Consider the following 57,283-nt stretch of genomic DNA (forward strand, 5'->3'; position numbering starts at 1 on the left):
TGTTGTTTGACTAACTGTGCACCAATTTCTTGATAGAGCCAAGAACAAGGCAACATACTTGCTGCGGCCGTCTTAGGCGTTCCTTCAATAAGTTGGCGATACATATGAGAAACATAGTGATAAGCGGTTGGTGCAATCGGTGTCGCTGCAACTTCTTCTTCCGTAATTGCTAGTTCTTCAAAAAAAGTTTCACGAATAGCTAATTCGCCCAACGCGAGATTTTCCGCATTTGTTAAGAGTAATTTTTTCAATCGAGGTTGTTGCGTTTGTGCCGCAATCAAGCGATAAAGTTGACTAAAGTGTTTTAAATAGTAATGATCTTGAATTAAATAGTAGCGAAAAATCGTTGGACTCAAGGTTCCTTCATGTAACTCTGTGATAAAAGGATGCTGAAAACTTCCTTGCCAAGAAGCTTGCGCTTGATCTTTGGCTTGTTCTGTAAATGTCATAGGTTTCTCCTTTACGTTAGAAAAATAAACAAATTGGTAAAAATGATGATCAAAATAGCAAGCCCCAGACTGACTTTTGCTGACACAAAATGCTCTTTTCGACTTCTGGTGGCTCCTTCTTCATAGCCATGGGCAGACATTGCTTCAGTATATTTATCTCGCCAAGAAACAGCAACGAGCAGTGTTTTAACATAAAGCATCGGCGACCAAAAATGAAACGTTTTGCCACGGAGTAGGCTTGCTTCTTTTAAATCATTAATTTCTCTTTTCACTTCCGGTAAGGCGTGAACCACCACTAAAATTCCATAAACAAAGTTCGGTGCTAGCCCCTTTTGTTCCAATAACAACAATAATTCTTCAAAATCAACGCCTACAGCAAAAGCTAGTCCTAAACCGGCAAAGGCATACGTTCGACTAAACAAAAGCCAGGCTTGTTGACTACTCGTACCATGCAAATAAATAGACCAAAACGTCCCGATTGCTGGTAAAAGTGGCAAGAAAAATAACCAAAACAGTAAGCGGGATTTTCGCTGGCCTATTAAAAAAATGACACAACCCATAAAAACCGCCAAATTTGCCAAAATTGACTGAGAAAAAGATAATTCAAAGGTCAAAATAAGAATCAAAGAAGCATAAATTGCTGCATTTGTTTGCTTTATTTGCATGTGGTTCCCTCCTGCCAGATAATCAGTTGTTGCTGCAGCAATTCTATTCGGTAATTGCTCACGCCAGAGAGAGGTTCTAGCCGATGCGTGACGATTAGAAAATCTTGTTGCGCACTTTTTTCTTTGATCCATTCAACAAAATAATTGCATGCTCGCTCATCTAATCCAGCAAAAGGTTCATCTAAAAGTAAACAGTCCAAATCTAAGCTCAGCAAACTAATTAATTGCACCATCTTTTTTTGCCCTTCACTTAGTTGAAAAACACTGTACTCTAGTTTTTCTTTTAAACCTAAAAAAGTTAAGGCTTCCTCTTGTTTTCTTCTTTTTTCTGCTGTCATGTTCTGACCAAACAAAAGCTCTTCTCGTAAAGTCAACGTGACAAACTGACGATTGGCTTGTTGCACCGCTAATGTCATGTGTTGATACAATTTTTTTGAAGCCCGCAAGCGGCGGCCTGCCAAGAACATTTTTCCTTGATATTTTTGTCTCTGAACGATGGCTTTTAATAAGGTGGATTTTCCCGCCCCATTTGGCCCCGTCAACGTGGTAATTCCTTTAAACAAAAGCGCTTCTTTTTCTTCAAGTAGCACTCGTTTTCCCTGAGACAAACGAAAATTTTTCAATTGGAGCATTGGTTGTTTTACCACAGAAGTTGTAAGCTGAAATGTCTGTGGTTTTGTTTTGATAAACGTCAACGGTTGCTTTTCAAACTGGCCATTTTTCAACGTGACGACTTGGTCCACAACATCAGCGTAATCGCTGAAATCGTGGTCGCACACCAAAATCGTTTTGCCTGCTTGATGGAGTCTTGCTAATATTTGAATAAATTGTTTTCGAGAGGTTGGATCAATACTTGCAAAAGGTTCATCTAATAAAAGAATATCTGGGTTCATTGCTAGCAGAACTGTCAACGCCGCTTTTTGTTTTTCACCACCAGATAACGTAGCTAATTCTCGTGTGAATAAGGTTTGAGTCTGAACAAGTTGAAGCGCTGTTTGGATTTTTCGATTCATTTCTTCAGGCGAGATTCCTAAATTTTCTAAAGCAAAAATCAGTTCTCGTTCCAAGGTTTTCATTGTAAATTGTTGACTGGGATTTTGAAACAGCATGCCAATTTTTTGCGCCTTTTCACGAGTTGATAATTGTCGGCGTTCTATTCCTTCAATCAAAATTTCTCCTTGGTAATCAAGCGGAGCAAATCCGGCAATCAATCGTAAGAGCGTTGATTTTCCACTACCACTATCGCCAATTAATAAGGAAAACGTTCCTTGAGGAATTGCTAAATTTGTCTTTTCAAACAAGGGTTGTTCTCGTGAAAAGGACACAGCTTTTAATTGGATACTATTCATTTTGCCTTCACAGCTAACCCTTGCGCAGACTGATACATTCGTAAAATAACTTTCGTTAAGAAAATACCAAAGAAACAAATGGAAACGAACCGAACGCTAATTAAAGCAATGTTCATCCCCAGACCGTAATTGCCATAACCAAACTTAAAGTATTCATACACATAACTAAAAATAGTCGTCCCAATCGCACTATAAAATAACGTGAGTGTATCGTACCGTTTGTAGCGTGTCACAAAAAAGCCACTTTCACTACCTAGGCCTTGAATCACACCAGAAATTAATACACTAGGTCCGAAATACGAACCATAAAGCATTTCTGCCAAAGCGGCTAAAACTTCCGCCAAAACAGCACTTCCCGCTCGTGGAATCAGCATCGCTGCAATTGGTGCCACCATGGTCCACATTCCAAATAAAAGCTCATTGGCAAATGGACTCAGTCCTAATGGTAACAGCGCAGCATTCAATAACGCATAGAGGAACCCTGCCCCCATAAAAACACCGCCAAACAAAAAGGCTAAAAAAGCGAGTAAGACGACTTGTTGCAATGACCATTTTTTCAATAAAAAAACTCCTTTCTCTTAACAAAAAGCAAAAGGAGTGACTTAAATAAACCCTGATAAAAGAAAACACACTCATCCTAGGACAGAATGAGTGCGTGAAAAATCAAAGTAAATCGGCATTTCCCTGCGACAGTACTAACTGCATCAGGTTCAATGGGTATCATCTCAGCCATAACAGCACCCCAAATGTTTTTTATTAAAATGTACTTTTACTATAGCATAGAATAATTATAAAAACTAGTCTTGGCACTTTTTTCTTTCATCAAAAGCTGAAGAAATCAAACAATTTTGTAAGATAACTGTTAGGCAAATAAATGGTTGGTTTTTCTGGACTTTGTTATATTGTTCTTTATGAAAGAGAGGCGTTTATACTATGGGTAAAACATTAACTGGCTTTCATTTGAAAGTCATTGGGGTTATTTCAATGGTCTTTGACCATCTATTGCAATTTTTTAGTTTTTTAGGCGTGCCTGGTTGGTTCGGATGGATTGGACGAATTGCTGCACCTATTTTCTTATTTGAAAGTTCTGAAGGCTTCATTCACACAAGCAATCGGCGAAAATACATGTTCCGGTTACTGTTAGGCTTCTGGATTATGGGGATTCTGAACGGCATTTTAAATGCGTATTTTTCAACAGGTGGCTTAATTATCAATAATATTTTTGGGACGTTATTTTTAGGTACGGTCTACATGCAGTCTATGGACTATTTTAAACAAAAACAAATTGGTAAAGGACTTCTTTGGTTTATTGTGCCTTTATTAATCAGTGCTCTACCTCTCGTTGTTTTTAGTTCTCCAGACATATTAAGCAACCCTGCTATCTTAATTGGTTTCCAAATTTTCAATCTGATTGTGCCATCACTAATGATGACAGAAGGTGGGTTTTTATTTGTTCTCTTGGCTGTGGCTTTTTATTTATTCCATGGCAAAAAGTGGTTACAAATTTCAGCACTTGGCGTTGTTGCGTTGATTTCAGCAGCCAGCTATAATTTCCAAGAACTATTCGGGGTGAACCACCAATGGATGATGATTTTAGCAGCGATCCCAATTGTTCTTTATAATGGTGAAAAAGGCCGTGGCATGCGGAATTTCTTTTATATTTTCTATCCAGCTCACATTGCTATTTTTGCAATTATTAGTTTCTTCATGCAACGTTAATTATTTTCTGCTTGACGATTGCCTAAAAAGTGTTTACAATGCAACATGTAAACAAATCGTACAGATAACACGCAAATTGCGTGTCGAGAGAGAGGCGGTTTCTATTCTTATAGAAACTGCTTCTATTTTTTTACGAAAAAATGAAAACTATAGAGGTGATTAAATGGAACAAAAAAACGTACGATTATTCCCTGCCGTTTTAGCGACAGGAATTATGTCTTTTGCTGGCGTATTAATTGAAACAGCAATGAATGTAACCTTTCCGACATTAACAAAGGAATTTGGTGTTTCCACCGGTACCGTGCAGTGGGTGACAACGATTTATTTATTAGTTATTTCTATCATGGTGCCCTTATCCAATTATTTATTAAAAACCTATTCGCTAAGACGCTTATTTATCGTTGCGAATCTTTTCTTTTTGATTGGTTTAGCGATTGATGTCTATTCGCCATCTTTCAGTATCTTGTTATTAGGCCGACTCTTCCAAGGGGCTAGCACTGGGATTGCTTTGCCACTGATGTTTCATATTATTTTGAACTTTACCCCGCTGGAAAAACGGGGAACGATGATGGGGGTAGGCACATTGACCACTTCAATTGCTCCAGCCATTGGTCCAACGTATGGTGGAATCTTAACATCTTCCCTGTCTTGGCACGCCATCTTTTTATTCTTAATTCCTATTTTACTACTTTCTTTGTTTATGGGATTATCGGCTATTCCAGAAATACCTGTTAAAAAAACCACCACTCTTGATTTGGTTAGTTTAATTGGTATTGCCCTGTTATTTAGTGGTTTGTTGATGTTTTTAAGTAAAATTGGCACATTGTTTGGCTGGCTTTCACTTCTGGCAGCCATTATTGGCTTTGTTATTTTTTATAAACGAGCAACGACGGCTGAACAGCCACTAGTTCGTTTGACAATTTTAAAAAATCCCGCCTTTGTTTTATTTTTATGTGGCTTTTTAGTTTGTCAATTCTTATTGTTAGGTATTTCCTTTGTCTTACCAAACTTTGTTCAAATCGTCCTTGGAAAAAATGCGTTTGTAGCTGGGCTAGTCATGCTGCCAGGTGCTACAGTCGGGGCCATTTTGGCACCACTTTCTGGACGAGTGTTGGATCAATACGGCGCTAAAAAACCTATATTATTTGGCTTAAGTTTGGCGACAATCGGTTGGCTAGCTTTAACAATTTTACTAGAGATGCCTGTTTTATTAGGATTCGTCGCTGGACATGTTACCTATATGATTGGTCTAGGTTTTGCATACAGTAATATGATGACGACTGGTATGAGCTTGTTAGAGGAGAAAGATTTTGGCGACGGCAATACGTTATTTAATACACTTCAACAATTTTCTGGCGCTATTGCGACGGCCATCGTAGCGACGATTATTAATATCGCTCAAGACCACGCAGATAATTTTGCTCAGGGGACAACGATGGGCTCCCTCATTTCTCTGATTTTCTTGTTAACCTTATTAGTAATTGTTTTAATTGCTTGCTGGAATTATTTCCGCAAAAAAGCTTAAAAAAAAGCAGCTGGTCAGTTCCATAGTGACCAGCTGCTTTTTTTAGTTTTCTAAAGATAGTTGTTTTTTTATGCTTCTTGCTTCCGAATATAAAGTACGAACAAGACAGCAATTAGCACGATAAAACCACCAAAAATCGGTGTATATGTTACTGATAAATGATCTGTGACCACCCCACCTGTCATTGAGCCAACGGTAATCCCAATATTAAAGGCTGCAATATTAAAAGCTGAGGCCAAAGTGATATCTTCTGGAACATACTTTTCCGCTAATTCTACAACATATAGTTGTAAACCAGGTACATTCATAAAGGCAAATAGACCCAACATCAAACTTGCTAATAAGCCTAGAAGACTGTTATCCATTAAAACAGTAATAAATAAAAAGACTAAGGACAGAATTAATAAGCTAAACATTTTTACTAACGAATCTAAGGGTTTTTTATTTGCCCAGTGACCACCTACTGTATTGCCAATTGCGACCATTACGCCATAAATAACTAAAATAATCACTACTGCGTTGGCTGAAAAGCCTAAATTTTCCAATAACGGTGACAAGTACGTATATGCAGCAAACGTTCCACCATAACCAAAAGCAGTAATTAGAAAAGAGAAAACGAGGGGTTTGTTCGTAAAAATCCGCGTGATTCCTTTTAAGTCAACCTTCCCTGGTATCGGTAAATTTTTGGGAACTAAAAAATAACTAGCAATCAGTCCCACCAAGCCAATACTGGCTATAAAAAGAAAGGACATATGCCAAGCTGTTTGTTGCCCAATAAACGTCCCTAAAGGTACACCAGTCACTGTTGCAACCGTTAAGCCCGTAAACATAATAGCAATGGCGCTGGCACGACGTGATGGCGGCACAACATCTGCGGCGATGACAGTCGAAACAGACATGAAAATGCCATGCGCCAATGCAGAAAGTATCCGCCCTACCAATAAAATAATAAACGTTGGCGCAAACGCAGCAATTAAATTCCCACTAATGAAAAGAAGCATAATCCCCAGCATTAATGAGCGACGATTCCATTTTCCTGTCAAAATTGTTAATAACGGCGCCCCAATCGTCACACCTAAAGCGTATAAAGAAACAGTCAAACCTGCTTGGGAAAGACTAATATGAAAACTTTTAACAATCATTGGTAATAAACCCACACTAATAAATTCTGTTGAACCGATTGCGAAAGCATTGATAGCTAATGCAAAGAGCGTTAAATTTGGTGAAATTTTCTTTTCCATTCTCTTCCTCCTAAAAAACATTTGAATTTCAACAAAAATTACTATATACTAAGATTGAAATTTTGATAAGTACCTACTTTTTTGTATCATAGGTACCTTTTAGTAACTTTTGTTTATTATCAATCTATTAAGGAGGAATGTTTTTTGGAAACTCGTACATATGCGATTGGTGTCGAAGCAACGATGGATGTTATTGGCGGCAAATGGAAACCAATTATTCTGTGTAATTTACGGCACGGCGCCATGCGCCCTAGCGATTTAAAACGCGGTATTACTGGCATTAGTCAAAAAATGCTGACACAACAATTACGGGAACTCGAAGAAGACAACATTATCGAGCGAAAAGTTTACAACCAAGTTCCACCAAAAGTCGAATATTATTTAAGCGATTATGGTCAAAGCCTCTCTGCTGTCTTAGATAACTTATGTAATTGGGGAGAATCCCACGTGGCTCATTTGCAAGAACAAGGCCAAGAAATTTATTTAAAATGTGAAGATTAGTGAACAAAACGTTTATAAACTATATTAAGAGGGAACTTTAAGCTATTTAAAGCCTGGGGAAAAATCTAAAATGATTTTTCCCCAGGCTCTTCTTATGCTTTAATAACTTGAATATCTTGCGTTAATTGGGCCCAATGATTAGTAGGTCCGTGGCCATGTCCAACAGAAATTGCTTGGCTAATGGCCCCTTGTATAAACTGTTTGCCAATCACAATCGCCGCTTCTAACGGCGTACCTTTTGCTAACTCGGCTGCGATACACGCTGAAAAAGTATCTCCTGTTCCATGAGTATTTTTTGTTACAACTCGCGGTGCACTTAGCCAAAAGCTCGAACCGTCTTCCATTAACACATAATCAGCCGCTTGTTGATTTGTGCTATGTCCGCCTTTCATAATAATATTTTTTGTGCCCAATTGCTGTAATTTTTTTGCTGCGGTCTGCATTTCTTGTTCTGTCTTGATGGTCGTCTCTAGTAAAACTTCCGCTTCTGGTAAATTAGGTGTCACGACCGTTGCTAATGGCAACAGCTGCTCTTTAATCGTTTGAACTGCCTCGGCTTCTAACAAATGATGTCCACCTTTAGCCACCATTACAGGATCGACAATCAACGGACCAAAATCAACTTTCTGCAAATTGCGAACAACAGCTTCGACACGCTCACTATCTGCTAACATCCCCGTTTTCGCTGCCCCAATTTTAAAATCAGCCGCCAGTGATTGAAATTGTGCATCAATAAATGAACTAGGAATCGGTAAGCTATCTTGCACGCCATACGTATTTTGTGCCGTCAATGCAATGACAATATTTAAGCCAAATGCCTGCCGTGCTTGAAATGTTTTTAAATCTGCTTGCATGCCAGCTCCCCCACCAGAATCAGAACCAGCAATCGTGACTACTTGTGGGGTCAAATTATATTCGGTCATTTTCTCGCCTCCAACATTCGCTCCGTTACACGCATCAACCCTTGGACTTTCTCGGTTATCTGTTCAGCCAGCATAATTTCACTGACCAGTGAAACACCAGCCACTCCCGTTCCCATAAGTTGTTCTATATTTTCTTCTTTGATCCCACCAATCGCCACAACAGGAATCGTGACTGCTGCAGCAATTTCAGAAAGTGTCTGCAAAGAAGTTAACGGACTGTCCTTAGTCGTTGTGGGGAAAATTGCGCCCACGCCTAAATAATCGGCGCCCTCGTTTTCCGCTTCAACTCCTCGTGCCACCGTTTTGGCTGAAACACCTACGATTTTTGTGGACCCAACCAGTTTTCGCACAAGAGCAACCGGTAATTCATCATCCCCTATATGCACGCCTGCCGCATCCACTGCCAAGCAAATATCGACACGATCATTAATAATCAACGGAATCTGATACGCATCTGTTACCGCTTTAACTTTCACTGCTAATTCGTAAAAGCGCCGTGTTGACACTTCCTTTTCGCGCAATTGGACCAAAGTCACTCCACTGCGACAAGCAGTTTCAATTCGGTTTAAAAATTCAGTATCACTAAAATCATACCGGCCTGTCACCAAATAAACTTTCAATTGCTCTCTCATAGCACTCGTCCTTTCACCGCCTCAAACCAATCCTTCTCCTTCATTAAAAGAGATAACTGATTTAACGTATTTTGGCGAAAATCGGCCAGCCCTTGGCTCTTAGTCTTGGCTTTTTCTCCGCAAAGATTAAAATAGCTCACTGCGGCTACTGCCGCAGTCATTGGCGCGTTGCCTTCACCTAATAAAGCGGCAACTAATGCGCCGACTAAATCGCCCGTGCCAGTGAAACAATCCAACTCAGGAACGCCATTTTGTAAGACAATCACTTGCTCTTGGCTAACCAAAACATCTTGAATCCCTGTTGCTAAAAATACCGTCTGGGGAAACTTTTGTGTTTGTTGACGTAAAGCTTGAATCAGCTCCTCAATTGCTTCTTCACTTTGATCCAAAGGGCTGCCATCTACTCCTCGACCATGACTCACCAACTGGCAAAAAGTCCGCATTTCTGAAAGATTCCCTTTCACAACGGTTGGCTGATTGTGCACCAGCTTTTCCCCGACTTCATTTCGAATATCACTGGCGCCATAACCGACTAAATCGACTACGGTCGGTTTATTCACTTGCCGAGCATAATCACTAGCTGCTAACAAGCTTTGCTCTCGTTCTTGTGATAAATGGCCTAAATTCAAAACCAAGGCACTGGTTTGCTGAAACAACTGCGGAAATTCCCGGGGATCATCTGCCATAATGGGTTTAGCATCAATATAAAGTAATGCATTCGCCATAGACTCACACGTAATTTCATTCGTAATGCACTGAATTAATGGTGCCGTTGTCAGTGGAAAAATCGTTTCAAACTTAACGCTTGTTTTCATAAAAGTACCCTCCCAAAAATAATTCCTGTGTTTGTTTAAATACCCGAGTTTCTTTCAGTTTTACTAAGACAAGCCAAGCAATCACTGAACCAATCAGTGTGGCACCAATAAATCGTGGTGTATAAATGAACCAATAAAAATTCTGCTTACTGCCAGTAAACCAAACCATTACAGGATAGGACAATAACGAGCCAATGATGCCTGTCCCAAAAATTTCTCCTAGCATCGACCAGCCTAATTTTTGTCCCCATTGATAAAATAAACCAGCAAAAAATGCGCCAAAGACGGCACCTGTTAACGCTAATGGCGGAATACCTAAGAACGTCATACGGATTAAGCCGCAGACAAGTGCCATGAGCGTTCCATAAAGAGGACCTAATAAAACTCCGGCAATAATGTTCATGACACTGGACATAGGGGCCATTCCCTCAATTCGCATTAACGGCGATAATACGACGTCCATCGCAATCATTAAAGCTAGTAACGTAACTCTGTGGATTCGATTTTTTTCCACGTAAAAAAACTCCTTTCTGCGAGAAGCAAAAGGAGGCGCGACTGAAAAAGACAGAAAAACCCAACCACAAATAAACGTAGTTGGGTGCAATAATCGGTCAAAATTTCAAGACATTTCCCTGCGCCAGTCCTAACTGTTTCAGGTTCCATGGGTATAATCTCAGCTAATAGCACCCCAAATGTTTCTCTTCAATTGGCTTTAGTATAGCATAGTTTTTTGGAAGCGACTACTAAAATTGTCAAAGAGTTTTCCCACAAAAACAGAAAAAACGTCATGCCCAAAAAGTTCGATTTTTTGGGCATGACGTTTTTCATACTTTCGTTTGTCTTATTTTTTAGAATCCTGGCATTCCTTTGGTGTATTTACCTAAAGTTGCTTCGGTTTCTTTTTCAATTTTTACTAACGCATCGTTGACAGCCATAATGACTAAATCTTGTAGCATATCAACGTCTTCAGGATCAACCACGTCTTCTTTAATGGTCAAATCTTTCATTGTGCGATCACCAGTAAATGTCGCTGTCACAAGTTGATTGGTTGCTTCACCGATAAATTCTTTTTCATTTAGCGCTTCTTGCGCTTTGGCCATTTCTTTTTGCATTTTTTGTACTTGTTTCATCATGCCTTGCATGTTGCCCATTCCTCGCATCATAATTCCTCTACTCCTTCGTATTAATCATCTAGCACTTCGACAAGCTCTTCACCAAACATAGCGATTGCTTCATCTACAACTGGATTTTCTTGTGAATGTTCATTTGTTACAGGCGGTTCGTCCGCTAGACGAGCCATTTCATTTTCAGGTTCAGAATGATTCAAACTGCCCTGATTTTGGTTAATAAAACTTTGTCTTAGTTTTGGCCAGCTTTCTCTAGTAATGCAGACCATCTCTGGTGTATAGTCCATCAAACGGCTTAAATTATTATTGAAAGCTAACTGCATCTCTTCATCGTCTGTTGCACGAGCACAAACAATCTCATAGTCAAATGCCACCACGATCCCCTTAGGACTCGCTGCGACAGGTTCACTAGCTTTGAGCATCGCTCGTTGAGTCACAGATAATGTTTGCAGTAAGTCTTCCCAGACATTTTTCACATTCATTAAATGTGTTCTTGTCGCTTCATTTAAGACTTGATATACCCGTTCTGTGGGTACACGGAACGAACTTTTTAGCGCTTGTGGTCGTGCTTGTTGACGTGGCACATCTGCTTCTTTGGCGGCTACACCGTGTTTCTTTAATTCAGCCAGTTCTTTCTTCAGTTGCCCGATTTGATTTTGTAAATCGGCTAATTCTGGATTTTCCTCTGCACTACCACCTTGATTAGTTGTTTCTGGCGTGTTGTGTTTATTGGGTTGCACCGTTTTAGCTAATTTGACAGTGGCTACTTCCAAATAGATATTCGCATTGTTGGTAAAGCGGATCTCATTTTGTGTGTCACTTAAAATTTGAATTAGTTGGTAGATTTTTTCAGCAGGTGTTTGTGTAGCTAGTTCCTTAAATGCTTCTGTCAAAGTTCCTGCTTTTTCTGCTAATAACTTCGGTGCTTGCTGATACATCAGCAAATCTCGACAATATAATAACAAATCTTCTAAGAAACGACGCGCTTCTTTGCCTTCGCCTAAAATACTTTCCAAGCCTTCTAATGCTCGTTCAACATCACCGGCGACACAACACTGAATATAATGATCCATCATTTCATAGGTTAGGCTGCCTGTCACTTGCATTGCATCTTCCAGTGTTACTTTTTCATCACTAAAGGAAATCGTTTGATCCAAGATACTCAAGGCATCTCGCATCCCACCTTCCGCAGCACGACCAATCACATATAGGGCTTGTTCCTCATAATCGAGAGCCATTTCCTGCATGATATGGGCCATATGATCGACGATATCTTGCGTACTAATTCGCTTAAAATCAAAGCGTTGCGTCCGTGAGATAATCGTTAACGGAATCTTGTGTGGTTCAGTCGTTGCTAAGATAAAAATAACATTTTGTGGCGGTTCTTCCAAGGTTTTTAAAAGTGCATTGAACGCGCCTGTTGATAGCATATGAACTTCATCAATAATATAAACTTTGTACTCGGCTTGTGTCGGTGCATACTTTGCTTTATCACGAATATCACGGATTTCTTCCACGCCATTATTACTCGCCGCATCAATTTCAATGACATCATTTAAACGACCTTCCGTAATGGCTACACAGGTTTCACAAACATTACAAGGTTCACCATCTTGACTATGTTTACAGTTAATCGCTTTAGCGAAAATTTTTGCGGCACTGGTTTTACCTGTACCACGAGGGCCAGTAAATAAATAGGCATGAGATGTTTTCTTTTGCACTATCGCATTTTTCAGTGTCTGAGTAATTGCTTTTTGTCCTACTACGTCATCGAAACGTTGTGAACGCCAGACCCGATAAAGTGCTTGATAAGCCATTTTTTACCCTCCCTTATTTTTCATTCTTATCTATTATACGTGATTTTTAGTCATTCGGCATCTTTTTTCTTTTAATGAATCACTGGCGCAACCATTGCTAAAAAAGCCGCTTTTCCTTCACTTGTTTCTGCAAACGCACTGGCTTCTTTTAATCGCTGTTGATACGCTGAAGCGACAGTTTCAAGTGCCTGCGTTTTCTGGTTGTTCCAAGTCGTTAAACCTTGGACTTCTGCTAACGTTAACGAAAGCTTTGCTTGAGGTCGACTAAAAATTAAGTCCATGACATATAAAAGTTCTTTTCGTCGGGCAACGATTTGTATCTCATCCGTTGGCAGTTGCAGCATTTGCCATTGCTCAAAAATATCATTTGCGGCTTGGGCAACTTCTGACGCATTCGGTCCCTCTAAGCGAAACGTCGCAACTGGCCAATTCACCATTCCTGCGTTGATTAAAGGATAGTTAGCTAACTCAACATATTCTGAAATGCTCGCTTCGGCTAATGGAAATTGTTGCAAACCCGTTTGATAATAGACATGCTCATTTTGTTCAAAGTCAGCATCAATCCCAGCAAAATAATGAGGAAAGACCTCAACAATTTTCAACAATTGCTGAAAAGTCTTAATTGAACGTTTCGCTGCCTGATGTTTTTCAAACGCAATCACACCTTGTTGCTGATATTGTGCCTGTTTTACAAAGGAAAACCCCCAGCTTTCGCCATCTAAGTTCATCCGAATCACTCGATGGTTCGTAGTCGCAGGAAATTGCTGACTTCCCTGGTAGCCTTCTGTTGCCATGCACCATTCACAGCGGGGATAGCTTTGTGCAGAGGGCGTTGCTTTTGACGCCTCACTGTGGACCTTATTTGCTAAAAAATCACCATAGACTGTTGAAAAAACAACAGGTTCTTCCTGTTCAATGACCGTACCGTTTTTTTGACAAAGTTGGTAAAAATACTCGGTAGCCTCTTGTGGTTCTTTAGCATAATGTTGTGCAAAAAAAGCATTAACCACAGAAGGTGGCGGTGTCAACAAATCCATCAATTGCACCATGAACTGTTCTTTTTGTTGCTCTGTTTTTACAAGTTGGTTGGCACTCGCAATTTGACACAATTGTTCCGTCAAATCAGCGGCGGGTGTTGCCACAGGCCGTATGTCTACTTCGCCTAATTCTTGTTCACCAATCATTGATAATAAACGGTTCTGAAGATATAAGCGATCCAATTCCATCCAACCACCTGTTTGAATAGCAAGTGTGGTAAAATCGGCAATCATTTGACTCGTGGTCATCGATTCATTCCTCCTATTACTTTTCTTGATATCCATGTGGATGAGCTTGGTGCCATTGCCAAGCGGTGGCGATAATATCCTTGACCTCAGTTACTTCTGGTTGCCAGCCTAAAACTCGTTTGGCTTTTTCACTAGAAGCAATTAACGTACTAGGATCCCCTGCTCGGCGTGGGGCGATTGTCGCAGGAATTTCTTGACCTGTCACTTCGCGAGCAGCATCTAACATTTCTTTAACAGAATAGCCGTTGTTGCTACCCAGGTTAAAGACGTCACTTTCGCCGCCATTTTTCAAGTATTCTAAAGCCAAAATATGTGCTGCAATCAAGTCTTCAATGTAAACATAATCTCGAATGCACGTGCCATCTGGTGTATCATAATCATCCCCAAAAATACTTAGCTCTGCTCGTTGGCCCAATGCCACTTGTAAAATAATTGGCACAATATGCGTTTCTGGCGTGTGATCCTCACCAATTGAGGCATCTTTTTTTGCTCCTGCAACATTAAAATAACGCAAAGCAACATATTTCATTTCATAAGCGTTGTCGCACCATTTCATGATTTTTTCCATCATTAATTTACTTTCCCCATACGGGTTTTTAGGATTCGTTGGGGTTTCTTCTGTAATAGGCATTGCTTTTGGTTCGCCATAAGTGGCCGCTGTGGAAGAAAAAACAATGTGTTTCACTCCGAATTCTTGCATGACTTCCAAGGCAATTTGAGTGCCGTGAACATTGTTATTGAAATACATTAACGGTTTCTCCACGGATTCTCCTACTAAAGAATTGGCCGCAAAGTGCAACACCCCTTCAATTGATTCCTTTTCAAAGACACTACGTAAAAAAGCTTTATCACGAATATCGCCTTCATAGAAAGTCGCTTGTTCATGAACTGCTGAACGATGCCCCGTTAATAAATTATCAACAACCACAACGGCATATCCTTTTGAAATTAATTGATCGACGGCATGTGAGCCAATGTAGCCTGCGCCACCTAATACTAAAATAGACATAAATACGCTCCCTTTTCTCTCTAATTTCTTTTTCTATTGTACCATTAAATAAGGTTTACTTCTGAATTATTTCATTTTGTAAACAGGATTTAATTTGGCCATTTCTCCTTATTCATTTTTCCTATAAAAATACAGAAAAGACTTGGTAAATTTTAACAAATCTCTAAATTAGTCGTAGAGTTTATGAAAAATCATTGTAACTATTGGATTTTTTTGCTTTTTTCCGTCATAATAGAAACAAATACAATTTGAAAGAAGGAATGAACGATGAAAAAATTTGTATCAGGTATGTTAGTCGGTACTGCTATCACAGTTGCTGCTTTAGCCGGTGTGGCTACAACTATTAAAAAAACAGTCATTGATCCAATTGAAGAAAAAGAAGATATGATTGAAGAAAACCGTAAAAAAGCGATGCGTAAACGTATTGCACGTTAAAAAATAGCTGTGACGTTGAGATAAAAAATCTAACGCCAAGAAATCAACAGGAGCGCTTCTGGCTCGGTTGATTCTCTTAAGCATAACAAGTGGTCATCCATCAAAGCGATGGATGACCACTTGTTATGCTTTCTTTTTTACCAAAGGAGCTGACTATTTTTCTTAACTATTAAAAATAGTAGCAGCAATCCGATCCATATCGCGCATATTCCAAGGATCCACACCAGGACGAGCTGCAGCGGCTGTTAACCAATGAATACCTTCTGTTGGAATACCACAACTAAAAAGGCCTGTCGCCACCTGTCCATCTTTTGTGATGACTTGATTCGTGGCAGGCACAATCAAGAGTGCGCCTGTTTTGACTATTTGACCATCGGCTAATGCCAGTTGATGGAGCGTAGCTAGCTTATCGGCTAACAACTGCCTCGTTAAAGGATTCAAACTTTTTTCATTATTAACTTTGGGAATGCGCGCTTCAATTAAAAAGTGACTATTATACCGATTTTCCGGAAACAAATTAGCATAAGTAATAAATTGACCCGCTTTCATTTCGACACGCATTTCTGGCCCCAGAATCGTGACTAACCCCAGTTCAACTAACGCCTGTAGCTCTTCTGTTCTTTCAACAGAAGGTCCCACTGACAAAAAGGTATTCAACGGGGTAAACCAATGCCACAACCACTTTTGACTCTCGTCATTCGTTAATAACCCTTCATCCAAAACAAAGCGAATCTGATCTCTTAAATCTTTTAAACTGTCTAAAGCAGTGGTCAAAGGACCGCTAAGATTGCCTTTCTCTGCTTCTTGAATATCCCATTTTAAATACTCTAGTAAAAACGAACGAAAACTTTCATGGGTGGTTTTCTTTGTTTCAGGATGTTCTAATGCTTGCCAATCAAACCAATCTTGTTTTTCAAAGTGGGCTAGGCTTTCCGGCGCTCCCTTGGTTTGAATAAACAGCTGTTGAAAGGCCTCTTTAGAAAGATGCGGATATTTTTCTTCGATTAAGCAGGTGTAATACACATATTCCACTTCTTTTTTTAAATACCCAAAAAACTCTGTGCCTGTAACCTGTCCTTTTTTACGACATTCAGCTAAATACGTTTCGGTTAAAAAAACAGGTTGATAGGTTTCCCCGTAGCCTTTTTGATTAATCCCTCGAGGATGAGAAGGAAAACCGCGACCAGAACCAGCAATAATAATAGGTTCTCTTCCAGAAGGTTCATAACGTAAGCGGCCATTTTGACGAGAAAAAACACCCCCACGACCAATCGTCAAGGCAGATAAATAGTCAAAAAATGCCAAACCTAAGCCTTTTAACACAACGGGTTGTTTTGCGGGTATATTGGCAAGTGCCAATAAAGCATCCGCCGCATTTTTAGGGGAAGAATAAAACAAACGATGCTCCTTGGCGTAGTCCGCAAGCTCTTGTTCAACAGTCGTTAATTCATTTTCTTGGTGACCCATGGCTAAAATTACTTTGTCTGCCGTAAACTCAATGGATTGGGTGTACACATAATAGTTATCCTCTCCTACCCGTACAGCAGTTACTGGCTCTTTAAAAAACGTCAGCGATGTTTGTTCGTTACATCGCGTGGCTAAATACGTATAAAACCATTTTTGGTACATGCCATAAAAAGCCCTCGAGCAGTGATCATTCGGTCCAAGGCGATGACATTCTTTCAACAACTCAAGATAATTATAGGGTTGTTGCTGTTGAATGTACTGCGCAGCTTCTGTTTGGGTCCATTCATAGAGAGTGGGTCCCTTGACAATTGGTCCTTCGCCACTAAAAGATTCATCTGTAAATAAAGTGACTTGACTAATCACGGTGTTCATTAATAAATAATTAGGTTGCTCTGCTCGCCAAATTTTCCCACCTGGACCGTATGGATCAAACAACGTGAGCTGAACATTTATTTCCGTTTTACGAGCCCATTCAATGACTCGTTCTGCAGCTGATAAGCCTCTGGGTCCAGCACCTACAATTGCAATTTTCATCCAATCACCTACTCTATTTTTCTAATAATTCTTTTAAGACAACCGCTTGATTATGCACTGTATCTTTCGCCCCATAGACCAGCGTGACTACTGGCTGATTTTTTACAATCGTCTGTAACTGCTTAAACGCTGTGGCAGTTGGCTCATGTTTCAATTCTTCTTGGTATTTTTGTTTAAACTCAGGATATTTATTTGCTTCATGATTAAACCATTTCCGTAGCTCTGTACTTGGGGCCACTTCTTTGAGCCATTCATCTAACTTTTCAGATTCCTTAGATTTTCCTCGTGGCCAAACACGGTCAACTAAAACACGGTAGCCATCTTGCTCTGTCGGTGCTTCATATGCTCGCTTGATTTGAATCATCTGCCTTCACCTCTTCTCTTTATTGTAGCTCAAAAAGTGAGGACTGACAAAAAGCAACATCTCTATTAAGCTTTCCTATACAAAAAGAGTTGGTCTCAATGAAGACCAACTCTTTTTGTTATTAACTATTTCTCTTTTTCACTTTCCCAGTCCAGCCATCATAGCCGCCTTTTAAAATATAAATATCAGTATAGCCATTTTTGCGTAATAAATTAGCTGCTCGGATACTTAAAGCTTTCTTCTGATCATAAAGATAAACAGGTTGGTCCTTACGAAGAGAACCAATTGTTGTTTTTAACATGCTGTATGGCATGCTGCGCGCCCCTAAAATATGTCCAGCATCAAATGTATCTTTCTCGCGAACGTCAATCACTTGTGCTTTACGCATTGTTTCTTTAAATTCTTCTTCCGTCAGCATTTTTGCTGAACGTTTCACCATAATTTTCAAATATAATTCATTGAATACCATCGCTAGTACAATAACTAGCAAAATGCCATTGATTACCCATAAAATACTCATTCTAAAAAGCCCTCTCTATTTCTCTTTTGAAAATTGTAACGCTAGTGAAGCGGCACCAATGACGCCGGCCTCATTACCTAGCTCTGCTAATTTGATTTTTGTACTATTTCGAACTTGCGGGAAGGTAAATTCTTGGAAATATTTTTCGACACGACTACGTAAAAATTCTCCTGCTGCAGAAACACCTCCACCGATAACCACGCTATCTGGATTTAACGTGTTGCCTAAGTTTCCTGTGGCTAAGCCTAAATAGAAGCAAACACGATCCACAACCATTAAAGCAAAATGATCGCCTTTTTCGGCAAATTCAAAAACGTCTTTACTCGAAACATCTTGTCCATCATCAATCGCTTGTTTCAGTTCAGAATCACCTGCAAACTCTTCTGATAAATGACGTGCAACACGAACGACACCAGTGGCACTAGAAACAGTTTCTAAACAGCCACGTTTCCCACAGGTACAGTCAAAGCCGTTAGGATCAACCGTCACATGCCCAACTTCACCAGCACAGCCAGCAACACCGTGGAGTAACTCTCCTGCTGCAACAATGCCTCCGCCGACACCTGTTCCTAAAGTAATAAAAATCACGTCGGGATTGTTTTCCCCCGCGCCCTTCCAACGCTCACCTAAAGCGGCAACATTGGCGTCATTATCTAAGGCAAACGGAATTCCTAAAGCAGATTCGATTTGTTCTTTGACAGGCTGTACAGTCGTCCAGTTTAAATTATAGGCACCTACAACAGTTCCTTTTTCAATGTCGACACTTCCTGGTGTTCCCATACCAATTCCCACAAAATCTTCTTTTTTCATATTATAAAGATCTATACGGTGACGAATACTTTCAATAATTGATGGCACAATATGCTTGCCATCTTCTAAAATATTCGTTTCAATACTCCATTTTTGTTGAACAACGCCATCGGTTGTTAAAATAGCAAATTTGATGGTCGTTCCACCTAAATCAATCCCAATAATCTTCTTATCCATTTAGTCGATTCCTTTCTGCTTCCCTCTAGATTCTTCTATTCGATGCTCTCTTTGCAAAATATGCCGGGCCTGTAAATACGTATCTCGGTCTACCAATTGACCTTCATACAATTTTTTTAATTCAATCATCATTAACTCAATATCATAAATCCGTGCACCGACATAAATATACATCCCAAACTGTTTAAAAAGTTGTTGTACATCATATAACGTTTCCATACGAAAACACTTCCTTATTATACAGGTAAACCGTATTTTTTAAAACCCAATAACAGACAAATTACGACAAGAAAAATAAAAATTAACGTGGCCATAATTCGCTCGTGCTTATTAAATGCTTCTTCACGATTTGGAACAGCAAAAGCCGTCGCTACTAATAGTCCACCAATTAGACCGCCAACATGACCCATCATATCTACAGAGCTACTAAACAAGTTAAATAACAAATTAATCACAATAAACATTGAATAGCGTTGCACCATATACATAATCGCTGGATTGTCTCTAAAATGGCGTCCTAAAATAACAAATGCGCCGAACAAACCAAAAAGCGCTGTACTAGCACCCGCTGAGACACTGTTGGGTGTCCCAAAGGCAAAACTGGCGATATTTCCAGCAACCCCACTCAATAAATAGATTCCCAAATAGCGCCAATGCCCATAAATTGCCTCAACCTGTGCGCCGATATAATAAAGAGTAACCATATTCAAAATAATATGCATAAACCCAATATGAAGAAACATTGGCGTGATAAACCGCCAGTATTCATGATTTTGAGCTACCAGTGGACGAACCATTGCCCCCCAATTAACTAAGTTTAAAATATTTTCTGATCCTCCAGTTAATTCCAATCCAAGGAAAACAATGATTGAAATACCCAAAAGGGCATACGTAATGAACGGCTGATTTTTTAGCCGTTTCAATTTCATTTCTGTTTGATAATTCATTCCATTCCTCCTATTGTATAAATAATTGTTCGATTGGCTGATCAAACGCTTCTGGTTGCCATTGTTCATGGAGTTGTTCACTAAAAACTAAACTACATGAATGGCCCGAAAAATGTTCCAAATAACGATCATAAAAACCACCGCCGAAGCCTATTCGATAGCCAGCACGATTGAAAACAATCCCTGGCACAATCAATAAATCAATCGCTGTAGCTGTTATTTCTGCCGCTGTTAACGGAGGTTCTTCCACGCCAAATGCACTGGTGTCATAAACCGTCTCTGGAAAGACTTGATAAAAGTGCATTTTGCCTCCTTTAAATGTTCGCGGCACCGCCACTTGCTTGCCCTCTTGCATGGCCCGTTCGAAAATTGGCTGTGTTGATAATTCTAGCGGTAACGACCGAATCATTCCGATTGTTTGTGCTTGTTGCCATTGCTGACTAGCAAACAACTGTTCATAGAGACTTGATTCTTTATGTTGTTTAATTTCTGGATGTTGTTTTAGCCATTCCAGGGCAGTTAAGCCCACTTTTCTCAACTTGTTTTTCTCCATGTACACCTTCAACCCCTTTTCTGTTAAGTTTATAGAAAGTGTTCTTAAAAAACAAGCTGATTCCCCTTTTCTCTTTGAAAAATCCCGTTATTTTTCTAACGTTTTTGACGCTTCTTTAAAAAAGTCAACAACCAAATCCATTGTTTCTCCTTTCACTAAATGCCGCTCACCGATTTCCGTTATAAATTGCGTATTTCTCGCATACGTTTTCCCAGACACTAATTGTTCAAAATCAGCCATGTCTTCATAGGGAATTTTTTCATCTTCCGTTCCATGCCAAAACAGCATCGGTCGTTCTTGCAGTCTTTCTGGCGTTTGTGATAAATCGTATTGATGCACCCAACTTAGCAACAGCGGCAAGTCTTTAGGTACAAAAATAGCAAATTCTTTCGCCCGTTGAATCACTCGCTGAATATAGCGCACCGGATAGGGTGTTCCCATTAAGCAAGCAGCAGCTTGAATCTCAGGATGTTGAGTCATAAGAGCGCTAGTAGTAATACCGCCCATGGATACACCACCCACGCCAATCCAATTTTCTTTAATCAACCCTAATTTATGAAAATGATGGGTAATTACTGGAAATTCAATCAAATTATATTGAATGCTACTCCAAAATGTAATCGAAGGAATCGTGGAAATAGGTCCTGTTTTTCTTTCTCCATGGTTCATGGCATCTGGTAAAATGACCCGAAACCCCTCGTGTGCTAATTTTCTTGCTTGTGTTAAAGATAATTCTTTAGCTGATTGCCAACCATGATAGTAAACAATTAAAGGTAATGCTTCGTTTTTTTGCTCTTCTGTTGTCACTTCTAATGCTGGAATTTTTGCTATGTAGCGATGTCTAATACTGATTTTCATTCATGATTCCTCCATTATAAAATATCTTCTCTTATTTTACCGTTTTTTGATAAAACCTGCTCTTTATATGATTTATCAAAAAAATCACAAAATATGCGAATTCGCATTTTCCTATTTTATTACTTTCCGTTATAATCATTTTATTAAATACAAAGGGGTGTTTTTATGGTTAAAATTGAGGAAAAAGGCAAAGTAACATTTGGACAAGCTTTTAAAGATTATTTTCGTGGATATGTTGATTTTAAAGGTCGGACCACACGTGCTGGTTATTGGTGGATGACATTGGTATTAAGCATTTTAGCACTTATTTTTTATATTGCCATTGTCGGCAAAGCCGTGTCAGCAATTTTAGCAGCTGAATATTTTGAAACCTATGATTTTGGGAACTTATTACCGTTGATGCTTTTTGCACTTGTTTTATGGTTAGCTTTATTATTACCAACGTGGGCAATGTGTGTCCGTCGGTATCGTGATGCTGGGATGACAGGTTGGGGCGTGCTTGTTTTATATCTACTTTCTATTGCCTGTAGCTATACACAAGTTTTCTCTGTTATGTCAACACTGAAATATGATGTTCAAACAGATACTGTGATAACAGGTGGCAGTCCCGTCTTCTTATTTTTCACTCTTGTGATTAGTCTGTTTTTCTTCTTACTAACAGTCTTACCGACAGATAAACTAACAACAACTAGCCAAAATAGCGTCTTACGCTTCTTCTTCCGTTACAAAGAAGTGAAGTAAGGAAAAGTTTTAAGCCTTTCTTTTAAAAGAAGGGCTTTTTTCTTATTTTAAAATCTTTATGATAAAATAAGAGCTAGTCTAGCTAAAAAAATGGAAGGAGAAAATATGGCTACTTTTAAACGGATTCTGAATCTAGAAAATTATATTTTTACTTTTTTTATTTTATTTGTCTTTTACGGCGCAATTAACTCTCCCTATTCTCTGGTAAAAATTCTTTGGGAAAAGCCTAAGCACTTGCTTGTTTTACTTCCTCTATTAATTATTCTATTGTTGATTATTTATAAAAACAAAAAATTTCTTTACACTAAGATTCAAGCGCTCTGGCACTTAATAAAAACCCATGATCGTATGGTTATTATTGGTAGTTTGATCAGTTTATTTTTACTACAACTTTTACTCCTGACGCAGATTACTGTGCCGATTGGCTGGGATGTTTTTGACAACTTTCATAGTATTACCACTGAAAATAAGGATTATTCAAAAATCGTACTTTCTTTAAACCCCAATAACGAATTTTTCTTTTTCATGATGTATTACCTGAATAAATTTTTGCGTTTCATTGATGTAACAGAGAGCTGGAGCAATACTTGGTTTAGTTGGCAAGTGGTTAATTGCTTGTTTATTAATAGCAGTTTATTTCTCTTTTATCATGCCTCTAAACGTGTCTTTAATCCATTAACGGCCTTCGTTGCTTATAGTTTATTTTTTCTTTCTTTCGGATTGTCTCCATGGTTACTAACGCCTTATACAGATACGGCCGTCTTATTGTTCATCAACCTAGTTTTTTTTGCATATAGCCTTTTTGACCAAGTTTCCCATCCCTTCATAAAATATTGTTTATTACTGTTTATTGGAATTGGCCTAGCTTGGTGTTTTTTAATGAAACCTTCGTCTATTATCTTTTTTATTGCATTTAGTTGTATCAAAGTGCTGCAACTTCTTTTAGTAAATCGGAACAAACAGTCTATCGTAAAATTAACCGTGGTTGCTCTCTTTTTACTGACTGGTTTCGCCAGCGCATATTATAGTTTTCAATTTTTTGTGGAAAAACAAACGATTACGGAAATCGATAAAGAACAAGCCAAACCTTGGACACTTTTTGTAATGATGGGTTTGACTGGAACTGGCGGTTACAATGATGCAGATACACAAGCAGTAAATCAGTTGCCTACACAAAAAGCCAAAAAAGCTTATACCATAAAAACGATTCAAGACCGTTTAAAAAATAAAGGATTCTTCGGTTATCTCCGTTTTCTGGCTCAAAAAAATCGTCATAATACTGCCAATGGTGATTTTGACTGGGGTTGGGATGGCGGTGATTTAATCCCAGAAACACCTTCTAAAAATCGTTGGCAAGAACACTTGCGGTCACTGTATTATCCGCAAAATCCCAAAAGTAACTATCTACGAATTTATATGCATTTTTTCTATTTACTCACATTACTAGGTCTATTGTTCAGTATCCCTCTAAAAGATTCAAAAAATAACTACGCGATTTTAAAATTAGCTTTCATTGGAGCTATTCTGTATTTATTGCTCTTTGAAGGCGGCCGCTCTCGCTATCTAATCCAGTTTATGCCGTTTTGGTACTTGTTATCAGCGAGTGGTTGGCTGGGGTTGAGAGAGATTCGAAGATACAAAAAAACAGTAAAATAGAAAAGAGGATTGAGTTAAAAATGAAAAAAAGTTTACTGGGGTTGATTGTTTTTTTATCCTTACTGACCCTTACTTCTTGCAGAAATAAAGTGACCACAAAAGAGCTAATGGCAAACGAGTGGGCCGTAAACTCCAACGTTGATGAAGTAGTAATGATTGTATCATTCAGCGAAGATACCGCTACTTTCAAAATCAATACAGATGAACACACATCAACTGCAAAAAATGATTTGGAAAAAGCAGGCGAAGAATTAGGTAAACAAATTGCAAATAAAATAGAATACAAAGTCAAATACCATCTAAAAAACAATCAAATTCGTTGGAAAAATGAAGGAAAAGAAGTAGCTTACAAGATAAAAAAAGAAAAGCAAAATCTACTTTTCACTCCTACTAAGATAAACAATTCTGATAACCAAACAAAACTAGTTTTGAAACCTTACACAAAGAAAAGTATTGATTCTTCCACTCAAAAAGATAAAACGGAAGAAACCAGCTCTAATTATCAAAACGTCTCATCTGAAACAAACCAATCTACCTCTTCATCTACTACTAAAGAACCGCTACCACAAGTTAGCTTAGCTGATTTTATAGGCGGTTGGGGTATTCCTCAAAGTGATAACTTATTTTTTATAAATGCTGACGGAACACTCACTAGCATAACTCAATCGAATGTTCCTCTTCAAAATGTAAGTTTTTCTGTGGATGAGAATGGTAATCAAATAATGACGTTTCTTTTGAATAATACGCCCCGAACAGTAACGAAAAATAATGATGGTACTTTAACTGTTAATGGACAAATATACACTTATCTAGGTAATATTACGTTGGAACAATTAATTGAAAGAAATAATCAAACTCAACAAGTTTTTGAACAATCTGAACAGCAACCACCACAAAACTCTGATTCTCGTGAACAAATACAAAATTCTAAATCAGACCAACCTATATACGATACGGTACGAAGTGGTGAAGGTGGGCGACAGTTAGCCGAAAGAAATGGTTTAACCTTAGAAGAATTATTAGCATTAAATCCAGGCATTGAAACTTCTGTTTTTTATCCTGGTCAGTCATTACGAATTAAATAGAAATTTAGGTATACTAATAGATAATAGTCTATGAAAGTAGAACTGGACCATCTACCATTTACTTTGGGATACCAGTTGATGGCAATAGGTTTGACGAAGTGGAACTAGACCTTGTACCGACTGGCTCAGCAAAAATTGCGACATTTGATATAGCAGTTGGGCATTGATTAACAGCATGCATATAGTTTGATAATATGGAATATAAACAAAAATGTCTAAGGAGCCTAACATTCTTTCAAGAAAGAATGTTAGGCTCCTTTTATTCAGACAATTTCAGCCACTCTTTGCGATTGCAATAGGACATAGTTTTTACAAAGACAAAATGATAAAGCAAACCGTAAGCTAGCCCCAACATATTTAACAAAATTCTTAAGTAAAGACTTGTTTCTAACCCAAATATCATAGAAGCTGCCATGATAGCACCAACACAATTAAAAATCGTTTTACTTTTATAAGATGTGCATAAGCCTAAACAAAGTCCTCCTAAAATACCAAGTAGGTTCGTTGGTATATAAAATAACAAGATAGCCGATACTAGAGAACCAATAACGACCCCTATTATTCGTTCTTTGGCTCGTTCAGACAATTTAAACGTATCATACCCAGAAAATAATGACGAACTAGCAAATGTTGCCCACATAAAGCGGTCAATCTGAAGGTGCGTTCCTATAAAAAGTAATAAGCTAATGCCTAAAGCGTAATAACCAAACCAAATATTTCTTTGATTAAAAAAACCATTTTCTTTAACCATCTGTATAAAAGTAATCTCCTGATCCAACTTTTTATGTTTCACATGATAAACAAAAGCTAAAAGTAGATAAGCAAACACTAATACAAAGAAAGTTTGTTCTAATTGCTGAAACGATTGATAGTGAACCGTGCCAACTAAATATAAGTAGGAGAACGTATACAAGCCAGGATTACCCATTTTAGGGTTTTTACCAGTTAAGAAAAACAATGCCAGCAAGCAGATAAAATGAAGACCCCATTGTAAAAATGATACAGAAATCAGTGAAATTAGTGGACTAACACCTAGAATTGTTAACACGATTCCTAAACTAAGCAAGGCCTGTTTTTCCCTGTAGCCATATGAGACGAAACGGATACTCAACAGCAAACAAAATAATACAATTGAAAAAGGCGCTACAGCTTTTCCAAAGAAAAAAGTAATCGTCGACACCCATAAAATCGCAAACGAAACTAATAAGATATCCCTTATTAACAAGGCGCGCCAAAAATATCTCCGCTGTTTTTTAGTGTCCGCTTGATGAATTTTTTGTTTTAAAATAAATGGATCTAACTGCAATAATTGATAAAAAGTCACCTAAAATCATCTCCTAAAAATCGACTCTTCTCAATTCATTATTCCAACTTTTCCTTCTATGAAATCATAAGAAAAGTAGTTGTGACGAACATTTTACTACAACTTTTTTTCTGAATCAATACATGCTTTATTTCTTATTCCAATACCTTTCCCGATACGATTTGCTTACTTCATAAAAAATAAGCCTAGAAAAAATCAAAACGATTAATTCTAGGCTCAAAATTAAATAACTGTTGAACAAAAGCTAGCGCTTTTTTACATAAACTTTTCCAACAGATCCATTTCTTTTTCTAATTCTTTTTCATCATACTTGTCATACTTACCAGCTTCGTGTGCAATTTTTTTAATCTCATGAATGGCTTTTTTTTCAACAATCCATTTCTTCATACTATGTTTTTTTGTATCCTCATCTAGCGAGCTCAACTCTTCTAAACTTGCATCCAATTTGTTCAAAACGTCGGCAATTTTTGCTAATGCTTGCGCTTCTTTTTCTTCATAGTTTGACATAATAGACACCTCTTCTTAAGTATTTTTCTACTTTAAGTGTACGTCTCTGTCGTTTTATTTGCAACTAATAACTCAACTGCTTCTCGGTACGGAGGATAAGGGATTCGAACCCTTGCACGATGTTACTCGCCTAACGGTTTTCGAGACCGTCCCCTTCAGCCAAACTTGGGTAATCCTCCCTCTACATTCCATCTACAAATGAACATGTAATGAATCAATAGATAAAAAGCCTAGACCCTTACACAACAAGGATTCTAGGCTCTGTCTAACTAAATTATTTAGTTTCACGGTGTAAAGTAACTTTTCTTTCACGTGGGCAATATTTTTGTTTTTCTAAACGATCAGGATTGTTACGTTTATTTTTATTTGTTAAGTAGTTACGTTCTTTACAAGAAGTACACTCTAAAGTAATGTTTACGCGCATGTTTTCCCCTCCTACTAATAATTGATCTTTCCAAGAGATTTCTTAGACTTGAATATCATACCATTTTTTTTGTCATTTGACTACCCTTTTGGGCAAATTTGTAAAGTAGTTCTACTTTACAAATTTTATTTTTTGTACATTTCCATATACGCTTCTAAAACTTCTTTGGCAATCGTTTGATTTGGTTTGGAAGATTCATCATTTAAGTGTGGTAAAACAACGCTAATTGCAATTTCAGGATTTTCGTACGGCGCATAAGCCACCAAGTTACTATTAACCGTTGTATGGTTTACTCCATTAGCATCTGTTGCTTGCGTTTCGGCGGTCCCTGTTTTAGCAGCAATCGAAAACTTGTCTGATTTTAAACCACGTGCAGTTGTAAAAGGACTAGTTCCATTTACTACATTATAGAAACCTTGTTGAAGAATTCCTATCTGGTCTTCAGAAATATTCACCTTATTCAAAACTTTTGGTTCAATTTCTTTTAAAATTTTTCCTAAAGCTCCATTTTCATCATTGCCATAGATTCCTTCTACCACATGGGGTTGCACGCGGATACCATTATTTGCGACAGTGGAAACGTACTGTGCTAATTGTAACGCGCTATAGGTATCATATTGTCCAAAAGATAGGTCAAGAAGATTACCGCCTTGTGGCGCAGAAGACGAATCCTTAAAGTCCTTGTTTTGAATTCCTGTTGTTTCTCCTGGTATATCAATTCCAGTTTTCGTTCCCATACCATATTCTGCAAAAGCTTTTCTTAATTCTTTAAAGACAGTGTCATCTCCTACTTCATAAGGGAAAATCATATTGGGATAATAATTCACACCCATCATTTTAAAGACTAATTTCATCATATAGGCATTCGAAGAATATTCTAACGCTTGCTCCGCAGTTAATTGCATGGTTGTTCCGCCAGAAGCATTCCACCAAGAAGCTTTTGGATTACTACCTGCTAGTAAAATAGCTTCATCTGTTAAAACGTCATTGCCTTTAATGACGCCTGTTTCATAACCAGCTGTTAAAGTACCTGCTTTCACAACTGATCCAGGAACTTCAGAATTCAAAATAGGTGCTAAAGGATTAGGTGTGACTTCCCCAGTTGCTAAATCATGATGAAATCCGGACATCGCTAAAATAGCACCTGTTTGAGGGTTCATAGCAACGACATATGCATTTTCTGAGTATGGTCCAATGGTTTTGACTATTTGTGAATAGTTTCGTTGTAAAATTTCATCAACTTTGTTTTGGAAATTTGAATCAATCGTTAATTTTAAGTTGGAACCTTTTTCCCCTTTGGAAATTGGGGTTTGTGAAACAATCTTTCCGTTATTGTCTAAAACGACTTCTGATTTTGCTTTTTTACCTTGTAGAACGTCTTCATATTGTTTTTCTAAATAGCTAGTTCCAACACGGTCATTTCGTGCATAGCCTTTTTTCAAATATTCATCGACTTCTTCGGCTGGCAATCCTTGTTTTTCAGTTGAAACGGTGCCCAACAGGCTACGTAATGCGCCACTTTGAGAATAATCACGCGTCCAATCAGTCCCTGTTGAAACACCAGATATTTCCGCTGTGTGTTCACCAATTGTCGCAATTTCACCTTCTGTTACCCCTTCATTCTTGATGAAGACCGTGTTCATTTGTGACGCGGCATTCATTCGTTTAAAAATCGTCACTGCTTGTAAGGTTCGGTCATCAAACGCAATTTCTTCAGGGGTGACTTTTTCAACGGCTTTGGCATATAATGTGCCTTCGTCCGTAATTTTGTTGCCTTTTTCATCTTCTTTATCTTGATCGGTTAAACGGGCTTGGGCTGCTTTTAAATTTTCAGGATTCGCTAACCAATAATCTTTTTTATCACGGTCCGTTAAGTTTGGATCAACTGGAACGTTAATAAGTTCGTTGACTTTATTCGCAATCGGTAAAATATCTTTTCCTTCAATATTTTTTCCTCGTGTGTATGTGATTGCTAAATTAGCTTTGTTAGAAACCAAGACTTTTCCTTGTGAATCATAAATTTGTCCTCGAGGGGATGGTGTCGTGATTTGTAGTGAAGAATTGGCAGTGATTTTTTTGTTAAACTCTTCTCCTTCTACAATCTGTAAATACCCTAAACGAACAATTAATGAAACAAATAAAGTGAATATCACAAAAAATAATAAGTTCAATCGAAAAGGAATATGTGGCTTTCTACCTCGTTGACTCTTTGCTGCGGCATCTGTTTTTTTTATTTTATCTATAAATGAGTTTTTCTTCATACCTCTAGTCCCTTCACTAAAAAGTTTCGCATTCTCATTGTAACAAAAAATAGTCAAAAAATCAGGATTATTCCCAGCTCTAAGGAAATATTTAATTATTTTGTTTTTGAAAAAAGTCAAAAGGACTTCTGAATTCAGAAGTCCTTTTGACTTTTTCCCTTTTTTTAACGGCTGTAATTGTGAACTTCAGCAGCCATGCTGTCAATGAAAATTGATAAATCTTCGACAGACGTTTCTTTGCTTCCATAACGACGGACGTTCACCGTTGCATCTTCCATTTCTTTGTCCCCGACCACTAATTGATAAGGTACTTTTTGTGTTTGAGAGGCCCGAATTTTGTAGCCCATTTTTTCGTTACGATCATCGACTTCAACACGTAATCCTTGTGCTTGTAAACGTTCTTTGATTTCATAAGCATACTCAGAATGCGCTTCTACAGAAACTGGGATAATAGTTGCTTGAATTGGTGCTAACCAAGTAGGGAAAGCGCCTTTGTAAACTTCTGTTAAGTAAGCCACAAATCGTTCCATTGTTGAGACAATACCACGGTGGATAACAACTGGGCGATGTGTATTTTCACCATCTTCGCCAACATAAGTTAAGTCAAAACGTTCTGGTAATAAGAAGTCTAATTGGATGGTTGATAATGTTTCTTCCATTCCTAAAGCTGTTTTTACTTGAACATCTAACTTCGGACCGTAAAAGGCAGCTTCGCCTTCTGCTTCAAAGTAATCTAATTCTAATTCATCCATGGCAGCTTTTAACATCGCTTGCGCTTTTTCCCACATCGCATCATCATCAAAATATTTGTCTGTATTATTTGGATCACGATAGCTTAAGCGGAAACGATAATCCGTAATGTTAAAGTCAGCATAGACTGCCACCATTAACTCCAAAGTACGTTTAAATTCGTCTTTAATTTGGTCAGGACGAACAAAAGTATGTCCATCGTTTAAAGTCATTTCACGAACACGTTGTAACCCTGATAATGCGCCAGATTTTTCATAGCGGTGCATCATCCCTAATTCAGCGATTCGAATTGGTAATTCGCGGTAACTATGAATGTCATTTTTATAAACCATCATATGGTGTGGACAGTTCATTGGACGTAATACCAGCATTTCGCCATCGCCCATATCCATTGGTGGGAACATATCTTCATGGTAATGATCCCAGTGACCAGATGTTTTGTATAATTCCACATCTGCCATAATTGGTGTATACACATGTTGGTAACCTAAGCTAATTTCTTTGTCCACAATATAACGTTCAATTGTACGACGAATGGTTGCGCCTTTTGGTAACCAGAAAGGTAACCCTGAACCAACTTCTTGTGAAACCATAAATAAATCTAATTCTTTTCCTAATTTACGGTGGTCACGTTCTTTGGCTTCCTCGCGCATTTTGATAAATTCTTTTAAATCTTTTTTATCGAAAAAGGCAGTGCCGTAAATCCGTTGCATCATATGATTGTCAGAGTTTCCGCGCCAATAAGCACCAGCTACTGAAAGTAATTTAAAGACTTGAATCCGTCCTGTTGAAGGGACGTGAACACCACGACATAAATCAACAAAATCGCCTTGATCATAGACAGTGATGATTTCATCTTCTGGTAAATCTGTAATTAATTCAACTTTGTAAGGATCATCAGCAAATAATTCTAACGCTTCTGCACGTGAGATTTCTTTACGAACGATTGGGTTATTTTCCTTCACAATTTTCATCATTTCGGCTTCAATTGCAGGTAAATCTTCCGCTGTCACAGGGGATTCCCCATTATCTGTATCATAGTAGAACCCAGAATCAATCGCAGGACCTACGCCAAATTTAATGTTAGGGAAAAGACGACGTAAGGCATTAGCCATTAAATGAGCTGACGAATGACGTAAAATTCCTAAAGCATCTTCATGATCAGGCGTCACGATTTCAAGCGAACCATCTTCTACGATAGGACGATCTAAATCGATTAAAACACCATTGAATTTACCAGCTAAAGCTTTTTTGGCTAAACTGTTGCTAATACTTTTAGCAACATCAAATGTTGTAACCCCAGAATCAAACGGTTTGACAGCGCCATCTGGAAAAGTAATGTGAATAGACATAATAAAATTCTCTCCTTTTAATTTTTTTGATTTGAAGCGTTTCATTGTGTTCCTGTTTTTCACAATGAAACGAAACAGCCACCTGTTCCCCTTGTTAAAAAACAAAAAGTCCTAGTATTCTAACGAATACTAGGACGAAAATATCGTGGTTCCACCTAATTTTGAACACAAATAATCTGTGTTCCTCTAGCGTGTTAACGGTGCGACCGCCTTTGTTTCAACAAAGGTTTCGAAAGTGGTCATCCCTTGTGCCAATCTGGAAAATTTTCAGCCAAGATTTTCCTCTCTAATAGATCGCGGGCAAGTTCAGTTGTCTTTCTCATCAATCATTTATGCACTTATTTAACCACTTATTTTCAGAAAAAGCAAGTGATTCAACAGAAATTCTCTGAAAACTTATTTTTTCCATTCGCCGCCTTGTGCATAGCGGTCTTTTTTCAATTCATTGACAATCACATGGATATTCTCTTTTGGTGCACCAGCATTTTTTGACACAGCTTCTGTAATATCTTTGACCATATTAGTTAACTGTTCTTCTGTGCGGCCTTCAATTAATTCTACATGTACAAATGGCATCTTCGTTCCCCCAATTTAAATTGCTTGTTCTGTTTGTATCATAGAGCGGGTTATGACGCTTGTCAATAAAAAATAGCCTATGTTCAGTAAAAGCTAAGATAGCTTTATTGATAAACAATTAATTATTATTTTCTGCTAAGTATTCTTCTAACGTTAGACTCGCTTTTTGAATCTCTAGTGCTGCTTTTTTACCCACATATCGATAATGCCAAGGTTCATAACTAACACCCGTAATTTCCACTTTGTCTGAAGGATAACGAAGAATAAATCCATATTTATAGGCGTTCTTTGCCAACCAAGCGTAGACTTCTTCGTCAGTAGATCGCTTACTTTGCGCATTTATATCCACTGCTAAACCTACTTCATGTTCACTAGTTCTCGGCACTGCTACCCAACTTTCAGCTGTTTCAATCGCTTCTTGTTCGCTGAATCCTTGATCTTGAAAAGCCTGTACTTTTTCTGCCATAATTTCTTTTTGCTCTTCATTTGTTCGATAACTAGAAGTGACTTCAAGATAGAAGCCTTGTCTTTTGGCATCTTTAAACATCCTGTTCAAAGCTGGATAAATTCGTTTATCCACTGCCTGTTTGTTAGGTAATTTTTTTAATTGGATTTGATAATCTTCAGGAATCTGATGCGTTTGATTTACTAATAATAATTTCCATGATTGATCGCCTTCTTCAGGAGAACTCATTTTTTCCTCTTCCTCTAAACTGAGGGCTTGCTCATTTCCTATTGAAACTATTTTTTTCTCAGCAACTTGTTTAACAGCCATGCCCACAATAAAAAGCCCTAAAATAGCGACACCAATTGTAACTTTAAATTTCATTTTTATTTCTCTCCTCTTTACTTACTTAACAAAATTAGTATAGCAAGCTAGTAAAAAGGAGCCTTCTTTTTTTTCGCAAGAATTTCTAACGATTTTCTTACAAAATCGATAAAGAAATCATAAAGGTAGTTTTTTCATTTTCGCTTTCAGCTGAAAGCACCCCGCCATGCAGCTCCACAATTTTTTTAGCAACCGCTAAACCTAGTCCTGCGCCTCCTCGGTTTGTTTGACGGGCAGTATCTAATCGGAAAAATTGTTCAAAAATTCGGGCTAATTTTTCTGGTGGAACAGTAGGGCCATGATTTGTAAAATAAATATTTACTCGTTGATTTTCATTATCAACTTTAGTGGAAAGAGAGATGGTTGTTCCTGCATAGCTGTAGTTAATGGCATTTTGAACTAAGTTATCAAAAACTCTTTGCATTTTATCGACATCAAGATGAATAGACAAAGCCTCAGTAAAATCTGTTTCAATAGTTAACTGTTTTTGTTTCAACATAGGTAAAAATTCATAACTTACTTGATTTAACATACGATCCAAGCGAACACTCGTCGGTTCTAATTCAATATTCGAGAGATTAAATCGAGCTATTTCAAAAAATTCATTAATCAACTCTTCTAAATGCTCTGCTTTTTCTAATGAAATAGCTAAATATTTTTCTCGTAATTGCGTCGAAATTTCCAGTTCATCATGAAGAAGTGTTAAATAACCAATGACTGATGTTAAAGGCGTTTTTAAATCATGTGCTAAATAAACAATCAAATCATTCTTTCTTTGCTCAGCTTCCTTCGCTTGTTGCTGGCGTAAGTTAACTTCTTGACGGATTTGATTCAACTCTTTGTCAAACTCCATTAAATTTGCTGACAAGGCTATCGGTTCTTCGGAATTCTGATAGAGTTTCCCTGTTGCCTCCAATACTTCTGTTAATTGATTGATGCTTTGCAACCATATCCGAAAAAGAATGATTACTGAACCACCTAGAATTACTAAGCTAATTAAATAAACGTAGTTCTCCTCAATTCCTTTGGCTAAAAGGTAGAGTGGATCTTCCATGCCCCATCTACGTAATCCAAACAAAAAATTACTAAAAAAATACAAGACTGCTGATAACGCCAATATTCCCAAACTAAAAAACAAAAACTTTGTTAGTAGTTGTTTAATCATTCGTTCTTTAAATTGCTGTTTTCCTGTTTTTTTCTTTTCAGTCAATTTTATACCCCACTCCCCAAACAGTTTTAATAAACTTTGGCTTCCTTGGTGGTTCTTTTAATTTTTCCCTTAAACGGCCAATATGTGCCATCACGGTATTTCCATTGTTTTCCAAATATTTTTCACCCCAGATTTCTTCAAACAATATCTCTGCTGGGACTACTTCTCCCTGACGTTCTGCTAAATACCAAAGAATTGAAAATTCTAATGGCGTTAAAAATATATCCTCCCCGTATAGTTTACTTGTATGATGTATTTTATTTATCACCAAACCATGAATATCTATTTCTGTTCCTTCTGTTTCTTGTTGTAGACTCGCCTGTGAATTATATTTACGAAAACGTCTTAGTTGTGTTTTAATACGTGCGACTACTTCCAATGGATTAAATGGCTTTGTAATATAATCATCAGCGCCTAAAGTTAGCCCAGTAATTTTATCAATGTCCTCAATTTTAGCGGTTAAAAGAATAATAGGGAAAAAATATTTTTCCCGTGCTTTTTTAACCATTTGAAAGCCATCAATATCTGGTAACATTACATCAAGTACCGCTAAATCGAACTGATTATTTGCCATTGATTCCAGAGCAGGTTTCCCTCGATAAAATTTTTCTACTTCATAACCGTCACTCGTTAAATATACTTCCAGCAAATCAGCTATTTCTTGTTCATCATCTACTAATAAAATTCTTTCTGCCATGGTTTTGCTCCTTGCTTGTCCATTTATAAATTATCTATTCAACTAAAACAGCACCAAAAAGACTGCTCATTTGCCCTTTTGGTGCTGTAAATAATCATTTATACTTCTTCGCCGTAATCTACAGGTTTATCAAATTCACCTGGTGCATCATCATAGATATGTCCGTAAATAATTACCGGCATTCCGTCATAGGATACGTCAAAGATTTTTGAAACTTCTGTTCCTGGCGTATTGATACAGCCATTACTACCAGCATCGGTTTTAAAGGCTTCTTTATCGCCATACTTATCCAATTTATGGTCGGAGTCATGAATCCCAATTTGTGTGACAACGCCCCCTTGACTTAATAACGGCATCCAATATTTTACTGGCACACTGTATCGAGAACCATCGAGCATTTGACCTTCTAAATTCACATCGGTTGTCCGATATAAAATTGTATGGAATCCTGGTACTGTTGCGGTTCCTTTGTTATATCTGCCAGTAATGACATCTGTGGTGACTATTTTTTTGCCATCAATGAAACAATACATTTTTTGATCTTTTAAATCAATTTCAATGTAATTATTGGCAATTTTACTATTTTCTTTGGTATCACCAACCAACGGAGCAGTGATTGCATTCGTTTGTTCTTGGCTATTCAGCGCGTTTACTAGTAGTTCTTGCGTTTTGGCCCCATCAATCGACCAGCCATAACTTCCATTGTTTTTAAAACGACGTGTCGTACCGTGAACATCTGTAAATAAAACTGGTTGATTAGCAGAACCATATGTTGTTTCTAATTGTGTCACCCAAGTAGTTAGTTTTTCTTTGTTGATTGTGCCATCATCATTCAGCACGTTTTGAATTTGTGTTTTATCAAAGGCTACTTTTTCACCATTAATATCAACTGTAATTGTTTTATTTAACTTGTTATTGAGCGTTGTCAATGTCGCCTTTAACGTTTGATCCTCTTTTGTAATTTCAGGGGCTTTATAAAAATCTTTGGCATTGTATTGATAGTTGCCTTTTCCCGCTTCAACATCCGCAATAATCTGCTGATTTAAGCGCTGTGTGTCCACTACTGTGCCTTGTTCTTCGGGAACAATTTCAAAAGTGCCATTGCCTCGACGGATACTCGCATTTTTGCTTGGTTTCCCCTCTGGAAAACTCAAAGTTGCTAATTTGGCTTCTAGTTCTTTTTTGAATGCCTCGTTTAACGGTAGCTTCACCTTGCTACTGTGTAAATGGTCTTTTAAAAATTTTTGATCCAATTGGTATTTTTTAGGAAGTTGAATTTTTTCTTCTTTTGTCCCCGTTTGAACCACAACTTCTTCGGTTTGATTAACTTGCGCTAATTTTTCTTCCGCTGCATTTACATTTAACCAGCCTACAGAAACTCCATTTACTTTTGTGGTTGGTAAAAAGTGACTTTGAAAATAAACATAGCTGCCCCCAGCAACCAGAGCTAGTCCAACCAAAGAAGTAATAATTACTTTCTTTTTATTATTTTTTCCTGATTTTTGACGACGTGTATTACGCATTTGCATTTCTTCTTTTTTCATTTGTTCATCCTTTATATCAATAATTTTAGGTTTATTTCTTAGAGACTAGGCAACAAACAACTGCGGTAATCTACAATCAAAAAAAGTTCCCTTTCTCTCGCAGATTAATTTTTTCAATTATACACTATTTTTACGTTGTTTTCAGCTTATTTTCCTTGTAAATCCTTTAATCTTAAAGAATTTGTATACTCTATGACTTTTTTTGCTTCTTGTAAATGATACGTAAACTGGGCCATTTTAGCAAAATCCTGAGCGACGACGTCAAAAAAGGCTTGTGTCTTTATTAAGCTGTTCCAACAAGCTTCTTTACTAGAAAAATCTAGCAACGATGCTAATTGATCCATCGTGTCAGGAGTGACATAATTTCTCAGATACTTAAATTGTTTCCCAACAGAAATTGGCTCCGGTTCCTGCCAAGCCGCTTGCCAAGAAAGCAAGCGCAACAGTTCCTGCTGACAATATTCATAGAGATGTGTGACAGCGTAAAATAGTTCATTCCGACAAAGCCCCTTAACTACATACGTACTAACCCACCAAAATTCATTGCAACAATCGTTAAACTGCTGCTGATTCGGAACTGTTACTGTATAATTTTTATCAGATGCTACAGGTAAAGGCGGCAAATTTTCATCTTTGTCTAACAAGATAATTGCTAAAGAATCTCTTTCATGCCAATTATCTTTTTCTGCGAGAGGACACAACGTTAAATCGATGCGTTGACCATCTTCAAATAACATTAAAAATGTTTCCCGCGTCTTCGGTTCTGTGGGAAATAAGGTCATTTCCTTGGGACGTTGCATAATTAATGGTTGTCCAAATTTTGCTATCCACGTTGCTGTTTCAAAAAACTCAGCACATGGTTCTACAATATAAACAATGTCGAAATCTTGAAAACTATCTTTTGGCGCTTTCACATTCGTACGAGAACCCACCATTCCCACGGCTCGAATGTGTTCTTCTTGTTTTGCTACATCCATAATAAGTTGAAACATTTCTTCTTCTGTACGCATTCACTCGCTCCCTCTCTTCAAAAGTTTCTATTAAAACATAGATTTTTTTATAAGTCTTTTGTTTTCTATCGCTTTTTCTATGGTACTTCGTATACACTAACATTACAAGGAGGGATGTTTCATGCATTGGTTAAAAATAACAAGTTTATCCATTGTCAGTTTTGGCTTTTGTATCCTTTTGATTTTAGGTCTACTTATTTTTACTGGCAAAAATACGCAACCCACCGATAAACCAGATGCTATTTTAATTTTAGGGGCCCGTGTTTTAGGGACGTCTAAAGAAACCGCACTGCCCAGCCGTGTTTTGCAAGCTCGGTTAGATGTGGCTATCCCCTATATTAAACAACACCCCGAGACACCCGTTATTGTTAGCGGAGGGCAAGGAGCAGATGAGCCGGCTACGGAAGCCGCGGTTATGAAACAATACTTGCTAAATAAGGGTGTTCCAGAAAAACAGATTCTCTTAGAAAATCGTGCCACACGCACCAAAGAAAATATTGTCAATTCACAAAAACTCCTTTCTTTTAAACGGCTAGTGATTGTTACTAGTGACTTTCACATGTACCGCTCGCAACTTTTAGCCAAGCGAGCAGGCATCTCAAATGTTTCAGGCATCACTGCGGCTTCTTCTTTTCCAAAAGATATCAAAAATTTTGGTCGAGAGCTGCTTTCTTTAGGCTATGCCTTACTCTTTGATTGGTAAAAGAGCGTCCTTCGCAAGACCATTTTGCGAAGGACGCTTTTATATTCTGTGGATTTGCTCACTTTTGTTCTCTTCTTCTTGTGTTTAAATTATAAAAATGATAACATATCTTTGTTAGCGCTTACAAATAATATTTATTTTATAGGAGGAGAAAGTTATGGGGCATCAATTGAGCACTCATTTTTTTAACAAGAAAACAGGGATTATTTCAACTTTTTTAAGTTTGATACTTTTAGTCGGTGGTTTACTGTTTGCACTACCTGCATTTGAAGTACAAGCAGCATCAACTGTTACACCTAAAACAGTCATGTATGTAGAAGTAAACAACCACGATTTTAACAATGTGGGAAAATATACTTTAGCTGGAACCAATCAACCTGCTTTTGATATGGGGATTATTTTTGCAGCCAATATTAATTATGATACGGTCAATAAAAAACCTTACTTATATCTAAATGAACGGGTCCAACAAACTTTAAACGAAGCTGAAACACAAATTCGTCCAGTTCAAGCACGCGGCACTAAAGTCCTATTGTCTATTTTAGGCAACCATGAAGGCGCTGGCTTTGCTAACTTCCCAACTTACGAAAGTGCGGATGCCTTTGCAGCTCAATTAGAACAAGTCGTTAATACGTATCATTTAGATGGTATTGATTTTGATGATGAGTATGCTGAATACGGAAAAAATGGAACGCCTCAACCAAATAATTCTTCGTTCATTTGGTTACTTCAAGCCTTAAGAAATCGCTTAGGCAATGATAAATTAATTACTTTTTATAATATTGGACCAGCGGCTGCGAACTCTTCTGCTAATCCTCAAATGAGTTCTTTAATTGATTATGCTTGGAACCCTTATTATAGTACCTGGAATCCGCCACAAATTGCGGGGATGCCTGCTTCTCGTTTAGGTGCTTCTGCCGTTGAAGTTGGTGTCAATCAAAATCTAGCTGCGCAATATGCTAAACGTACAAAAGCGGAGCAATATGGTATCTATCTAATGTATAACCTCCCAGGAAAAGATTCATCTGCGTATATCTCGGCGGCGACACAAGAACTTTATGGTCGAAAAACGAACTATTCACCAACTGTTCCAACACCTTAATTATTATCTCGTGTCTACAAGCGCCAACATGTAAAGAGTTAAAAGCCAGCTTACTACAAGCTGGCTTTTTGGTATCTTGAGTGAATCGTTTTACACAAAAAAAGACCCGCCCTTTGGGTAAGGACGGGAAAGGAGTTAAAAATGAAAAAGTGTTTTGTGTTGTTAAGGTTGTTTGTTGATATGCTTATATCTTACAAACTAAATGTGAAGATTTTGTGATCATTTCATTCTTATTTTGCTACTTTTATAGGAATTAAATAGATTGCCACGAGACTATCTTTAGTTGCCTCGTGCATCCGTTATTCTGACTGCTCCTTGTGGTGATACTCTGTAAAAACCGACAGTTCCTGTCCCTCCATTTGCAACCATCTGTTTCGATTGGGCTCTAAAAAAGAAGTCATTTCCATTCATACCCAAAAATCCAAGGTTCGTATCATTATTTTCTGCATCAGTCAGTGTCTTTCTAATATATGTCTCTGCTTTTTCTTGTGTATCGATGATTTTTGCCTCTTCATTTTGGTCTTGATTTTCCTCTTCAGAAGAACGATAGTAATACTCTTCCGCAGGATAATTTCCACTATCTTGAGTAATTAACAATCGTGGTTTCGTCTTATCCGATTGGTCGCCGTTAGGATTTTCAACACCAATTTTATATAATAATAACGCAGCACCAGTAGGCCCCCACCTAATACTTAAGCTTGTAATTGGTCGCGACTCATCAGTAGGTGAATCCTTCGTAATCATTCCTCCGGTATTTGTACTACCATCAGGATGAATGATCAAACTCTCTCCTTTACCATTTTTCCATGTTCCAACTAAAGTAGTAAAATCGCCAGCATTAATCGCTGTAGTATCTAAATCAGCTGTGGTTAGCTGACTGTTGTTTTCATCAGCTGCAGACTCTTCACTTTTCACTGATTCGTTAAACTCGATACTGCTACTCGCTTGTTCGTTTGTCTTATCAATTGTTTCACTCGTTTTTTCATTCGTCTCTTCAACTTTAGAGGATGCCTCCGTTGAAGCGGTTACTTTCTTTTCTTTTGGTTCCCGACAAGCAGTTAATGATAAAACCGCTAGCCCGACAAAAAACGCGAACATTCCCTTTTTCACGCCTATTCACCCCGTTCAATGATCTATCTTACTAGACTATTGTACTATTAATTCAACTGTTTAGACAAATATTTATGGAACAGACAAAAGTTGAACCTGTCATTGAATGCTTTGTGTCACATGGACCTATCAATCAACTTTCTTTTTTCTATGTATTATATGAAAAAAAGTGAGCCATCAGTCAAAATGACCGATGGCTCACTTTCTAAATCTTCAAATAAACGAACAAATGGATTATTCAGGTAAATCTACATTATGATGGACTTTTTGAACATCTTCTAAATCTTCTAAAACGTCTAACATTTTTTCAAAGTTCGCTAAATCGTCGCCTTCTAATGTTACTTCGTTTTGTGGAACCATTTCTAACTCAGTAACCGTGAATTCTTCAATGCCTTTTTCTTTTAACGCTTCTTGTGCATGGTGGAAATCTTCTGGTTCTGTGTAAACGATAATTTGACCGTCTTCTTCAACAACATCGCGAACATCAATGTCTTTTTCCATTAAGTATTCTAAAATTTCATCCGCATCGTCACCAGCAAAGCCAATGATACCTGTATTATCAAACATATAGGAAACAGCACCGCTGACACCCATGTTTCCGCCGTTTTTACCAAATGCGGCCCGCACATCTGCTGCTGTTCGGTTCACGTTGTTCGTTAAAGCATCAACAATGACCATTGAACCATTTGGCCCAAATCCTTCATAGCGTAATTCAGAATATTGTTCATCTGCTGAACCTTTTGCTTTTTCAATAGCGCGATCAATAATATGTTTTGGTACATTGTATGTTTTGGCGCGTTCGATTACAAACCGTAATTTTTGGTTTGCATGAGGATCAGGGTCTCCTGACTTCGCTGCTACGTAAATTTCAATCCCGAATTTTGCATAAACACGGCTATTGTTTGCGTCTTTGGCAGCTTTTTTCTCTTTAATATTTGCCCATTTACGGCCCATATTCTCACTTCGCTTTCTCTGATTTGTTGTTAGTATCTTATCCCTTGTTTATTATACTGGGGAAACTGATTTTTGTTAAGTATTTTTTAGGTATCTGGCGAAAATCGTAAGGGAAACCGACCAAAATTTTGTTCTTTTAAAGAAGAATCTCCCATCTGGTATAGTTGATTGGCGCGAATATCTAACGAAAGCATTGCGCGGTTTTCTTTAGATACTTTGGAAATTACCGGCAATTGAATCTGTGCTTTGGTTTCTTTTAGATAAGCTTGTCCCTTTGGCGTAAATCCTAGCACATGGAGATAACTGTTTTGCCAAACAGTTTCAACTTCTTCTTTGGTCATATTTAACAATATATAGGTTGCTAATCGTTGCAACCTTGTCCAAGTATAACGCTTCGTTTTCATACGTTCCATTAATTCGTGAAAAGAACCTGCTGCTTGGATTTGATCTTTTAGTCGATATTCAAGTCCTTCCGTCATTTGGTAAATGGCTTGTAACTCTTCTAACGAGGATTGAACAATTTTATACTTTAGGAAGGGCCAATAGTTTTCCCATGAAATCATTGTCTGTGTTTGTAAATGTTGTGCGGTTATAGAAGGAACCGTTGGCAGCACTTGCGTTATTTCTTGTTGAAAAACACTTTGCCTAATCGCCGTGGCGCTAGCAACTTTCCCAGAAATCGTTGCATCATGAAAGCCCGCTTGTTTTCTAGCAATTGGGTAGAGCGTCATCGGGGTTGGATACGTGGCATTTTCCTTTGCATAACTCATCCCCAAAATATGATTAGGCGAAGAAAAATCGAACCTGCTTTCAGGATATACTTGACGAAAAACAGTAGTCATTTTTTGTGGATAACTCAATTGTTTGTCTGTCAATGCGTGGAACGTTTGATCAATTAAGGATTGATTTTCTTGGACAAACTGGCCGAAAGCCGCATAATCAATTGCGCTTGTACTATCTGTTCCAAAACATAAGCTCTCACATTGCAACGCCTGCAATAACTTTATACCGCCTTTGGCAAAGTAATCCGCAGACTGTACCGACCAAGCTGTCGGCAATTCAATGACTAAATCCACACCATTTTGCAAAGCTTCTTCTGCTCTGGCCCACTTATCTAGTAAGGCTGGTTCTCCTCTTTGTAAAAAATTCCCACTCATTATAGCAATTACTACTTCAGCTCCGCTTTGTTGGCGAGCTTGTTGGGCATGATAGCGATGTCCATTATGAAAGGGATTATATTCCACGATAATGCCACAGGCTTTCACTCTAGCCACCTCCGTTATAAAAAAATGGACTTATCAGCAAAGAGACAAACGTTTTTAAGCGCTGTCCCAAGCTCATAAGCCAAATCTTATTAATCTCTTTGACAAACAAAGAACCAGCGTTCACTTGTTTCAGTTGGTGCTTCATCTGTAAAGTCTGCATAAACTTTGACGTTCATGAAACCAGCACTTTCTAACATTCGTAAATAGTTATCTAACGAATAGGTTCGTTCTTGATGCAATTCATCATACCGAACAAAGTGCTCATCTGTTTCCTGTTCTTTCACAAAAAATGTTAAGAAATGTTCGATGCTGTGTTCTTTTTCACCAGCGTAACTATCCCATAGAAAAGCAAATTCTTCTGTTTGATAATGATAGCTATATTCTGGAAAAACTGAATCAATTTTGTAAGTAGAATGAACATCAAAAATGAACGTTCCTTCCTCTTCTAACGCTTGATAAACTTCATCGAACACTTGTTGTACTTCTTGGCGATTAGCCATATAGCACAGTGAATCAGAAAAACAAGTGATGGCTTGGTATTGTCCCACTTCAGATAAATCTAGCATATTTCCCTGAACAAATTGAACTGGCACTTCTTCTTCAAAGGCTCGTTCACTAGCAATCATCAACATTTCTTCTGATAAGTCTAAGGCCGTCACATCATAACCACTTTTCGCAAAATCAACTGCTAAAGCGCCTGTACCACAAGCCATTTCAAGAATTTGTTGGGTTCCTTGTGGGAGATGACGATTGGAAAAATCCAACCATTTTTGGTATAGGCTTTCGTCCATCACTTCGTCATAGACGAAAGCAAACGTTTCATAGGCCATTTTAGTCGACCCAAGCGCTTAGATCAACCATTGGGGCATCTGACCATAATTTTTCTAAGTTGTAAAAGGCACGTTCTGAAGATTGGAATACATGGACAATAACATCGCCTAAATCGATTAAAATCCATTTTCCGCCTTCTTTACCTTCCACACGCTTGACTTCTACTTGATTTTTGGCTTCTTGTTCGTTAATTTCATCAACAATCGCATTGATTTGACGTTCACTATTGGCTTGGCAAATTAAAAAATAATCTGCTAATAATGAAATCTCTCTTACGTCTAATGCGACAATTTCTTCTGCTCGTTTTGAATCTGCTGCTTTGACAGCAATTTCTAAAATTTTCTGGCTATCTATGATAGTTCCCTCCTAGTAATTCTTTCTTCTTTTATTTTTGATTAACGACCCATTGATTGTAGGTCTCTAACGTTTTTGGATAAATTTTATGTTCTTGTTCAATCAAATGTAACAAGGTATGTTTCGTTTCATAAGCAACCGCTGCATCTAAGTCAACAAGGGCAATTTCACGGGCTTCTTTCACACCTGGAAAATCACGTCCTGGTTCAATGTAATCTGCGACATAAATAATTTTATCTAGCAAGCTCATCTTAGCAGCCCCAGTTGTATGCACACGAATTGCCTGCAAGATTTCTTCGTCATCAATGGCTAATTCCCGTTGAACAATATCCGCCCCAACTAAGCCATGCCAAATTTCATTGCCATAGTTTAATAAAGCCAAATCAAAACCATCTCGGCGAATAATCAACTCGAATTCATCGTTTGGACGTTCTTTGGCGTAATCATGCGTCAAAGCAGCAATACTTGCTTTGGCTTCATCGGCACCATATTTCGCTGCCAAGGCCACAGCTGTTTCCTCGACTCCTAACACATGGCGAAAGCGACGTTCACTCATTTGCATTTGAACTTTTTGCATTAATAATTCACGTTGTGCAGCATCATAATTTGTTATCCAGCTCATCTTGATACAGTCCCTTCTCTTGAATATAGTTTATCACATTCTCTGGAAGAAGATAGCGTGTTGAGCAACCACTTTTGACTTTTTGTCTAATCAAAGTGGAACTAATCGCCATCTGCGGAACATCGACCCAAATAATTGGATAGGTAGATTCCGTTGGATAATTAGGACGCCGAATGCCGACAAATTGAACTAAATGGAGTAAGTCATCAATCCGATGCCATTTGGGCAAGTATTCCACCATATCTCCACCAATTATAAAATAATAATCAGTATCTGGATTGGCTTCTTTTAAAGCTTTCATCGTATCATACGTGTAACTTTTGCCTTTGCGAATTAATTCAATTGGCTCAATATCTAAGCAGGGATTATCAGACACCGCTAGTTCTAACATTGCTAACCGATGTTCGCTGCTAATTGTTTTCTTTTCGTCTACATGTGGTGGTAAGTACGTAGGCATTAAGTAAACTTTGTCCAAACCTAGTTGATTTTGAACTTGATCGGCCATGACAAGATGTGCTAAATGAACGGGATTAAAATTACCACCTAACAAGCCGACTTGCTTTCTTGTTTGAAAACGTAACGGTTCCTCTTGCAAGAGAACGTCCGCTCCTTGACGCGCTTGTCTTTTTTCTCCCATTGTTCATCCCTCCAATATTAAATCTCTTTGACTGCTGCTGAAATTTTTTGATATTTTTCTTTACTTGATGGCTTGAATAAGACCAACACGCGACCAATAATTTGTACCACATCGCAATGAATGGCTGCTGTTAGTTCCTCTGCAACCTCTTCTGCTACTTCATCTGTATTTTGTAATAACGTAATTTTAATCAATTCACGTTTTTCCAACGCTTCATCAATTTGTGTAATCATTGCGTCATTCAAACCACCTTTGCCTACTTGAAAAATAGGTTGTAAATGGTGTGCCTGACTACGTAAATAACGTTTTTGTTTTCCTCTAAGTTTCAAATTGTTTGCCTTCTCTCTAAAATTTAAATTAATGCTTTTCTACGTAAAACATCGACACCTTTAGGCGCCCAACCAGCGACTACACCAGGTTCTGTGACAGTAATCCAACCTAGACCAGCAAACACAATATCCGTTTTTTCTTTCACGGAAAATTCAAAGCGCACTAATTCAGGAAACTCAGCGACTTCATCGGCACGTGGGGGCTGCAATAAGCCACCAACATGTTTTTCATAAAAAGCATCGGCGGTTGCTGTTTTTGTTCGGTGTAAATTTAAGTCATTGGAAACGTAGGCAATGAAGGAACTTTTAGCACCTTGGACATAATCAAAGCGAGCCAAGCCACCTAAAAACAAGGTTTGTTCAGCATTTAATTGGTAAACTTTTGGTTTGATTTCTTTTTGCGGTGCAATAATTTTCAAGTCTTTTTTACCTAGGTAATGTGCCATTTGATGACGGTGAATAATTCCCGGCGTATCGATTAAGAAGTGGCCATCGTCTAATGGAATTTCAATTTTATCTAGCGTTGTTCCAGGAAATTGTGATGTCGTAATCACATCTTGAACACCCACTGTTTGTTGAATGATTTGATTGATTAATGTTGATTTTCCAACATTGGTCACACCTACGACATAAACGTCTCGGCCTTCACGATATTTTTCGATTGTATCTAATAACTCTTGCATTTCTTGTGGTTTCTTGCCACTTGTTAGTAAAACATCAACAGGGCGTAATCCTGCTTCATGGGCCCGTTCTCTCATCCATTGAACCATTTTAGGTTTTTTTAATGATTTAGGCAAAATATCCACTTTATTGCCAACTAACAACACAGGATTATCTCCGATAAAACGATGTAGTCCTGGAATAAGAGAGCCATTAAAGTCAAAAATATCCACTACGTTCACAATCAGTGCATCTTCTGTTCCTAAACCATTCAATAAACGTAAAAAGTCATCATCTGTTAATTGGACATCTTGAATGTCATTATAATGTCTTAAGCGAAAACAACGTTGGCAATAAACTTCCCCTGTTTCCATTCCTTTTTCGAAAGCTGTTTTTGGTGTATAGCCTAATTCATGAGGATTTTCCGTTTGGATAATCGCACCACAGCCAATACAATGAATTGCCTCTGTCATTCTAATCCGCCTCTCCATGTCATTTCTGGATGTTTTTTTGATAAGTATTTCATAATTTTCCGTTCAAAGAACCGATTGATTCTAGTATTCCAGCCATCTGTATCGACAATCGGTTGAACTAAAACATTGCGTATACCCGCTGCGTTAGCTCCCCGAATATCTGTCATAATCTGATCGCCGACCATTAACATTTCAGATGGCTTCAAGCCTAATTTTTTTTCTGCTAATTTGAAGCCACGTGCGGTTGGTTTCAAGGCACGTGCTACATAATCTAAGTCAAACTTTTCAACAACGCGTTTAATCCGGCTGTCTTTGTTGTTTGAAACAACAAGGACGGTAATTCCTGCATTTTTCATCTCTAATAACCAAGTTTTTAATTCTTCTGTTCCATCGGGATTATTCCAAGCAATTAACGTATTATCTAAGTCAGTTAGTACTGCCTTAATCCCCAGTTTTTTTAATTGTGCGGGGGTAATTTTATAAATCGCATCAATCATCCATGTCGGTTTATATTTTGAAAACATCGTGACTCCTCTCACTGACACTATGTAGTTTCTTCGATTTTAAGAGACTGAAACATAACTAAACAATTATGCTTCAGTCTCTACCTATTGTATTATACTGCATTTTGCTGAAAATTTCTATAAAGGACGGTCGTTCCTTGTAAAAGAACAAGTAAAATAAAAGAAAAAATAAAAAAAGCCACCCATCAACCCCTGAAAAGTTCGTTGATGAGTAGTAACTTCTAATATTTGCGAAAACGTTGGTATCTTTTTTCTAGTAATGTTTCCGTATCTAATTTAGCTAATTCAGTTAATTTTGAAATGAACGCTTTTTGTAACATGCGATTAATTTTTGCTTGTTCCAGAGGCTGACCGTTCATAACTTCTGGAATTACTTTATCTACAATAGCTAATTCCTTCAGCTCTGTCGCTGTGATTTTCATCAATTCTGCTGCTTCTTTCGCACGACTGCCATCTTTCCACAAAATAGAGGCGAAACCTTCTGGCGAAAGAACCGCATAAATCGTGTGTTCCAACATCCAAACTTCATCTGCGACTGCTAAAGCTAAAGCACCGCCACTACCGCCCTCACCAATGATGACTGAAATGATTGGCACTTTCAAATCAGACATCTCTAACAGGTTTTGCGCAATGGCTTCCCCTTCTCCCCGCTCTTCGGCACCAATCCCACAATAGGCACCAGCAGTGTTCACAAAGGTAATGACTGGGCGATTAAATTTTTCTGCTTGTTTCATTAAACGTAACGCTTTGCGATACCCTTCAGGATTAGGTGAACCAAAATTACGTTCAATATTTTCTGGTAGATTTCGACCTTTTTGGATACCTACCACTGTAACTGGTTTCCCTTGCAAAGTAGCAACACCACCGACTACAGCTAAATCATCGGCAAAGTAACGATCCCCATGAAATTCTAAAAAGTCCTCAAAAATTGCTTCTATATATTCTAAAGTTGTCAAACGATCTTGGGCTCTTGCCAAGGTAACAACATCATTGGCTGTTTTCTTTTCCATGTTAGCGCCACCCTTCCAAAGAATGTAAACGTAACAAGTCGCTCAATCGTTGACGCAAAAGATTTCTTGGCACAATCTGATCTACAAAACCATGTTCTAAAAGAAACTCGGCCTTTTGAAAATCATCTGGCAACTCTTGACGAATCGTTTGTTCAATTACACGGCGGCCAGCAAAACCGATTAAACTCTGAGGCTCTGCCAAAATAATATCGCCATCCATCGCAAAACTTGCGGTAACACCGCCAGTCGTTGGATCAGTCAATACCGTAAGATACAGCAAGCCTGCTTTGTTATGCCGTTGCAAAGCGGCCGAAATTTTCGCCATTTGCATCAATGAAAAAATTCCTTCTTGCATACGGGCACCACCAGATGCAGTGAAAATCACCACTGGTAAATGCTTTTCTGTCGCCCGCTCAAACAAGCGTGTGATTTTTTCACCAACAATCGTTCCCATACTGCCCATGATAAAATTAGCGTCCATGATTCCAATTGCAACAGCTTGTCCTTCAATTGTTGCTTCTCCCGTTAAGACAGCTTCATCTAGCCCAGTTTTTTCTTGCATTTTTTCAATTTTTTCAAGATAACCAGGAAAATTTAGTGGATCTTTTGTTACTAATTCACTGTCCCAATTGTGGAAACTCTTTTCATCAACGGTTATCGCTAATCGTTCCCATGCACCAATCCGAAAACTATAGCCACAATGCGGACAGATTTTTTCTGCACCCATTTCTTTTGTATACAGTGTTCGCTTACAAGAAGGGCATTTTGCCCACATATTATCTGGAACAGAAGGCTTCTTTGATGCATCATTTGCATCAGCACGATTTGGATTAATGCGAATGTAATTTTTCTTTTTAAATAATGCCATTTGCTTACTCCTCGTATTTTAGCGGCAAGAGCTCAGCTCCTTTCAAAAGATCACTGATCTTTCCAAGCAAGAGAGCTCTTGCGGCGTTCTTTCTTTAATGATTGCTTTCTGGCTCCCAATTTGGTAGAAATGTTTCTTGTAAAAAGCTTGTGTCATAGTCACCTGTCAAAACATTGTCATGTGTAATTAAATCTAATTGGAATTCGGCATTCGTAATAATACCTTCTGTTACAATTTCATTTAAAGCCCTTTGCATTTTCATCAAGGCATCAAAACGATTTTCACCATGTACGATGACTTTCGCAATCATTGAATCATAATAAGGCGGAATTGAATACCCTGAATACATAGCGCTGTCTACACGCAAGCCCATTCCACCACTAGGCAACAAGAGATTTTGAATTTTACCTGGTGAAGGAGCAAAATTAAAGGCAGGATTTTCAGCGTTAATTCGGCACTCAATCGCATGCCCAGTCATGGTAACATCCTCTTGAGTATAGCCTAAAGGTTCACCTGAAGCAATTTCTAATTGTGCTTTGACTAAATCAATCCCTGTTACCATTTCCGTAACTGGATGTTCGACTTGGATGCGGGTATTCATTTCCATGAAATAAAAGTCGCCAGCTGGATCCATCAAAAATTCAATGGTTCCGGCATTTTCATAATGCACAGCTTGTGCCGCTCGAACGGCCGTTTCGCCTAACATCTGACGCTTTTCTTCAGAAATAGCAATCGATGGTGATTCTTCTAACACTTTTTGATTATTTCTTTGTAGTGAGCAATCACGTTCCCCTAAGTGAATCACATGCCCATATTGATCACCTAAAATTTGCACTTCGATATGACGTGCTGGATAAATAATTTTTTCTAAATACATATCATCATTACCAAATGCGGCTTTGGCTTCTTGCTGCGCTGAAGTAAAGTGTTTCGGTAACTCTTCTTTTGAAAGAACTTTTCGGATTCCTTTTCCGCCACCACCAGCAGCTGCCTTTAACATCACTGGGTAACCAATTTCTTCAGCAATCGTCAACGCTTCTTCGACAGAATCAATGACGCCATCACTCCCAGGAATAACAGGTACCTTGGCTTTCTGCATCAGTTGACGTGCATTTATTTTATTGCCCATTGCATCAATCGTTTCTGCTTTAGGACCGATAAAAGTAATGTTACATTCTTCGCACATTGAAGCAAATTGACTATTTTCAGATAAGAAACCAAACCCTGGATGAATCGCTTCAGCATTGGTAACAATCGCTGCACTTAAAACAGCTTGAACATTTAAATAAGAATCAGTTGCTTTCGCCGGTCCAATACAAATGGCTTCATCTGCTAACTGTGTGTGTAACGCTTCTTGATCCGCTTCAGAGTAAACAGCAACTGTTTGAACGCCTAATTCGCGACAGGCACGAATAATACGAACAGCGATTTCTCCGCGGTTTGCGATTAATACTTTCGAAAACATTTTTCACCTATCCAATCATAAAGGTTAATTCAGCCTCGGCAACTTTTTTTCCATTAACTTTTGCCACACCTTTACCCATTCCAGCAGAAGCGCGGACTTTTAAAAGTTCAACCTCTAAAATTAATGTGTCGCCTGGTGTTACCTTTTGTCTAAATTTTGCTTTATCTAATCCACCAAAGTATGCCGTTTTCCCTTTGAATTCAGGCATTGAAAGTAATGCCACGGCGCCTGCTTGAGCCAACGATTCAATAATTAAAACTCCTGGCAAAACAGGATTCCCAGGAAAATGACCTTGAAAAACTTGCTCATTAACCGTTACATTCTTTTTCGCTACAACGCGTTCCCCAGGAATGACTTCTTCAACACTATCTAATAATAAAAAGGGATAGCGATGTGGTAAAATTTCTTGAATTTCTGTAATTGTTAATTTCATGTTTTATTCTCCTTTAGCAACTCGGAATAGCGGCTGACCAAATTCAACCACATCTTCATTGTTGACTAACACTTCGGTGATCACGCCGTCAACTGTCGCCGTAATTTCATTCATTAATTTCATCGCTTCAACGATACACACAACGTCACCCGTTTTAACAGTGTCTCCTACTTTGACAAAGTTCTCTTTATCTGGTGCTGGTTGTAAATAAACGATTCCTACAATAGGTGACGTAATTTCTTCTGTCTTTTCATTGGCTGTCGGTGTATTGGTTGGCGTTTCTTCAACGACAGAAACTGTTTCAACAGGCACTGACACACCACTAGCGGCTACTGGTGTTTCTTGTGGTTGCGCCACTGGTTCTACGGCACTTCGTCCAGAAACTGTATTTTTATTCATATATAATTCAAACGAGCCTTCTCGTAAATCAAATTCGGTTAAAGTTGATTGATCAAATTGTGTTAATAGTGCTTTTACTTCTTCTAACTGCATGTTAATCCTCCCAGCGTTTTAAGCAAATAACTGCATTGTGGCCACCAAAGCCTAGCGAGTTACTTAAAGCATAATCAAATTTATGCTCTTTGCTTTCGTTTAAAACAACGTTCACCGTAATTGCTTCATCTTGATTTTCCACATTAATGGTTGGCGGAATAAATTGATGTTGTAAAGCATTTAGGGTAGCAATTCCTTCAATTCCACCAGCGGCGCCTAAGAGATGTCCCGTCATACTCTTTGTACTACTTACATACGCCGTTTTTGCGGCATCACCTAAAGCCAATTCAATTGCTTTAGATTCTGCACTGTCATTAGCTTGTGTGCTTGTTCCATGGGCGTTAATATAGCCAATTTTTTCTGGAGAAATCCCCGCTTCTTCCATTGCTAGTACCATGGCTTTCGCTGCGCCGCTCCCATCTGGTGTTGGCGATGTCATATGATAGGCATCGCAATTAGCACCATAGCCAACCACTTCACCTAAAATAGTTGCGCCTCGTTCTAGAGCATGATCTAATGATTCTAAAATAAAGACACCCGCTCCTTCTCCCATCACAAATCCACTACGTTCTTTATCAAAGGGAATTGAGGCTTTTTCTGGATCAGTCGCCTTTGTTAAAGCGGTCAAGGAAGCAAATCCTGAAATACCGATTTCTGTAATAGGCGCTTCTGCTCCACCAGCAATAATGACATCGGAGTAGCCATGTTTGATATTGCGGAACGCTTCCCCAATTGAATGAGTTGCACTAGCACAAGCCGTCACTGTTGACGTACAAATTCCTTTGGCACCAACACGTAAAGCAATATTTCCCGCCACCATGTTTCCAATCGCCATTGGAATAAATAACGGTGCCACACGTTCAGGTCCTTTGTCGTGCATCCGAATTACTTGATTTTGAATTGTTTCCAAACCACCAATCCCGGAACCCACCATGACGCCAAACCGATCCACATCTAGTTGACTGGTATCCAAGCCACTCATAGCCATTGCTTCTAAGGCCGCATAAATGCCAAATAACGAAAACTTATCCATGCGTTTGCCATCTTTTTTAACAAAATATTTTTCCATTGGAAAGTCTTTCACTTCAGCTGCTAAGGTGACACCTGTTTCACTAACATCAAATTTACTAATCGGTCCGATACCATTTTCCCCTGTTTTCAAACTTTCTAAAAAAGTCTCAGGTTCATTGCCAATCGGCGAGGTGACACCGTAACCGGTAATAACTACTCGATTCATCCTTTTGACTCCTTTCGTTTATCCGTGCATGACTAAGCCGCCATCAACATTCACGACTTGCCCAGTAATATAGGGACTTTTAGCTAAGAATATCGCTGTAGCTGCGACATCTTCGACTTGCCCAAACGTTTGTAAGGGAATTTGCGCATTCATTTGTGTTTTAACTTTTTCCGATAAAACATCCGTCATTTCTGTTTGGATAAACCCTGGTGCAATCGCATTGCAGGTAATACCGCGCGGCGCAACTTCTCGTGCCACCGATTTAGTAAAACCAACGACACCGGCTTTACTCGCAGCGTAGTTTGCTTGACCAACATTTCCCATTAAACCAGAAACGCTAGCCATATTAATAATCCGACCACTTCGTTGTTTCATCATACGTTTAACCGCTTGTTGGGTCATGTTAAAAGTTCCTACCAAGTTAATATCTAAACAGGCATTAAAATCCTCTTTTGTCATTCGTAATAATAATTTATCATTCGTAATCCCAGCGTTATTCACCAGAATATCAATCGAGCCTAATTGGTCAACAGTTGCTTGAATCATCTCACCTGCTGCATCAAAATCGGAAATATCTCCAGAAAGGCCAATACATTTTACCCCAAAGGCTTCAATTTCTTGTCGTTGTTCTGGCGTAATCTCACTCCGACCGTTTAAAACAATATTGGCGCCCTCTTTCGCAAAAGCCAACGCAACTGCTTTGCCAATCCCACGAGTGCTTCCAGTAATAAATACGTTTTTTCCTGTTAATTCCATTTTTTACCTCCCAGTAAGTGCTGTTAACGTTTCTGTTAATGTTGCAACATCTTCCACACGGTGCATTTCAATTGTTTTGTCAATTTTTTTAACAAAACCAGTTAATGTTTTCCCTGGACCAACTTCAATCATCGTTCCTACGTTCATAGCCTTCATCGTTTCGATACTGTCTTCAAAACGTACCGCAGACATGACTTGCTTTTCCAATAACGCTTGAATTGCCTCTTGGGGCATAATTTCGGCAGTCGTATTACTAATGACAGGAATTTGCATCGTTTGAAAGTTCAATTTTGCTAAATCCTGAGCCAATTTTTTTGATGCTGGTTGTAACAGTGCCGTATGGAAAGGACCACTCACATTTAACGGAATCATTCGCTTCACACCAGCTTCTTTGAGAAGTATCATCGCTTGATCAACAGCAGCAACCTCACCACCAATCACGATTTGTTGTGGTGTATTATAATTTGCTGGAGCCACAATTCCGAAAGTACTGGCTTCTTGACAGGCTTTTTCAATTACTTCACGCTCAGCATTCATGACAGCAACCATTTTGCCAGTTCCTTGTGGTGCTGCGTCTGTCATGTACTGACCGCGCTTTTGGACCAAGGCCACTGCTTCTGAAAAACGCAAAGCCCCGCTGGCAACCAAAGCACTGTATTCCCCTAAGCTTAAACCCGCTACGACATCAGGTGTTAGTCCTTTTTGTTGCAAAAGACGGTAAAATGCGACACTGACTGTTAAAATAGCAGGTTGCGTATATTCTGTTTCATTTAAACGTTCATTTTCAGTAAAACAAAGTTCTGCCATCTCATAACCTAAGATATGACTTGCTTCATCGAAAGTTTCCCGAACAATCGCTTCTTGGTGATATAATTCTTCACCCATCCCTTGATACTGGGCTCCTTGTCCACTAAATAAAATCGCTGTTTTCATACGACACCTCATTTTTTGTTAAAATTATTCACTTAGCCCCAACGCTGATTCATCTTATGTACAATCGCTTTGCATTCAGACATGAGTGAATCAATGATTTCTTGGGCTGTTTCTTCTTTTTTTATTAACCCGGCAATTTGTCCCGCCATGACGGAACCGTAATCCATATCCCCGTCAACGACAGCTTTGCGCAAAGCGCCTTGACCAATCTTTTCAAACATTTCTAAATCAGGTACTTCTTTTTGAAGTTCTTGCTTTTCTAATTGATTATATTGAGCGGTTAATTTATTTTTTAAAGTACGCACTGGATGGCCAAAATGTTGACAGGTAATTACTGCATCTAAATCACGTGCCTTTAAAACTTTCTGTTTATAATCTGGATGAACGTTGCATTCTTTTGCAATTAAAAAACGAGTGCCTAACTGGACTGCTTCAGCACCTAACATAAAGGCAGCAACCATACCACGACCATCACCAATCCCACCTGCTGCAATCACAGGAATTGACACAGCGTCAACGATTTGCGGTAAGCCACTCATAGTGGTTAACTTGCCAATATGTCCACCAGCTTCCATTCCTTCAAAAATGACAGCATCGGCACCAATTTTTTCCATTCTTTTTGCTAAAGCAACTGAAGGAACTACTGGGATTACTTTAATGTTATGTTCTTTAAAGCGAGCCATGTATTTGGCTGGATTGCCCGCACCTGTCGTTACGACAGGAACCTGTTCTTCACAAACCAAATCGACAATTTCATCGACAAAAGGTGAAAGTAACATGATATTGACACCAAAGGGTTGCTCCGTTAATTCTTTAACTTTTTTAATTTCTTTTTTTACGACTTCTTTTGGGGCATTGCCGCCAGCAATAATCCCTAATCCACCAGCGTTTGACACGGCACTTGCTAATGAAGCATCGGCTACCCAAGCCATACCGCCTTGAAAAATGGGATAATTGATTCCAAGCAACTCACATAACTGTTGATTCATTGATTTTATACGTCCTTTAGTTCTAAGATAAGTACACTTCATTCAAGTAAAAAAGGATTTTTCCGGCTTATTTACTTGTTTTTTTAGGGACTGGGTCATTTAGCAATTAAATGTCCCAGCCCCCTATTTTCATGTATTAGTTTGCTTGTTGTTTTTCTACATATGTTACTAAATCTTGAACGGTTTGGATGCCATCTTCTGTTTCGATTTTCACATCAAATTCATCTTCGATTTCGTTAATGATTTGGAATAAATCTAAGCTATCCGCATCTAATTCTTCTTGAATGTTTGTAGTTAATTGTACCTCTTCAGCATCTTTTCCTAATTCTTCTACGATAATTGCTTGAATTTTTTCAAATACCATGTGTATATTCCTCCAAAATAGTCATTTTCTTCATTTATATGTGAACAGTTTTTTACAGCGTTAGGAGCAGTGAGCCCCATGTTAAGCCGCCGCCAAATCCTGTTAGCACCACGCGTTGTTGGGAACCTAAAATTAAGGTCCCATTTTCAACTGCTTCATCCAACAAAATAGGAATGCTAGCAGCTGAGGTATTGCCATATTTATCCATATTCGTTAAAAACTTCTCGCGGGAAATCTTCGTCTTACGTGCAATTTTATCGATAATGCGCACATTTGCTTGATGTAGTAGAAGATAATCCACGGTTTCGTCCGTCACGAGTGATAAAATATTTTGTGAAACATCTTTAATCGCAAAATCAAAAATACTACGTCCTTCCATCTGTAACGTCTTACTCGCCTGCTTATGCCCCTGATAAAAAGGACTTTCGTTGATCGTGTAGCCTGAAGTTAAAGCCGCCCACCGTTGTCCATCTGCTTGTAATTTTTCATTTAGAAAATGCGGTGTCTCAGCCGCTTCAATCAAGACGCCGGCAGCCCCATCACCGAAAAGCACCGCTGTGGAGCGATCGGTCCAATCCAACATTTTGGAAAATGTTTCGCCACCAATTACTAGACCTGTTTGATAACGACCACTTAAGACTAGTTTTTCTGCCATGCTTAAGGCATAGACAAAACCAGAACACGCTGCACTGATGTCAAAAGCAAAAGCCTCAGTAGCGCCAATTGCGCCTTGCACTTGGCAAGCAACAGAAGGCATATTGAAATCTGGTGTCACTGTTGCAACTAAAATAAAGTCAATCTCACTTGCTTGCTTTCCAGATTTTTCCAATAACTGTTTTGCGACTTGATGACATAAATCAGACGTATTTTCTTGCGTAACGATGCGACGTTCACTAATGCCTGTTCGCGAATGTATCCATTCATCAGAGGTATCCATCATTTCACTCAGTTGCTGATTCGTGACACAATTCTCTGGAACATAACGGCTTGTACAACTAATTCGTGCATAATTCTTCATGGGGATCCTCACTTTTTATTTGTATTCTTGCAAGAAATCATGAAGATTTTTTAGTGCTCTTAACAGCGCTTGTTCTTCTTCTTGCTCCATGCCTTTCAAAATGTTTTTAACCATTTCACGATGAAAATGCTGATGGACTCTAAAAAGTAATTTTCCTTTTTTAGTTAAGCCAAGCTTTACTACACGTCGATCATCTTCACTACGCAAACGTTCAACATAGCCTTTTTTAACTAAGTTGTTAATCGCTACAGTAAGTGTTCCGACGGTAATTGACAGTTCCTTGGCTACTTCTGAAGACGTTTTTTTCTTGTACATACCAATTGCTTCGATTGTGTGCATCTCCGTAATGGATAAATCATTAAATTGTGATTTTTTCAATTCAGATTCTTCAATCGTTAAGATGTCATTAAAGACACTGACTAAGTAATCGTTGACTGTTTCTAAATTAGGTTCCATTCTGTGCAC

General features: G+C 38.3%; 63 protein-coding genes, 1 tRNA gene and 2 riboswitches (1 of these 66 cut by a window edge). Of the genes, 9 read left to right on the forward strand and 55 right to left on the reverse strand.

What is annotated here, in order from left to right; all coding sequences use genetic code 11:
• The 4 genes in view from tenA to IGL17_RS10860 are tightly spaced (at most 11 nt apart) and all read right to left on the reverse strand, a layout consistent with a single transcriptional unit that may run on beyond the window.
• Nucleotides 1-449: the 5' portion of a thiaminase II gene (gene tenA / locus IGL17_RS10845; protein WP_002379778.1), read on the reverse strand. 214 nt of this gene lie to the left of the window's left edge; only the first 449 of its 663 coding nucleotides appear in the window; it begins with the start codon at nt 447-449; the stop codon falls past the left edge of the window.
• 11 nt (nt 450-460) lie between these two features.
• Nucleotides 461-1,114 carry a CbiQ family ECF transporter T component gene (locus IGL17_RS10850; RefSeq protein ID WP_002405259.1) on the reverse strand — a complete coding sequence of 218 codons (654 nt, stop codon included), beginning with the start codon at nt 1,112-1,114 and terminating at the stop codon, nt 461-463.
• Nucleotides 1,105-2,463: an ABC transporter ATP-binding protein gene (locus tag IGL17_RS10855; protein WP_016618087.1), complete on the reverse strand. Its 1,359-nt coding sequence runs from the start codon at nt 2,461-2,463 to the stop codon at nt 1,105-1,107. Before IGL17_RS10855 ends, IGL17_RS10850 begins: the two co-directional genes overlap by 10 nt.
• A complete protein-coding gene (locus IGL17_RS10860; protein WP_002359429.1) occupies nt 2,460-3,023 on the reverse strand; it encodes an ECF transporter S component in 564 nt (187 codons plus the stop codon). Before IGL17_RS10860 ends, IGL17_RS10855 begins: the two co-directional genes overlap by 4 nt.
• A 104-nt stretch (nt 3,024-3,127) precedes the next feature.
• A riboswitch (TPP riboswitch) is annotated at nt 3,128-3,218 on the reverse strand.
• 178 nt (nt 3,219-3,396) lie between these two features.
• Between IGL17_RS10860 and IGL17_RS10865 the strand changes: the two genes are divergently transcribed.
• Nucleotides 3,397-4,182: a TraX family protein gene (locus IGL17_RS10865; RefSeq protein WP_002374038.1), complete on the forward strand. Its 786-nt coding sequence runs from the start codon at nt 3,397-3,399 to the stop codon at nt 4,180-4,182.
• A gap of 163 nt (nt 4,183-4,345) precedes the next feature.
• Nucleotides 4,346-5,707 (forward strand): MFS transporter, encoded by a 1,362-nt coding sequence (locus tag IGL17_RS10870; protein WP_016616052.1) that lies wholly within the window; start codon nt 4,346-4,348, stop codon nt 5,705-5,707.
• A 68-nt stretch (nt 5,708-5,775) separates the two neighbouring features.
• Here IGL17_RS10870 and IGL17_RS10875 read toward each other — a convergent pair whose 3' ends face one another.
• Nucleotides 5,776-6,948 carry an MFS transporter gene (locus tag IGL17_RS10875; protein WP_016618086.1) on the reverse strand — a complete coding sequence of 391 codons (1,173 nt, stop codon included), beginning with the start codon at nt 6,946-6,948 and terminating at the stop codon, nt 5,776-5,778.
• Nucleotides 6,949-7,092: 144 nt separating this feature from the next.
• On the opposite strand from IGL17_RS10875, the gene IGL17_RS10880 reads away from it, so the two are divergent.
• A complete protein-coding gene (locus tag IGL17_RS10880) occupies nt 7,093-7,449 on the forward strand; it encodes a winged helix-turn-helix transcriptional regulator (protein ID WP_002356348.1) in 357 nt (118 codons plus the stop codon).
• 92 nt (nt 7,450-7,541) lie between these two features.
• Here the strand turns inward: IGL17_RS10880 and thiD are convergent, their stop codons facing one another.
• The 8 genes from thiD to galE form a co-directional block, all read right to left on the reverse strand.
• Nucleotides 7,542-8,372, reverse strand: a complete 831-nt coding sequence (gene thiD / locus IGL17_RS10885) for a bifunctional hydroxymethylpyrimidine kinase/phosphomethylpyrimidine kinase (protein ID WP_016618085.1) — start codon at nt 8,370-8,372, stop codon at nt 7,542-7,544.
• Complete coding sequence (thiE, locus tag IGL17_RS10890; RefSeq protein WP_002356344.1) at nt 8,369-9,004, reverse strand: thiamine phosphate synthase; 636 nt, start codon at nt 9,002-9,004, stop codon at nt 8,369-8,371. The genes thiD and thiE overlap by 4 nt, the downstream gene beginning before the upstream one ends.
• On the reverse strand, nt 9,001-9,819 hold the full coding sequence (locus IGL17_RS10895) for a hydroxyethylthiazole kinase (protein ID WP_002397896.1): 819 nt from the start codon (nt 9,817-9,819) through the stop codon (nt 9,001-9,003). Before IGL17_RS10895 ends, thiE begins: the two co-directional genes overlap by 4 nt.
• Nucleotides 9,803-10,291 carry an energy coupling factor transporter S component ThiW gene (thiW, locus tag IGL17_RS10900; protein WP_002356342.1) on the reverse strand — a complete coding sequence of 163 codons (489 nt, stop codon included), beginning with the start codon at nt 10,289-10,291 and terminating at the stop codon, nt 9,803-9,805. The genes IGL17_RS10895 and thiW overlap by 17 nt, the downstream gene beginning before the upstream one ends.
• Nucleotides 10,292-10,431: 140 nt before the next feature.
• Nucleotides 10,432-10,520: riboswitch (TPP riboswitch) on the reverse strand.
• A 147-nt stretch (nt 10,521-10,667) separates the two neighbouring features.
• On the reverse strand, nt 10,668-10,982 hold the full coding sequence (locus IGL17_RS10905; protein WP_002382484.1) for a YbaB/EbfC family nucleoid-associated protein: 315 nt from the start codon (nt 10,980-10,982) through the stop codon (nt 10,668-10,670).
• Between the two features lie 20 nt (nt 10,983-11,002).
• Nucleotides 11,003-12,763, reverse strand: a complete 1,761-nt coding sequence (gene dnaX / locus IGL17_RS10910) for a DNA polymerase III subunit gamma/tau (RefSeq protein WP_016618083.1) — start codon at nt 12,761-12,763, stop codon at nt 11,003-11,005.
• Between the two features lie 71 nt (nt 12,764-12,834).
• Entirely contained in the window at nt 12,835-14,085 is a 1,251-nt protein-coding gene (locus tag IGL17_RS10915) for a UDP-glucose--hexose-1-phosphate uridylyltransferase (protein ID WP_016618082.1), read from the reverse strand.
• The gene (gene galE / locus IGL17_RS10920) at nt 14,066-15,058 is read right to left on the reverse strand and encodes a UDP-glucose 4-epimerase GalE (protein WP_048954346.1); all 993 of its coding nucleotides are present in this window, start codon (nt 15,056-15,058) and stop codon (nt 14,066-14,068) included. The genes IGL17_RS10915 and galE overlap by 20 nt, the downstream gene beginning before the upstream one ends.
• A 267-nt stretch (nt 15,059-15,325) precedes the next feature.
• Here galE and IGL17_RS10925 point away from each other — a divergent pair, with 267 nt between their 5' ends.
• A complete protein-coding gene (locus IGL17_RS10925; RefSeq protein ID WP_002356337.1) occupies nt 15,326-15,493 on the forward strand; it encodes a DUF3042 family protein in 168 nt (55 codons plus the stop codon).
• A gap of 162 nt (nt 15,494-15,655) precedes the next feature.
• On the opposite strand, the gene IGL17_RS10930 is transcribed toward IGL17_RS10925, so the two are convergent.
• From IGL17_RS10930 to IGL17_RS10965, 8 genes are all read right to left on the reverse strand, one after another.
• Nucleotides 15,656-17,494, reverse strand: coding sequence for an FAD/NAD(P)-binding protein (locus IGL17_RS10930; protein ID WP_016618022.1), 1,839 nt, complete (start codon nt 17,492-17,494; stop codon nt 15,656-15,658).
• Between the two features lie 13 nt (nt 17,495-17,507).
• The gene (locus IGL17_RS10935) at nt 17,508-17,858 is read right to left on the reverse strand and encodes a DUF488 domain-containing protein (protein ID WP_002362343.1); all 351 of its coding nucleotides are present in this window, start codon (nt 17,856-17,858) and stop codon (nt 17,508-17,510) included.
• 121 nt (nt 17,859-17,979) lie between these two features.
• The gene (locus IGL17_RS10940; protein ID WP_002356334.1) at nt 17,980-18,378 is read right to left on the reverse strand and encodes a rhodanese-like domain-containing protein; all 399 of its coding nucleotides are present in this window, start codon (nt 18,376-18,378) and stop codon (nt 17,980-17,982) included.
• Nucleotides 18,379-18,393: 15 nt separating this feature from the next.
• Nucleotides 18,394-19,365: an ROK family glucokinase gene (locus IGL17_RS10945; RefSeq protein WP_002356333.1), complete on the reverse strand. Its 972-nt coding sequence runs from the start codon at nt 19,363-19,365 to the stop codon at nt 18,394-18,396.
• Nucleotides 19,366-19,584 carry a YqgQ family protein gene (locus IGL17_RS10950; RefSeq protein WP_002356332.1) on the reverse strand — a complete coding sequence of 73 codons (219 nt, stop codon included), beginning with the start codon at nt 19,582-19,584 and terminating at the stop codon, nt 19,366-19,368.
• Between the two features lie 17 nt (nt 19,585-19,601).
• A complete protein-coding gene (locus IGL17_RS10955; RefSeq protein ID WP_016618023.1) occupies nt 19,602-20,312 on the reverse strand; it encodes a rhomboid family intramembrane serine protease in 711 nt (236 codons plus the stop codon).
• Between the two features lie 10 nt (nt 20,313-20,322).
• Nucleotides 20,323-20,865 (reverse strand): 5-formyltetrahydrofolate cyclo-ligase, encoded by a 543-nt coding sequence (locus IGL17_RS10960; protein ID WP_002394065.1) that lies wholly within the window; start codon nt 20,863-20,865, stop codon nt 20,323-20,325.
• A gap of 87 nt (nt 20,866-20,952) precedes the next feature.
• A complete protein-coding gene (locus IGL17_RS10965; RefSeq protein WP_016618024.1) occupies nt 20,953-21,723 on the reverse strand; it encodes an alpha/beta fold hydrolase in 771 nt (256 codons plus the stop codon).
• A 165-nt stretch (nt 21,724-21,888) separates the two neighbouring features.
• Between IGL17_RS10965 and IGL17_RS10970 the strand changes: the two genes are divergently transcribed.
• From IGL17_RS10970 to IGL17_RS10980, 3 genes are all read left to right on the forward strand, one after another.
• Complete coding sequence (locus IGL17_RS10970; RefSeq protein WP_002356327.1) at nt 21,889-22,464, forward strand: DUF805 domain-containing protein; 576 nt, start codon at nt 21,889-21,891, stop codon at nt 22,462-22,464.
• Between the two features lie 90 nt (nt 22,465-22,554).
• Nucleotides 22,555-24,120 carry a membrane protein gene (locus IGL17_RS10975; protein WP_016618025.1) on the forward strand — a complete coding sequence of 522 codons (1,566 nt, stop codon included), beginning with the start codon at nt 22,555-22,557 and terminating at the stop codon, nt 24,118-24,120.
• Entirely contained in the window at nt 24,072-25,205 is a 1,134-nt protein-coding gene (locus IGL17_RS10980; RefSeq protein WP_016618026.1) for a DUF4950 domain-containing protein, read from the forward strand. Before IGL17_RS10975 ends, IGL17_RS10980 begins: the two co-directional genes overlap by 49 nt.
• A gap of 259 nt (nt 25,206-25,464) precedes the next feature.
• On the opposite strand, the gene IGL17_RS10985 is transcribed toward IGL17_RS10980, so the two are convergent.
• The 12 genes from IGL17_RS10985 to IGL17_RS11040 form a co-directional block, all read right to left on the reverse strand.
• Nucleotides 25,465-26,529, reverse strand: a complete 1,065-nt coding sequence (locus tag IGL17_RS10985; protein WP_016618027.1) for an FUSC family protein — start codon at nt 26,527-26,529, stop codon at nt 25,465-25,467.
• Between the two features lie 255 nt (nt 26,530-26,784).
• Nucleotides 26,785-27,036 (reverse strand): hypothetical protein, encoded by a 252-nt coding sequence (locus IGL17_RS10990; RefSeq protein WP_002403006.1) that lies wholly within the window; start codon nt 27,034-27,036, stop codon nt 26,785-26,787.
• An 89-nt stretch (nt 27,037-27,125) separates the two neighbouring features.
• Nucleotides 27,126-27,215: transfer RNA gene (locus IGL17_RS10995), tRNA-Ser, on the reverse strand.
• Nucleotides 27,216-27,310: 95 nt separating this feature from the next.
• Entirely contained in the window at nt 27,311-27,460 is a 150-nt protein-coding gene (rpmG, locus tag IGL17_RS11000) for a 50S ribosomal protein L33 (protein ID WP_002356321.1), read from the reverse strand.
• Nucleotides 27,461-27,585: 125 nt separating this feature from the next.
• Nucleotides 27,586-29,721, reverse strand: a complete 2,136-nt coding sequence (locus IGL17_RS11005) for a peptidoglycan D,D-transpeptidase FtsI family protein (RefSeq protein WP_002359399.1) — start codon at nt 29,719-29,721, stop codon at nt 27,586-27,588.
• Nucleotides 29,722-29,885: 164 nt separating this feature from the next.
• A complete protein-coding gene (thrS, locus tag IGL17_RS11010) occupies nt 29,886-31,823 on the reverse strand; it encodes a threonine--tRNA ligase (protein ID WP_002359397.1) in 1,938 nt (645 codons plus the stop codon).
• A 396-nt stretch (nt 31,824-32,219) separates the two neighbouring features.
• Nucleotides 32,220-32,399 carry a 2-hydroxymuconate tautomerase gene (locus IGL17_RS11015; protein ID WP_002356318.1) on the reverse strand — a complete coding sequence of 60 codons (180 nt, stop codon included), beginning with the start codon at nt 32,397-32,399 and terminating at the stop codon, nt 32,220-32,222.
• 118 nt (nt 32,400-32,517) lie between these two features.
• Nucleotides 32,518-33,228, reverse strand: a complete 711-nt coding sequence (locus IGL17_RS11020; RefSeq protein WP_002356314.1) for a M15 family metallopeptidase — start codon at nt 33,226-33,228, stop codon at nt 32,518-32,520.
• Between the two features lie 97 nt (nt 33,229-33,325).
• A complete protein-coding gene (locus IGL17_RS11025; protein WP_002365141.1) occupies nt 33,326-34,438 on the reverse strand; it encodes a sensor histidine kinase in 1,113 nt (370 codons plus the stop codon).
• Entirely contained in the window at nt 34,431-35,135 is a 705-nt protein-coding gene (vanR, locus tag IGL17_RS11030) for a VanR-ABDEGLN family response regulator transcription factor (RefSeq protein WP_002356311.1), read from the reverse strand. The genes IGL17_RS11025 and vanR overlap by 8 nt, the downstream gene beginning before the upstream one ends.
• Before the next feature lie 98 nt (nt 35,136-35,233).
• Complete coding sequence (locus tag IGL17_RS11035) at nt 35,234-36,679, reverse strand: L,D-transpeptidase family protein (protein WP_002370561.1); 1,446 nt, start codon at nt 36,677-36,679, stop codon at nt 35,234-35,236.
• Nucleotides 36,680-36,825: 146 nt separating this feature from the next.
• Nucleotides 36,826-37,689, reverse strand: coding sequence for an aminoglycoside 6-adenylyltransferase (locus tag IGL17_RS11040; protein ID WP_016618029.1), 864 nt, complete (start codon nt 37,687-37,689; stop codon nt 36,826-36,828).
• A 121-nt stretch (nt 37,690-37,810) separates the two neighbouring features.
• Between IGL17_RS11040 and IGL17_RS11045 the strand changes: the two genes are divergently transcribed.
• Nucleotides 37,811-38,392, forward strand: a complete 582-nt coding sequence (locus tag IGL17_RS11045) for a YdcF family protein (RefSeq protein ID WP_002359392.1) — start codon at nt 37,811-37,813, stop codon at nt 38,390-38,392.
• Nucleotides 38,393-38,549: 157 nt separating this feature from the next.
• The gene (locus IGL17_RS11050) at nt 38,550-39,494 is read left to right on the forward strand and encodes an endo-beta-N-acetylglucosaminidase (protein WP_002382461.1); all 945 of its coding nucleotides are present in this window, start codon (nt 38,550-38,552) and stop codon (nt 39,492-39,494) included.
• Nucleotides 39,495-39,773: 279 nt separating this feature from the next.
• On the opposite strand, the gene IGL17_RS11055 is transcribed toward IGL17_RS11050, so the two are convergent.
• The 22 genes from IGL17_RS11055 to fabT form a co-directional block, all read right to left on the reverse strand.
• Nucleotides 39,774-40,604, reverse strand: a complete 831-nt coding sequence (locus tag IGL17_RS11055; protein WP_016618030.1) for a DUF6287 domain-containing protein — start codon at nt 40,602-40,604, stop codon at nt 39,774-39,776.
• Between the two features lie 234 nt (nt 40,605-40,838).
• On the reverse strand, nt 40,839-41,558 hold the full coding sequence (locus IGL17_RS11060) for a YebC/PmpR family DNA-binding transcriptional regulator (protein WP_002356305.1): 720 nt from the start codon (nt 41,556-41,558) through the stop codon (nt 40,839-40,841).
• A gap of 86 nt (nt 41,559-41,644) precedes the next feature.
• Nucleotides 41,645-42,832 carry a nucleotidyltransferase gene (locus tag IGL17_RS11065; RefSeq protein WP_002373904.1) on the reverse strand — a complete coding sequence of 396 codons (1,188 nt, stop codon included), beginning with the start codon at nt 42,830-42,832 and terminating at the stop codon, nt 41,645-41,647.
• A gap of 80 nt (nt 42,833-42,912) precedes the next feature.
• Complete coding sequence (locus IGL17_RS11070; protein WP_002356302.1) at nt 42,913-43,653, reverse strand: class I SAM-dependent DNA methyltransferase; 741 nt, start codon at nt 43,651-43,653, stop codon at nt 42,913-42,915.
• Between the two features lies 1 nt (nt 43,654).
• Complete coding sequence (rsfS, locus tag IGL17_RS11075; RefSeq protein WP_033072556.1) at nt 43,655-43,993, reverse strand: ribosome silencing factor; 339 nt, start codon at nt 43,991-43,993, stop codon at nt 43,655-43,657.
• Between the two features lie 46 nt (nt 43,994-44,039).
• Entirely contained in the window at nt 44,040-44,630 is a 591-nt protein-coding gene (yqeK, locus tag IGL17_RS11080; RefSeq protein ID WP_002356300.1) for a bis(5'-nucleosyl)-tetraphosphatase (symmetrical) YqeK, read from the reverse strand.
• The gene (locus tag IGL17_RS11085) at nt 44,608-45,267 is read right to left on the reverse strand and encodes a nicotinate-nucleotide adenylyltransferase (protein WP_002379799.1); all 660 of its coding nucleotides are present in this window, start codon (nt 45,265-45,267) and stop codon (nt 44,608-44,610) included. Before IGL17_RS11085 ends, yqeK begins: the two co-directional genes overlap by 23 nt.
• 17 nt (nt 45,268-45,284) lie before the next feature.
• The gene (yhbY, locus tag IGL17_RS11090) at nt 45,285-45,596 is read right to left on the reverse strand and encodes a ribosome assembly RNA-binding protein YhbY (RefSeq protein WP_002356298.1); all 312 of its coding nucleotides are present in this window, start codon (nt 45,594-45,596) and stop codon (nt 45,285-45,287) included.
• Nucleotides 45,597-45,619: 23 nt separating this feature from the next.
• On the reverse strand, nt 45,620-46,729 hold the full coding sequence (gene yqeH / locus IGL17_RS11095) for a ribosome biogenesis GTPase YqeH (RefSeq protein WP_002381381.1): 1,110 nt from the start codon (nt 46,727-46,729) through the stop codon (nt 45,620-45,622).
• Nucleotides 46,726-47,253: a YqeG family HAD IIIA-type phosphatase gene (locus IGL17_RS11100; protein ID WP_002356296.1), complete on the reverse strand. Its 528-nt coding sequence runs from the start codon at nt 47,251-47,253 to the stop codon at nt 46,726-46,728. The genes yqeH and IGL17_RS11100 overlap by 4 nt, the downstream gene beginning before the upstream one ends.
• Nucleotides 47,254-47,474: 221 nt before the next feature.
• Nucleotides 47,475-48,263, reverse strand: coding sequence for an acetyl-CoA carboxylase carboxyl transferase subunit alpha (locus tag IGL17_RS11105; RefSeq protein ID WP_002362363.1), 789 nt, complete (start codon nt 48,261-48,263; stop codon nt 47,475-47,477).
• A gap of 1 nt (nt 48,264) precedes the next feature.
• Nucleotides 48,265-49,131, reverse strand: coding sequence for an acetyl-CoA carboxylase, carboxyltransferase subunit beta (gene accD, locus IGL17_RS11110; protein WP_002356293.1), 867 nt, complete (start codon nt 49,129-49,131; stop codon nt 48,265-48,267).
• A 94-nt stretch (nt 49,132-49,225) separates the two neighbouring features.
• Nucleotides 49,226-50,596, reverse strand: coding sequence for an acetyl-CoA carboxylase biotin carboxylase subunit (locus tag IGL17_RS11115; RefSeq protein ID WP_002367303.1), 1,371 nt, complete (start codon nt 50,594-50,596; stop codon nt 49,226-49,228).
• Between the two features lie 7 nt (nt 50,597-50,603).
• Nucleotides 50,604-51,029, reverse strand: coding sequence for a 3-hydroxyacyl-ACP dehydratase FabZ (fabZ, locus tag IGL17_RS11120; RefSeq protein ID WP_002356286.1), 426 nt, complete (start codon nt 51,027-51,029; stop codon nt 50,604-50,606).
• A gap of 3 nt (nt 51,030-51,032) precedes the next feature.
• Complete coding sequence (accB, locus tag IGL17_RS11125; RefSeq protein ID WP_002397489.1) at nt 51,033-51,521, reverse strand: acetyl-CoA carboxylase biotin carboxyl carrier protein; 489 nt, start codon at nt 51,519-51,521, stop codon at nt 51,033-51,035.
• Between the two features lies 1 nt (nt 51,522).
• Entirely contained in the window at nt 51,523-52,758 is a 1,236-nt protein-coding gene (fabF, locus tag IGL17_RS11130; RefSeq protein WP_010776117.1) for a beta-ketoacyl-ACP synthase II, read from the reverse strand.
• Between the two features lie 18 nt (nt 52,759-52,776).
• A complete protein-coding gene (gene fabG / locus IGL17_RS11135) occupies nt 52,777-53,514 on the reverse strand; it encodes a 3-oxoacyl-[acyl-carrier-protein] reductase (protein ID WP_002356283.1) in 738 nt (245 codons plus the stop codon).
• 3 nt (nt 53,515-53,517) lie between these two features.
• Nucleotides 53,518-54,447 (reverse strand): ACP S-malonyltransferase, encoded by a 930-nt coding sequence (gene fabD, locus IGL17_RS11140; RefSeq protein WP_010776118.1) that lies wholly within the window; start codon nt 54,445-54,447, stop codon nt 53,518-53,520.
• A gap of 32 nt (nt 54,448-54,479) precedes the next feature.
• On the reverse strand, nt 54,480-55,436 hold the full coding sequence (gene fabK / locus IGL17_RS11145) for an enoyl-[acyl-carrier-protein] reductase FabK (RefSeq protein WP_010707125.1): 957 nt from the start codon (nt 55,434-55,436) through the stop codon (nt 54,480-54,482).
• Between the two features lie 136 nt (nt 55,437-55,572).
• Nucleotides 55,573-55,800 (reverse strand): acyl carrier protein, encoded by a 228-nt coding sequence (locus IGL17_RS11150; RefSeq protein WP_002356278.1) that lies wholly within the window; start codon nt 55,798-55,800, stop codon nt 55,573-55,575.
• 52 nt (nt 55,801-55,852) lie between these two features.
• A complete protein-coding gene (locus IGL17_RS11155) occupies nt 55,853-56,818 on the reverse strand; it encodes a beta-ketoacyl-ACP synthase III (RefSeq protein WP_010713112.1) in 966 nt (321 codons plus the stop codon).
• A gap of 15 nt (nt 56,819-56,833) precedes the next feature.
• Nucleotides 56,834-57,274, reverse strand: coding sequence for a fatty acid biosynthesis transcriptional regulator FabT (gene fabT / locus IGL17_RS11160; RefSeq protein ID WP_002362455.1), 441 nt, complete (start codon nt 57,272-57,274; stop codon nt 56,834-56,836).
• Nucleotides 57,275-57,283: the final 9 nt, after the last annotated feature.

Source organism: Enterococcus sp. AZ088 (assembly GCF_051714845.1).
Taxonomy (GTDB): Bacteria; Bacillota; Bacilli; order Lactobacillales; family Enterococcaceae; genus Enterococcus; species Enterococcus faecalis.

Excerpts from the sequence above, each read along its gene's own strand:
- IGL17_RS10940 (WP_002356334.1), bottom strand. The coding sequence starts at position 18,378 with ATGAGTATTTTATGGGTAATCAATGGCATTTTGCTAGTTATTGTACTA.
- rpmG (WP_002356321.1), bottom strand. The coding sequence starts at position 27,460 with ATGCGCGTAAACATTACTTTAGAGTGTACTTCTTGTAAAGAACGTAAC.
- IGL17_RS11105 (WP_002362363.1), bottom strand. The coding sequence starts at position 48,263 with ATGGAAAAGAAAACAGCCAATGATGTTGTTACCTTGGCAAGAGCCCAA.
- IGL17_RS11150 (WP_002356278.1), bottom strand. The coding sequence starts at position 55,800 with ATGGTATTTGAAAAAATTCAAGCAATTATCGTAGAAGAATTAGGAAAA.
- dnaX (WP_016618083.1), bottom strand. The coding sequence starts at position 12,763 with ATGGCTTATCAAGCACTTTATCGGGTCTGGCGTTCACAACGTTTCGAT.
- IGL17_RS11115 (WP_002367303.1), bottom strand. The coding sequence starts at position 50,596 with ATGTTTTCGAAAGTATTAATCGCAAACCGCGGAGAAATCGCTGTTCGT.
- fabD (WP_010776118.1), bottom strand. The coding sequence starts at position 54,447 with ATGAAAACAGCGATTTTATTTAGTGGACAAGGAGCCCAGTATCAAGGG.
- fabK (WP_010707125.1), bottom strand. The coding sequence starts at position 55,436 with ATGAATCAACAGTTATGTGAGTTGCTTGGAATCAATTATCCCATTTTT.
- IGL17_RS10945 (WP_002356333.1), bottom strand. The coding sequence starts at position 19,365 with ATGGATAAGAAGATTATTGGGATTGATTTAGGTGGAACGACCATCAAA.
- IGL17_RS10970 (WP_002356327.1), top strand. The coding sequence starts at position 21,889 with ATGGTTAAAATTGAGGAAAAAGGCAAAGTAACATTTGGACAAGCTTTT.
- IGL17_RS11015 (WP_002356318.1), bottom strand. The coding sequence starts at position 32,399 with ATGCCATTTGTACATGTAGAATTAATTGAAGGCCGCACAGAAGAACAG.
- IGL17_RS10950 (WP_002356332.1), bottom strand. The coding sequence starts at position 19,584 with ATGGAAACGTTATATGATGTACAACAACTTTTTAAACAGTTTGGGATG.
- IGL17_RS10895 (WP_002397896.1), bottom strand. The coding sequence starts at position 9,819 with ATGAAAACAAGCGTTAAGTTTGAAACGATTTTTCCACTGACAACGGCA.
- fabT (WP_002362455.1), bottom strand. The coding sequence starts at position 57,274 with ATGGAACCTAATTTAGAAACAGTCAACGATTACTTAGTCAGTGTCTTT.
- IGL17_RS11045 (WP_002359392.1), top strand. The coding sequence starts at position 37,811 with ATGCATTGGTTAAAAATAACAAGTTTATCCATTGTCAGTTTTGGCTTT.
- accD (WP_002356293.1), bottom strand. The coding sequence starts at position 49,131 with ATGGCATTATTTAAAAAGAAAAATTACATTCGCATTAATCCAAATCGT.
- thiD (WP_016618085.1), bottom strand. The coding sequence starts at position 8,372 with ATGACCGAATATAATTTGACCCCACAAGTAGTCACGATTGCTGGTTCT.
- IGL17_RS10850 (WP_002405259.1), bottom strand. The coding sequence starts at position 1,114 with ATGCAAATAAAGCAAACAAATGCAGCAATTTATGCTTCTTTGATTCTT.
- IGL17_RS11050 (WP_002382461.1), top strand. The coding sequence starts at position 38,550 with ATGGGGCATCAATTGAGCACTCATTTTTTTAACAAGAAAACAGGGATT.
- IGL17_RS10865 (WP_002374038.1), top strand. The coding sequence starts at position 3,397 with ATGGGTAAAACATTAACTGGCTTTCATTTGAAAGTCATTGGGGTTATT.
- IGL17_RS10915 (WP_016618082.1), bottom strand. The coding sequence starts at position 14,085 with ATGGATATCAAGAAAAGTAATAGGAGGAATGAATCGATGACCACGAGT.
- fabF (WP_010776117.1), bottom strand. The coding sequence starts at position 52,758 with ATGAATCGAGTAGTTATTACCGGTTACGGTGTCACCTCGCCGATTGGC.
- IGL17_RS11100 (WP_002356296.1), bottom strand. The coding sequence starts at position 47,253 with ATGTTTTCAAAATATAAACCGACATGGATGATTGATGCGATTTATAAA.
- IGL17_RS11070 (WP_002356302.1), bottom strand. The coding sequence starts at position 43,653 with ATGGCCTATGAAACGTTTGCTTTCGTCTATGACGAAGTGATGGACGAA.
- IGL17_RS10975 (WP_016618025.1), top strand. The coding sequence starts at position 22,555 with ATGGAAGGAGAAAATATGGCTACTTTTAAACGGATTCTGAATCTAGAA.
- IGL17_RS11085 (WP_002379799.1), bottom strand. The coding sequence starts at position 45,267 with ATGGGAGAAAAAAGACAAGCGCGTCAAGGAGCGGACGTTCTCTTGCAA.
- IGL17_RS10905 (WP_002382484.1), bottom strand. The coding sequence starts at position 10,982 with ATGATGCGAGGAATGGGCAACATGCAAGGCATGATGAAACAAGTACAA.
- thrS (WP_002359397.1), bottom strand. The coding sequence starts at position 31,823 with ATGTCTATTCACATTACTTTTCCAGATGGCGCTGTCAAACCGTTTGAT.
- IGL17_RS10930 (WP_016618022.1), bottom strand. The coding sequence starts at position 17,494 with ATGAAAATTGCAATTGTAGGTGCTGGACCCAGAGGCTTATCAGCTGCA.
- fabZ (WP_002356286.1), bottom strand. The coding sequence starts at position 51,029 with ATGAAATTAACAATTACAGAAATTCAAGAAATTTTACCACATCGCTAT.
- IGL17_RS10855 (WP_016618087.1), bottom strand. The coding sequence starts at position 2,463 with ATGAATAGTATCCAATTAAAAGCTGTGTCCTTTTCACGAGAACAACCC.
- IGL17_RS10960 (WP_002394065.1), bottom strand. The coding sequence starts at position 20,865 with ATGGAGAAAAACAAGTTGAGAAAAGTGGGCTTAACTGCCCTGGAATGG.
- thiW (WP_002356342.1), bottom strand. The coding sequence starts at position 10,291 with ATGATTGCGATGGACGTCGTATTATCGCCGTTAATGCGAATTGAGGGA.
- IGL17_RS11005 (WP_002359399.1), bottom strand. The coding sequence starts at position 29,721 with ATGAAGAAAAACTCATTTATAGATAAAATAAAAAAAACAGATGCCGCA.
- IGL17_RS11155 (WP_010713112.1), bottom strand. The coding sequence starts at position 56,818 with ATGAAGAATTATGCACGAATTAGTTGTACAAGCCGTTATGTTCCAGAG.
- IGL17_RS10925 (WP_002356337.1), top strand. The coding sequence starts at position 15,326 with ATGAAAAAATTTGTATCAGGTATGTTAGTCGGTACTGCTATCACAGTT.
- IGL17_RS10935 (WP_002362343.1), bottom strand. The coding sequence starts at position 17,858 with ATGATTCAAATCAAGCGAGCATATGAAGCACCGACAGAGCAAGATGGC.
- yqeK (WP_002356300.1), bottom strand. The coding sequence starts at position 44,630 with ATGAGCTGGATAACAAATTATGATGCTGCACAACGTGAATTATTAATG.
- IGL17_RS10955 (WP_016618023.1), bottom strand. The coding sequence starts at position 20,312 with ATGAATTATCAAACAGAAATGAAATTGAAACGGCTAAAAAATCAGCCG.
- vanR (WP_002356311.1), bottom strand. The coding sequence starts at position 35,135 with ATGGCAGAAAGAATTTTATTAGTAGATGATGAACAAGAAATAGCTGAT.
- IGL17_RS10875 (WP_016618086.1), bottom strand. The coding sequence starts at position 6,948 with ATGGAAAAGAAAATTTCACCAAATTTAACGCTCTTTGCATTAGCTATC.
- IGL17_RS11020 (WP_002356314.1), bottom strand. The coding sequence starts at position 33,228 with ATGAAATTTAAAGTTACAATTGGTGTCGCTATTTTAGGGCTTTTTATT.
- IGL17_RS11060 (WP_002356305.1), bottom strand. The coding sequence starts at position 41,558 with ATGGGCCGTAAATGGGCAAATATTAAAGAGAAAAAAGCTGCCAAAGAC.
- IGL17_RS10870 (WP_016616052.1), top strand. The coding sequence starts at position 4,346 with ATGGAACAAAAAAACGTACGATTATTCCCTGCCGTTTTAGCGACAGGA.
- IGL17_RS11040 (WP_016618029.1), bottom strand. The coding sequence starts at position 37,689 with ATGCGTACAGAAGAAGAAATGTTTCAACTTATTATGGATGTAGCAAAA.
- thiE (WP_002356344.1), bottom strand. The coding sequence starts at position 9,004 with ATGAGAGAGCAATTGAAAGTTTATTTGGTGACAGGCCGGTATGATTTT.
- accB (WP_002397489.1), bottom strand. The coding sequence starts at position 51,521 with ATGCAGTTAGAAGAAGTAAAAGCACTATTAACACAATTTGATCAATCA.
- galE (WP_048954346.1), bottom strand. The coding sequence starts at position 15,058 with ATGTCTATTTTAGTATTAGGTGGCGCAGGCTACATTGGCTCACATGCC.
- IGL17_RS11035 (WP_002370561.1), bottom strand. The coding sequence starts at position 36,679 with ATGAAAAAAGAAGAAATGCAAATGCGTAATACACGTCGTCAAAAATCA.
- yqeH (WP_002381381.1), bottom strand. The coding sequence starts at position 46,729 with ATGACAGAGGCAATTCATTGTATTGGCTGTGGTGCGATTATCCAAACG.
- IGL17_RS10965 (WP_016618024.1), bottom strand. The coding sequence starts at position 21,723 with ATGAAAATCAGTATTAGACATCGCTACATAGCAAAAATTCCAGCATTA.
- IGL17_RS10990 (WP_002403006.1), bottom strand. The coding sequence starts at position 27,036 with ATGTCAAACTATGAAGAAAAAGAAGCGCAAGCATTAGCAAAAATTGCC.
- fabG (WP_002356283.1), bottom strand. The coding sequence starts at position 53,514 with ATGGAATTAACAGGAAAAAACGTATTTATTACTGGAAGCACTCGTGGG.